The 57,671-nt window shown below is 70.5% G+C and carries 44 protein-coding genes and 1 tRNA gene (1 of these 45 only partly in view); 23 read left to right on the top strand and 22 right to left on the bottom strand.

Going from position 1 to position 57,671, the window contains the following annotated elements; translation table 11 throughout:
- Window positions 1–10: 10 nt before the first annotated feature.
- Window positions 11–628 carry a Uma2 family endonuclease gene (locus ACIRC0_RS31065; RefSeq protein WP_403622618.1) on the bottom strand — a complete coding sequence of 206 codons (618 nt, stop codon included), beginning with the start codon at window positions 626–628 and terminating at the stop codon, window positions 11–13.
- Between the two features lie 157 nt (window positions 629–785).
- Between ACIRC0_RS31065 and ACIRC0_RS31060 the strand changes: the two genes are divergently transcribed.
- From ACIRC0_RS31060 to ACIRC0_RS31045, 4 genes are all read left to right on the top strand, one after another.
- Window positions 786–2,591, top strand: a complete 1,806-nt coding sequence (locus ACIRC0_RS31060; RefSeq protein ID WP_403622615.1) for an ABC-F family ATP-binding cassette domain-containing protein — start codon at window positions 786–788, stop codon at window positions 2,589–2,591.
- A 223-nt stretch (window positions 2,592–2,814) separates the two neighbouring features.
- Window positions 2,815–4,695, top strand: coding sequence for a PQQ-binding-like beta-propeller repeat protein (locus tag ACIRC0_RS31055; RefSeq protein ID WP_403622612.1), 1,881 nt, complete (start codon window positions 2,815–2,817; stop codon window positions 4,693–4,695).
- Between the two features lie 61 nt (window positions 4,696–4,756).
- The gene (locus tag ACIRC0_RS31050) at window positions 4,757–6,586 is read left to right on the top strand and encodes a PQQ-binding-like beta-propeller repeat protein (RefSeq protein ID WP_403622609.1); all 1,830 of its coding nucleotides are present in this window, start codon (window positions 4,757–4,759) and stop codon (window positions 6,584–6,586) included.
- Between the two features lie 251 nt (window positions 6,587–6,837).
- A complete protein-coding gene (locus ACIRC0_RS31045) occupies window positions 6,838–7,521 on the top strand; it encodes a LuxR C-terminal-related transcriptional regulator (RefSeq protein WP_403622606.1) in 684 nt (227 codons plus the stop codon).
- A 180-nt stretch (window positions 7,522–7,701) separates the two neighbouring features.
- Here the strand turns inward: ACIRC0_RS31045 and ACIRC0_RS31040 are convergent, their stop codons facing one another.
- The gene (locus ACIRC0_RS31040) at window positions 7,702–8,010 is read right to left on the bottom strand and encodes a hypothetical protein (protein ID WP_403622603.1); all 309 of its coding nucleotides are present in this window, start codon (window positions 8,008–8,010) and stop codon (window positions 7,702–7,704) included.
- Window positions 8,011–8,030: 20 nt separating this feature from the next.
- Window positions 8,031–9,710, bottom strand: coding sequence for a sodium:solute symporter family protein (locus ACIRC0_RS31035; RefSeq protein ID WP_403622600.1), 1,680 nt, complete (start codon window positions 9,708–9,710; stop codon window positions 8,031–8,033).
- A gap of 177 nt (window positions 9,711–9,887) precedes the next feature.
- Here ACIRC0_RS31035 and galT point away from each other — a divergent pair, with 177 nt between their 5' ends.
- From galT to galK, 3 genes are read left to right on the top strand one after another with little or no spacing between them, the layout of a single operon-like run.
- Entirely contained in the window at window positions 9,888–10,949 is a 1,062-nt protein-coding gene (gene galT / locus ACIRC0_RS31030; protein ID WP_403622597.1) for a galactose-1-phosphate uridylyltransferase, read from the top strand.
- Window positions 10,946–11,914 (top strand): UDP-glucose 4-epimerase GalE, encoded by a 969-nt coding sequence (gene galE, locus ACIRC0_RS31025; protein ID WP_403622594.1) that lies wholly within the window; start codon window positions 10,946–10,948, stop codon window positions 11,912–11,914. Before galT ends, galE begins: the two co-directional genes overlap by 4 nt.
- On the top strand, window positions 11,915–13,057 hold the full coding sequence (gene galK, locus ACIRC0_RS31020; protein WP_403622592.1) for a galactokinase: 1,143 nt from the start codon (window positions 11,915–11,917) through the stop codon (window positions 13,055–13,057).
- Between the two features lie 569 nt (window positions 13,058–13,626).
- Here galK and ACIRC0_RS31015 read toward each other — a convergent pair.
- Window positions 13,627–14,082, bottom strand: a complete 456-nt coding sequence (locus ACIRC0_RS31015; protein WP_403623024.1) for a GNAT family N-acetyltransferase — start codon at window positions 14,080–14,082, stop codon at window positions 13,627–13,629.
- 250 nt (window positions 14,083–14,332) lie between these two features.
- Between ACIRC0_RS31015 and ACIRC0_RS31010 the strand changes: the two genes are divergently transcribed.
- Complete coding sequence (locus ACIRC0_RS31010) at window positions 14,333–15,100, top strand: LuxR C-terminal-related transcriptional regulator (RefSeq protein ID WP_403622589.1); 768 nt, start codon at window positions 14,333–14,335, stop codon at window positions 15,098–15,100.
- Here the strand turns inward: ACIRC0_RS31010 and tamR are convergent.
- A complete protein-coding gene (gene tamR / locus ACIRC0_RS31005; protein ID WP_103837595.1) occupies window positions 15,059–15,556 on the bottom strand; it encodes a MarR family transcriptional regulator TamR in 498 nt (165 codons plus the stop codon). The genes ACIRC0_RS31010 and tamR overlap by 42 nt on opposite strands.
- Before the next feature lie 230 nt (window positions 15,557–15,786).
- Here tamR and ACIRC0_RS31000 point away from each other — a divergent pair, with 230 nt between their 5' ends.
- The gene (locus ACIRC0_RS31000; protein WP_403622587.1) at window positions 15,787–16,593 is read left to right on the top strand and encodes a trans-aconitate 2-methyltransferase; all 807 of its coding nucleotides are present in this window, start codon (window positions 15,787–15,789) and stop codon (window positions 16,591–16,593) included.
- 3 nt (window positions 16,594–16,596) lie between these two features.
- Window positions 16,597–16,968: a glyoxalase gene (locus ACIRC0_RS30995; RefSeq protein ID WP_403622584.1), complete on the top strand. Its 372-nt coding sequence runs from the start codon at window positions 16,597–16,599 to the stop codon at window positions 16,966–16,968.
- Between the two features lie 38 nt (window positions 16,969–17,006).
- Here ACIRC0_RS30995 and ACIRC0_RS30990 read toward each other — a convergent pair whose 3' ends face one another.
- Both ACIRC0_RS30990 and ACIRC0_RS30985 read right to left on the bottom strand, forming a co-directional pair.
- Window positions 17,007–17,609, bottom strand: a complete 603-nt coding sequence (locus tag ACIRC0_RS30990; RefSeq protein WP_236041747.1) for a TetR/AcrR family transcriptional regulator — start codon at window positions 17,607–17,609, stop codon at window positions 17,007–17,009.
- Window positions 17,610–17,676: 67 nt separating this feature from the next.
- A complete protein-coding gene (locus ACIRC0_RS30985; protein WP_403622581.1) occupies window positions 17,677–18,687 on the bottom strand; it encodes an acyl-CoA desaturase in 1,011 nt (336 codons plus the stop codon).
- 308 nt (window positions 18,688–18,995) lie between these two features.
- On the opposite strand from ACIRC0_RS30985, the gene ppc reads away from it, so the two are divergent.
- Window positions 18,996–21,728, top strand: coding sequence for a phosphoenolpyruvate carboxylase (gene ppc, locus ACIRC0_RS30980; protein ID WP_403622578.1), 2,733 nt, complete (start codon window positions 18,996–18,998; stop codon window positions 21,726–21,728).
- Window positions 21,729–21,797: 69 nt separating this feature from the next.
- Here the strand turns inward: ppc and ACIRC0_RS30975 are convergent, their stop codons facing one another.
- The 8 genes from ACIRC0_RS30975 to ACIRC0_RS30940 all read right to left on the bottom strand — a co-directional run bounded on the left by ACIRC0_RS30975 (window position 21,798) and on the right by ACIRC0_RS30940 (window position 28,296).
- Window positions 21,798–22,499: an LPXTG cell wall anchor domain-containing protein gene (locus ACIRC0_RS30975; RefSeq protein WP_403622575.1), complete on the bottom strand. Its 702-nt coding sequence runs from the start codon at window positions 22,497–22,499 to the stop codon at window positions 21,798–21,800.
- A 135-nt stretch (window positions 22,500–22,634) separates the two neighbouring features.
- Window positions 22,635–23,138, bottom strand: coding sequence for a hypothetical protein (locus ACIRC0_RS30970; RefSeq protein WP_403622572.1), 504 nt, complete (start codon window positions 23,136–23,138; stop codon window positions 22,635–22,637).
- Window positions 23,139–23,180: 42 nt separating this feature from the next.
- Complete coding sequence (pth, locus tag ACIRC0_RS30965; protein WP_403622569.1) at window positions 23,181–23,783, bottom strand: aminoacyl-tRNA hydrolase; 603 nt, start codon at window positions 23,781–23,783, stop codon at window positions 23,181–23,183.
- Window positions 23,784–23,852: 69 nt separating this feature from the next.
- Entirely contained in the window at window positions 23,853–24,449 is a 597-nt protein-coding gene (locus ACIRC0_RS30960; RefSeq protein WP_403622566.1) for a 50S ribosomal protein L25/general stress protein Ctc, read from the bottom strand.
- A gap of 210 nt (window positions 24,450–24,659) precedes the next feature.
- The gene (locus ACIRC0_RS30955; RefSeq protein ID WP_403622563.1) at window positions 24,660–25,640 is read right to left on the bottom strand and encodes a ribose-phosphate diphosphokinase; all 981 of its coding nucleotides are present in this window, start codon (window positions 25,638–25,640) and stop codon (window positions 24,660–24,662) included.
- A 146-nt stretch (window positions 25,641–25,786) separates the two neighbouring features.
- A complete protein-coding gene (gene glmU, locus ACIRC0_RS30950; RefSeq protein WP_403622560.1) occupies window positions 25,787–27,232 on the bottom strand; it encodes a bifunctional UDP-N-acetylglucosamine diphosphorylase/glucosamine-1-phosphate N-acetyltransferase GlmU in 1,446 nt (481 codons plus the stop codon).
- Window positions 27,233–27,355: 123 nt separating this feature from the next.
- Window positions 27,356–27,426 (bottom strand) — tRNA-Gln (locus ACIRC0_RS30945).
- Window positions 27,427–27,432: 6 nt separating this feature from the next.
- Window positions 27,433–28,296, bottom strand: a complete 864-nt coding sequence (locus ACIRC0_RS30940; protein WP_403622557.1) for a helix-turn-helix domain-containing protein — start codon at window positions 28,294–28,296, stop codon at window positions 27,433–27,435.
- Between the two features lie 167 nt (window positions 28,297–28,463).
- On the opposite strand from ACIRC0_RS30940, the gene ACIRC0_RS30935 reads away from it, so the two are divergent.
- Window positions 28,464–29,783 (top strand): sensor histidine kinase, encoded by a 1,320-nt coding sequence (locus ACIRC0_RS30935; protein WP_403622554.1) that lies wholly within the window; start codon window positions 28,464–28,466, stop codon window positions 29,781–29,783.
- A 1-nt stretch (window position 29,784) separates the two neighbouring features.
- On the opposite strand, the gene ACIRC0_RS30930 is transcribed toward ACIRC0_RS30935, so the two are convergent.
- Window positions 29,785–30,276: an SUKH-3 domain-containing protein gene (locus ACIRC0_RS30930; RefSeq protein WP_403622551.1), complete on the bottom strand. Its 492-nt coding sequence runs from the start codon at window positions 30,274–30,276 to the stop codon at window positions 29,785–29,787.
- Window positions 30,277–30,344: 68 nt separating this feature from the next.
- Window positions 30,345–30,845 carry a YwqJ-related putative deaminase gene (locus ACIRC0_RS30925; RefSeq protein WP_403622548.1) on the bottom strand — a complete coding sequence of 167 codons (501 nt, stop codon included), beginning with the start codon at window positions 30,843–30,845 and terminating at the stop codon, window positions 30,345–30,347.
- 263 nt (window positions 30,846–31,108) lie between these two features.
- Here ACIRC0_RS30925 and ACIRC0_RS30920 point away from each other — a divergent pair, with 263 nt between their 5' ends.
- From ACIRC0_RS30920 to ACIRC0_RS30910, 3 genes are all read left to right on the top strand, one after another.
- Window positions 31,109–32,125, top strand: coding sequence for an SMI1/KNR4 family protein (locus ACIRC0_RS30920; protein WP_403622545.1), 1,017 nt, complete (start codon window positions 31,109–31,111; stop codon window positions 32,123–32,125).
- 9 nt (window positions 32,126–32,134) lie between these two features.
- Entirely contained in the window at window positions 32,135–34,867 is a 2,733-nt protein-coding gene (locus ACIRC0_RS30915) for an SUKH-4 family immunity protein (RefSeq protein ID WP_403622543.1), read from the top strand.
- 204 nt (window positions 34,868–35,071) lie between these two features.
- Complete coding sequence (locus tag ACIRC0_RS30910) at window positions 35,072–35,956, top strand: cellulose-binding protein (RefSeq protein WP_403622540.1); 885 nt, start codon at window positions 35,072–35,074, stop codon at window positions 35,954–35,956.
- Between the two features lie 57 nt (window positions 35,957–36,013).
- On the opposite strand, the gene ACIRC0_RS30905 is transcribed toward ACIRC0_RS30910, so the two are convergent.
- Together ACIRC0_RS30905 and ACIRC0_RS30900 are read right to left on the bottom strand one after the other, a co-directional pair.
- Window positions 36,014–37,651 carry a cation acetate symporter gene (locus ACIRC0_RS30905; protein WP_403622537.1) on the bottom strand — a complete coding sequence of 546 codons (1,638 nt, stop codon included), beginning with the start codon at window positions 37,649–37,651 and terminating at the stop codon, window positions 36,014–36,016.
- Window positions 37,648–38,109 (bottom strand): DUF485 domain-containing protein, encoded by a 462-nt coding sequence (locus ACIRC0_RS30900; RefSeq protein ID WP_403622534.1) that lies wholly within the window; start codon window positions 38,107–38,109, stop codon window positions 37,648–37,650. The genes ACIRC0_RS30905 and ACIRC0_RS30900 overlap by 4 nt, the downstream gene beginning before the upstream one ends.
- A 169-nt stretch (window positions 38,110–38,278) precedes the next feature.
- Here ACIRC0_RS30900 and ACIRC0_RS30895 point away from each other — a divergent pair, with 169 nt between their 5' ends.
- Window positions 38,279–38,578, top strand: coding sequence for a YciI family protein (locus ACIRC0_RS30895; protein WP_403623021.1), 300 nt, complete (start codon window positions 38,279–38,281; stop codon window positions 38,576–38,578).
- Window positions 38,579–38,790: 212 nt separating this feature from the next.
- Here ACIRC0_RS30895 and ACIRC0_RS30890 read toward each other — a convergent pair whose 3' ends face one another.
- The 3 genes from ACIRC0_RS30890 to ACIRC0_RS30880 all read right to left on the bottom strand — a co-directional run bounded on the left by ACIRC0_RS30890 (window position 38,791) and on the right by ACIRC0_RS30880 (window position 43,036).
- Window positions 38,791–40,761, bottom strand: coding sequence for a ricin-type beta-trefoil lectin domain protein (locus ACIRC0_RS30890; RefSeq protein ID WP_403622531.1), 1,971 nt, complete (start codon window positions 40,759–40,761; stop codon window positions 38,791–38,793).
- Between the two features lie 138 nt (window positions 40,762–40,899).
- Complete coding sequence (locus tag ACIRC0_RS30885) at window positions 40,900–41,478, bottom strand: GNAT family N-acetyltransferase (RefSeq protein WP_403622528.1); 579 nt, start codon at window positions 41,476–41,478, stop codon at window positions 40,900–40,902.
- A gap of 19 nt (window positions 41,479–41,497) precedes the next feature.
- Window positions 41,498–43,036, bottom strand: a complete 1,539-nt coding sequence (locus tag ACIRC0_RS30880; RefSeq protein ID WP_403623018.1) for an MFS transporter — start codon at window positions 43,034–43,036, stop codon at window positions 41,498–41,500.
- Window positions 43,037–43,497: 461 nt separating this feature from the next.
- Here ACIRC0_RS30880 and ACIRC0_RS30875 point away from each other — a divergent pair, with 461 nt between their 5' ends.
- The 7 genes from ACIRC0_RS30875 to ACIRC0_RS30845 form a co-directional block, all read left to right on the top strand.
- Window positions 43,498–44,286 (top strand): ABC transporter ATP-binding protein, encoded by a 789-nt coding sequence (locus tag ACIRC0_RS30875; RefSeq protein WP_388998102.1) that lies wholly within the window; start codon window positions 43,498–43,500, stop codon window positions 44,284–44,286.
- Entirely contained in the window at window positions 44,283–46,853 is a 2,571-nt protein-coding gene (locus tag ACIRC0_RS30870; protein WP_403622525.1) for an ABC transporter permease, read from the top strand. Before ACIRC0_RS30875 ends, ACIRC0_RS30870 begins: the two co-directional genes overlap by 4 nt.
- Window positions 46,854–47,513: 660 nt before the next feature.
- Window positions 47,514–51,065, top strand: coding sequence for a transcription-repair coupling factor (gene mfd / locus ACIRC0_RS30865; protein WP_403622522.1), 3,552 nt, complete (start codon window positions 47,514–47,516; stop codon window positions 51,063–51,065).
- Window positions 51,066–51,349: 284 nt separating this feature from the next.
- Window positions 51,350–52,150, top strand: a complete 801-nt coding sequence (locus tag ACIRC0_RS30860; protein WP_403622519.1) for an HNH endonuclease family protein — start codon at window positions 51,350–51,352, stop codon at window positions 52,148–52,150.
- A gap of 133 nt (window positions 52,151–52,283) precedes the next feature.
- Window positions 52,284–52,628 (top strand): hypothetical protein, encoded by a 345-nt coding sequence (locus ACIRC0_RS30855; protein ID WP_403622515.1) that lies wholly within the window; start codon window positions 52,284–52,286, stop codon window positions 52,626–52,628.
- Window positions 52,625–53,248: a BMP family ABC transporter substrate-binding protein gene (locus ACIRC0_RS30850; RefSeq protein WP_403622512.1), complete on the top strand. Its 624-nt coding sequence runs from the start codon at window positions 52,625–52,627 to the stop codon at window positions 53,246–53,248. Before ACIRC0_RS30855 ends, ACIRC0_RS30850 begins: the two co-directional genes overlap by 4 nt.
- Window positions 53,249–53,478: 230 nt before the next feature.
- Window positions 53,479–57,671 carry the 5' end (the start) of a LamG-like jellyroll fold domain-containing protein gene (locus ACIRC0_RS30845; protein ID WP_403622509.1) on the top strand. Its footprint extends 6,406 nt past the window's final position, so the window shows 4,193 of its 10,599 coding nt (coding positions 1–4,193); it begins with the start codon at window positions 53,479–53,481; the stop codon falls past the right edge of the window.

Here is a 57,671-nt window from a genome sequence, read left to right as displayed (position 1 = left end):
GGCGGACGCCTCAGAGGGAGTCGATCTCCGCCAGGTCGACGTCGATATCGAACGGGACGGAGACCTTCAGCCGGTCGTGGTGGATTCCGGTGACCGTGTAGCTCTTGGTCACCGGATCGCGCTCATATACGTAGACGACCGGCCGCTCCTCCTCTCCCACCATCTCCACCAGCCAGAAGTGGTCGATCCCCGCGGCGGCGTACTTGCGGGGTTTGGTGTCACGGTCGCGGGCCTCCGAATCCGGCGAAACCACCTCCACGGCGAGGACGACGTCGGCGGCCCGGAACGACGTCTGGCTGCGGCCGGTGACCGCCTCCGCACGGAGCACGGAGATGTCCGGCTCGGGCCCGTTCTTGCGGTCGATGACCACGGTCATCTCGCGGCGGACCTTGAACGTCGGAGGCACTGTACGGCGGAGGCCACTCACCAGCAGGTCGATGACAATGCTGTGGAAATCCCGCTGCGGACTCACGAAGACCAGGCTCCCGTCGATCAACTCGGTGTGCGGCGGGAGGTCGGGCAGGGTGAACAGGTCGTCCACGGTCCAGCCATCCGCCGGAGGCACCGGCCACCGCGAGGTCGGCTCGGCGTCGGACACGGCGGCCTCGGAGATCGGCTCGGCAGTCATGGTTCCTCCCATGGACGGGATCCTGCGGCCTGTCTTCCCACCGTAGCCGTCGATCATCGATCACGTCACCACAAAGAGTGACGATCACCACGCGCCCCGCTCCCTCCCCCGGAGGCCCTACGCTTGAAGGCTGATCGATCCCCGCGTCAGGAGTGAAATGGCCGTCAACCTGGTCAATGTCGAGAACGTCAGCAAGGTGTACGGCACCCGTGCCCTCCTCGACGGCGTCTCGCTCGGCGTGTCCGAAGGGGACCGGATCGGGGTCGTCGGGCGCAACGGCGACGGCAAGACCACCCTGATCCGGATGCTCGCCAAGCTGGAGGAGGCCGACACCGGGCGCGTCACCCACTCCGGCGGGCTGCGCCTGGGCGTGCTGACGCAGCACGACTCCCTCGACCCGGCCGCCACCGTCCGCCACGAGGTCATCCGGGACATGGCCGACCACGAGTGGGCGGGCAACGCCAAGATCCGCGACGTGCTCACCGGCCTGTTCGGCGGGCTCGACCTGCCCGGGTTCCCCCAGGGGCTCGACACCGTCATCGGCCCCCTCTCCGGCGGCGAGCGGCGCCGTATCGCGCTCGCCAAGCTGCTGATCGCCGAGCAGGACCTGATCGTCCTCGACGAGCCCACCAACCACCTCGACGTCGAGGGCATCGCCTGGCTCGCGGGGCACCTGCGCGAGCGCCGCTCCGCGCTGGTGTGCGTCACCCACGACCGCTGGTTCCTCGACCAGGTGTGCACCCGCATGTGGGACGTGCAGCGCGGCGAGGTCTTCGAGTACGAGGGCGGCTACACCGACTACGTCTTCGCCCGCGCCGAGCGCGAGCGCATCGCCGCCTCCGAGGAGACCAAGCGGCAGAACCTGGTCCGCAAGGAGCTGGCGTGGCTGCGGCGCGGCGCCCCCGCCCGCACCTCCAAGCCCCGCTTCCGCGTCGAGGCCGCCAACGAACTGATCAAGGACGTGCCGCCGCCCCGCGACAGCAGCGAGCTGATGAAGTTCGCCTCCTCACGGCTCGGCAAGACCGTCTTCGACCTGGAGGACGTCACCGTCCAGGCCGGCCCGAAGGTGCTGCTCAAGCACGTCACCTGGCAGCTCGGCCCCGGCGACCGCATCGGCCTCGTCGGGGTCAACGGCGCCGGCAAGACCTCCCTGCTGCGGGCCATGGCCGACGCCGCCCGCAGCGAGGGCGAGCAGCAGCCCGCGGGTGGCCGGATCGCCGTCGGCAGGACCGTCAAGCTCGCCTACCTCTCCCAGGAGGTCGCCGAACTCGACCCCACCTGGCGGGTCCTCGAGGCCGTGCAGCGGGTCCGCGAGCGCGTCGACCTCGGCAAGGGGCGCGAGATGACCGCCGGGCAGCTGTGCGAGACGTTCGGCTTCAACAAGGAGAAGCAGTGGACGCCGGTCGGCGACCTGTCCGGCGGTGAGCGGCGGCGGCTGCAGCTGCTGCGCCTCCTCATGGACGAGCCCAACGTCCTCTTCCTCGACGAGCCCACCAACGACCTCGACATCGAGACCCTCACCCAGCTCGAGGACGTCCTCGACGGCTGGCCGGGCTCGATGATCGTGATCTCGCACGACCGCTTCTTCGTCGAGCGCACCACCGACAAGGTCTACGCCCTCCTCGGCGACGCCACGCTGCGGATGCTGCCCCGTGGCATCGACGAGTACCTGGAGCGGCGCCACCGCATGGAGGAAGCGGCAGCGGCGGCCGCGGCACCGGCATCCGCCGTGGCCAAGCCCGCCGCCTCCGCGGCCGACGCCCGGGCCGCGAAGAAGGAACTCCAGCGGATCGAGCGGCAGTTGGACAAGATCTCCGAGCGGGAGTCCAAGCTCCACCAGCAAATCGCCGAGAACGCCACGGACTTCGAGAAGGTCGCAGGACTGGACGCGGAACTCCGGGAGTTGGCCGGTCAGCGCGAGGAGCTGGAGCTGCGCTGGCTGGAACTCGCCGAGGACGCCTAGGCGTTGGCTGGCGCGGAGCGCGTGCCGCGGACGGTGCGGGAAGGCGCGTAACGAGGGCATCACGGGCCGGTCCTCCCTTGGGAACAGGGGCAGGACCGGCCCCGTGTTCGAGGACGTCCCAGTGATAGAAAGGTCCGTCCGAGAAGAGCCTGAGGACCACCGGCGTGGCGGGAACGAGCACCACGGGCGTGGGGACACATCAGTTTTGAGGGGGAAAGCGCTGATGACTCAGCCGCCCGACCAGCCGCCCCGGGGCGGCAGTTCCGGGGCACCGCAGAATCCGCCGCCACAGGGTGGTTTCGGTGCCCCGCAGGACCCCCGGCAGGCGACCCCGCCGCCACCCGTCCAGCCCCCGGCGACCCCGCCGCAGCCGGGGTACGGCTATCCGCAGCCACAGCCACAGCCACAGCCACAGCCACAGCCACAGCCGCAGCCGCAGCCGCAGCCGCAGCCGCCTTCCGGCCCGTACCAGCAGCCGGGCGCCTATCCGCAGCCGGGCCCGTACGGCGGGCCGGGCCCCTACGCCCAGCCCGGTCCGTACGCTCAGCAGCCCGGTCAGCCCGGTCCGTACGCTCAGCAGCCCGGCCCCTACGCCGCTCCCCACCCCGGCTACGGCTACCCGCAGCAGCCACCCCAGTTCCCCGGCGCGCCCTTCCCGCCCCCCGGCGGCGGCCCCAGGAACCCCTTCAAGGGCAAGCCCGCGCTGGTCGTGGGCGCCGCCGTCGCCGCGCTGCTCCTCATAGGCGGCACCGTGTACGCGGTCAGCAGCGGCGGCGGGGACGACAAGCCCGCCGCCGGCAAGAACCAGAGCTCCGGACCGTCCTCCACCGCCTCCGCCCCGGCCGACGCGGGCGGTGGCGGCGGCGACGGCGGCGCGGATCCGGAAAACCTCAACCAGGGCCGCAAGTCGGGCGAGGACAGGGTCCTCTGGTATCAGCAGGCGCCCGACGCGCCCGGCCGCGGCGCCGACGCCCCCGGCATGTGGATCACCGGCAGGACAGCGGTGAAGGCCGCGTACAAGCAGGTCTTCGCCTACGACGTCGCAGGCGGCAGCCCCACCTGGAACCCGATCTCCTTCCCGCAGAAGATCTGCGCCGTCACTCCGCACAAGACGGCCGACGACAAGGTCGTGGTCGCCTACATGAGCGGCGTGAGCGACAGCGCCAAGTGCAACCACATCCAGGAGATCGACCTCGACACCGGCAAGAAGGGCTGGAGCGCGCAGATCGCCGACGGTGCCCTGTTCGACAGTGCGCTCGCCGTCGACCTGACCATCACGGGCAGGACCCTGCTGGTCGCCCGCGCGCAGTCCGGGCTGGCGTACGACGTGGCCACCGGCAAGAAGCTGTGGGAGAAGCAGCGGTACGGCGCGGCCTGCTTCCCGACCGCGTTCGCGGGCGGCGCCAAGCTCCTCTCGGTCGCCTCCTGTGGCGCCGGCGGCTCCGACGCGCACGACGAGGTGCAGGAGCTCGACCCCGCGACCGGCAGGGCCAAGTGGACCAAGAAGATCCCCAAGGGCTGGACGGTCGCCCGCGCCTACTCCGTCGACCCGGTCGTCCTCTACCTCACCAACGAGGACAAGACGCGGTGGAACGTCTCCACACTGAAGAGCGACGGCAGCCTGCGCTCCCAGCTCGACGTCAACGAGTCCTTCGCACCCCAGTGCGGCTGGGCCATCCTCAACCGTGACCTGCAGGGCTGCACGGGCGCCGTGGCCGACGCGAGCACCCTGTACCTGCCGACCGACGCGAAGAGCGGCCCGAACGAGATCGTCGCGATCAGCCTGGACACCGGCAAGGAGAAGTGGCGGGTGAAGTCCCCGGCGGACGAGTCGATGCTCCCGCTCAAGATGGACGGCACCCACCTGATCGCGTATGTCGAGCCGTCGTACGACACGGGCGGCCAGGTCGTCTCCATCGCGACGGCCGGCGCGCGCCACACCGCGGCGAAGCTGCTGCAGAACCCGGCGGGCGCCGCGCAGGTCGAGAGCGGCTTCTTCTCCAAAGCGATCGACTACGTGGACGGGCGCCTCTACCTCTCCACCACCCGGCTGACCGGCGGTACCCGGTCCAAGGAGAAGCTGATGCTGGCCTACGGCAAGTGAGCGGTCCGCCGACCCGCCCGTCCCCGCCCACTGTTCCTCTGTCCTTCGAGGTCCTCACGCCATGAGCCAGCCGCCGCCCCCTCCCCACCAGCCGCCTCCGCCGCCCCACCAGCCGCCGCCGGGCGGTGGTTTCGGCGCCCCGCAGAACCCTGCCCCGGCCGGTGGCTTCGGCGCCCCGCAGCCCCCGCCGCCGGGTGGCTTCGGCGCGCCCCAGCCGCCGCCCCAGGCGCCCCCGCCGCCCGCCCAGGGGCCGGGCTACGGCTACCCGCAGCCGCCGGCCCCGCCGCAACCGGGATACGGCTACCCGCAGCCGCCGGCCTCGCCGCAATCGGGATACGGGTATGTCCAGCAGCCCGGTCACGGCTACCCGAACCAGCAGTCCGGCTACGGCTATCAGCAGCCTCCGATGGTCCCCGTACCGCCGCACGGGACCCCGGGCGGCGGCCGCAAGGGGTCGAGCGCCACGGTGTGGATCGTCGTCGCGGCGGTCGCGGCCATCGCGCTGATCGTCGGCGTCGGGGCCTGGTACGCGAACAGCTCCTCCGGCAGCGACACGGGCGGAGGCTCCGCGTCCGGTGCCGACAGCGGCCAGGGCGGCCAGGGCGGCGGCCCCGGCGGCCCCGGCTCCGGTTCCGGCAAGGAGAAGGCGCCGGCTGATCCCAGCGCCAAGGTCCTCTTCCAGATCCCGGCGCCGCGGATCACGGACAGGCAGGAGATCGACAACGTCACGGGCTCCTGGCTCACCGACTCCGTCTACGCCAAGGCCGGCATCAACAAGATCGTGGGCTACGACCCGGACACCGGCGCGACCAAGTGGACGCTGCCGCTGAACGGCCAGACCTGCGCGGGCTCACCCGAGATCAGCTCCTCGGGGATCGCCGCGGTGGTCTCCGAGTCGGGCAGGCGGGCGGGCGTGCGGGACCGCAAGCCGTGCAGTGACGTCACCGCGTTCGAGGTCGCCACCGGGAAGAAGCTGTGGACGAAATCGGTCAGCACCGGTGGCGTCTCGGTCCCGTTCGGTGAGGTCTCGATCAGCGGCACCACGGTCGCCGCCGGCGCCGGCCTCTACGGCGGTGCCGCCTTCGACCTGGCCACCGGCAAGGTGCTGTGGCAGCACGAGAGGGGCTCCTGCACGGACGTCGGCTACGCGGGCGGCGATCAGCTCGTCGCGGTGCGCAAGTGCGGCCCCTTCGGCAAGGAGTTGTACGAGGTACAGCCGCTCGACCCGAGGACGGGTGGCGCCAGGTGGAGCTACAAGCTCCCCCAGGGCATCGACAACGCCAAGGTGATCTCCACCAAGCCGGTCGTGTTCGGTGTGGACTCGGGCGGCATCACCGCCTCCGGCGCCACGGACGTCTTCTCGCTGGACGACACCGGCAAGCTGCGGACGAAGATCACGCTGGAGGACGGGAAGTACGAGCACCACTGCGGGGTCGGCAAGGTGCACGACTGCCAGGCGATCACGGTGGGCAACGACAAGCTGTACGTGCCGACCAACGACCACGACGGCTCGGCCCAGGGCGCCCGGACCAACGAGATCATCGCGTTCTCGCTGGCCACCGGGAAGACCACCGGCGACCGGATCGACGCCGGCGACGGCTACGACATCTTCCCGATCCGCATGGACGGCGGGAACGTGCTGGCGTACAAGAGCGGCCCGTACAACAAGGGCGCCCAGGTGGTCTCGGTCGACGGCGGGTCCCTGAAGCAGACGCGACTGCTGGAGACTCCGGCCTCCCGGGAGGTGCTGGGCGCGATCATGAGCATGGTGCCGAAGACGTCCGAGCTGCTCTACACCGACGGCCGGCTCTTCCTCGGCAAGGACCTGGTCAGCAAGCCGTTCACGGCGGACCAGAAGTCGTACACCGCGCTCGGCTTCGGCGCGAAGTAGCGCGTACGCGGCGCACGGCGAAGGCCTCGCTCCTGTTCGGGTGCGGGGCCTTTCACGTACCCGTCATCAGGCGCCATTGGGCGGGATTTCGGTAATCCGGGGCACTTCTGGCCGGTAGGGGAAGCGCGATGTCGAACAAGCGTGTAGCTTCCGGGGGCATGAAGGACGGGGGGTGCGCCGGGGGGCTTCTGTCCATGCGGGCCAGTGGGCATCCATAGTGGGCATCCACGGGGGGGACTGGGGGGTTGCTCGTGGGAGTGCGGCTCATGGTGGTCGACGACCACCGATTGCTCGCCGAGGCGCTGGCCTCGGCTCTGAAGCTGAGGGGACACCGGGTGCTCGCCGCGGCGGCGCCCGCCGCGGGGGCGGCGGACCTGGTGATCAGCAGGGCGCCCGAGGTGTGCCTGCTGGGCACGGCGGCACCCGCGGAGCCGGGCGCCTTCGACCCGGTGGTGCGCATCAAGCGGGAGCGTCCGCAGGTGGCGGTGCTGGTGCTCGGCCCGGTGCCGAGCCCGCGCGGGATAGCGGCCGCGTTCGCCGCCGGCGCCTCGGGCTACGTACGCCACGACGAGCGCATCGAGGGCGTCGAGCGGGCCATCATGAAGGCGCGGGCGGGCGAGGCGGCCGTGGCGCCGCAGCTGTTGCAGGGCGCGTTCAACGAACTGCTCAACCCGGCGGCGCAGCCGGACGACGAGGGCCAGCGCCTGTTGCAGATGCTGACCCCGAGGGAGGTCGAGGTCCTGGTCCGGGTGGCCGACGGCGAGGACACCCGTCTGATCGCGGCGGGCATGGGCATCGCCCCGTCCACGGCCCGCACCCACGTCCAACGCGTCCTGATGAAACTGGGCGTGGGCTCCCGCCTGGAGGCTGCCGCCCTGGCAGCACGGACCGGTTTGCTGGACCGGGCGGGGCCCGTCCAGCCAGGGACGGAGTGAACGGGGGCGGGCGACCGCATGGGTGGCTGCGGGCAATCGTGGCTCCCCCACGAGCCTTGACGGCCTGGGGGACCTCCGGGGCGGCACGGGTGGGCGCCGGGGGTCCCCCCTGCTCGGAGAGCTTGGGGGCGGCACAGCGCGACCGCCGGGTCGCGCGGCCCACCCCCGCTCAGCCGCGCGCTACTCCGGCCTCTCCTCCGACCCCGCGTCGACGGACGGCGGAGCTATCGGCCTCAGCTTCAGCCAGAGCAGGAACAGCAGGCCCAGGATCAGCATCCCGAGGCCCGTCCACAGGTTGATGTTGACGCCCTCCGCCTTGCGGATCGCCGCGTCGGAGGCCGTGAAGCCCGCGATCATCACGATGACGCCGTAGAGGACGAACAGGCCGCCGATGATGCGACGGAGGTCGAAGATGCGTGCCGCGGTGGCGGACTTTCCTTCCAGCTCGGTGACTTGGCGCTGGACGTCGTGTTCGGAGTACTCGGACATGGTCGGTCAATCCTCCGCGGTCAGAGCGAGAACGGGATGTAGCAGGCGGCGGCGAGGACGACCGCGCCCCAGCCGAGCAGGGCGGGCCTGCGGTACCAGGCGTCGTCGCCCGCGGAGGGCGGCTCCGCCATGCCGGGCGAGCGGGTGCCGTAGACGAGGCCCTGGAGCTGGTCCTCCGGCTTGGGCTTGGTGAACAGCGAGACCGCGACCATCACGACCGCGCCGGCCACGAAACCGGCGATCGCGGAGACGAAGTTGGCGCCCTGGTCGGAGGGGATGCCGATGATGCCGTGCTTGTAGATGACGAAGTAGTTCACCATCGCGGTCACCGTGCCGGCGAGCAGGCCCCAGAAGCCGGACTTCCCGGACGCGCGCTTCCAGAACATGCCGACGATGAACACCACGAACATCGGCACGTTGAAGAAGGAGAACAGCGTCTGCAGGTAGCTCATGATGTTCGAGAACGACGACGCCAGGAACGCCGTGCCGATCGACGCCAGCACACCGATCGCCGTGATGAGGCGGCCGAAGCGGACGTAGTACGCGTCCTCGCGGTCCTTGACGATGTACCGCGCCCAGATGTCGTTGGTGAACACCGTGTTGAAGGACGACACGTTGGCCGCCATGCCCGCCATGAAGGCCGCCAGCAGACCGGTCACGGCGATGCCGAGGACACCGTTGGGCAGCAGTTCCTGCATCAGGTACGGGATCGCGTCGTTGTACTGCAGGGACGAGCCGGGCGTGCCGATCTTCGGGACCAGGACGGCGGCCACCAGGCCCGGGATCATCACCAGGAACACGATGAAGATCTTCGGGAACGCGGCGATCAGCGGGGTGCGCTGGGCCGCGGAGAGGTTCTTCGCGGACAGGGCGCGCTGGACCTCGGCGAAGTTGGTGGTCCAGTAGCCGAAGGACAGCACGAAGCCGAGGCCGAGGACGATCGTCAGCCAGTTGGCGCCCAGCGGGTTGGCGTGGCCGATCCCGGTGCCGCCCCAGGCGGTGACGAAGTCGTGGCCGTGGGACTGGGTGAGCTTGTCGGTCAGGCCGCCCCAGCCGCCGACCTTCTTCAGGCCGAGCACGGTGATCGGGATGAGGGCCGCGAGGATCACGAAGAACTGCAGCACCTCGTTGTAGATCGCCGACGACAGGCCGCCGAGGGTGATGTACGCGAGCACGAAGAAGCCGGCGACCACGATCGCCACCCACTGCGGCCAGCCCAGCAGCGCCTCCACGACGATCGCGAGGGCGTAGAGGTTGACGCCCGCGATGAGGATCGCGGCGAAGGCGAACAGGATCGAGCTGAGCAGGTGCGCCCCCTTGTCGAAGCGCAGCAGCAGGAACTCGGGCACCGAGCGGACCTTGGAGCCGTAGTAGAACGGCATCATCACCAGGCCCAGGAAGACCATGGCCGGGATGGCGCCGATCCAGTACCAGTGCACGGTGTAGGCGCCGTACTGGGCGCTGTTGGCGGCCATGCCGAGGATCTCGGTGGCGGCCAGGTTGGCGGAGATGAATGCGAGACCGGTGATCCAGGCGGGCAGGGAGCGCCCGGACAGGAAGAAGTCGAGGCTGGTCTTCACCGAGCGGCGGGCCGCGAAGCCGATGCCGAGGACGACCGCGAAGTAGATCCCGAGGATCGCGTAGTCGAGCCCGTTCGTGGGGAGTCGTAGCTCGGCTGCCAGATATGTGGGGGTTTCCATGAATGCTCACTTCGTTGCATGAACCAATCAGTGCGGAACCGTACGCCCCCGCGTTCGCTATTTGAACACTCTTGATGATGGTCTTTGTTGGATTGTGACGTTGACGCAGGTGGTGACTTGTGTTTTGGTGTGTTGGGTTATGTTTGAAGGGTGAGTGGCTCGAATGGAGAGTCGAACGTGAAGAAGACCTCGACCCGGCTGGCCGACGGTCGTGAGCTCATCTACTACGACCTGCGCGACGACGTCGTGCGGGACGCGGTCGACCGCCGGCCGCTCGAGCGGACCGTCACGACCTCCGAGATCCGCCAGGACGTGCTGCTCGGCGACTCGGTCGCCATCGCCTCGCACCGGCAGGGCCGCACCTACCACCCGCCCGCCGACGAGTGCCCGCTGTGCCCCTCCCGGGACGGCAGGCTGAGCGAGATCCCCGACTCGTCCTACGACGTCGTCGTCTTCGAGAACCGTTTCCCCTCGCTCGCCGGCGACTCCGGACGCTGCGAGGTCGTCTGCTTCACCTCCGACCACAACGCCTCCTTCGCCGACCTGACCGAGGAGCAGGCGGGCCTGGTCCTGGACGCCTGGACCGACCGCACCGCCGAACTGTCCCACCTGCCGGCCGTCGAGCAGGTCTTCTGCTTCGAGAACCGCGGCGCGGAGATCGGCGTGACCCTCGGCCACCCGCACGGGCAGATCTACGCGTACCCCTTCACCACCCCCCGCACCGCCCTGATGCTCCGTTCACTGGCCGCCCACAAGGAGGCGACCGGCGGGGAAAACCTGTTCGACGCCGTCCTGGAGCGCGAACTCGCCGACGAGCGGATCGTCCTGCAGAGCGAGCACTGGGTGGCCTTCGTGCCGTACTCCGCGCACTGGCCCTACGAGATCCACCTCTACCCCCGCCGCCGCGTCCCCGACCTGCTCGGGCTCGACGAGGCGGCTCGCACAGAGTTTCCCAAGGTCTACCTGGAACTCCTGAAGCGCTTCGACCGGATCTTCGGCGAGGGTGAGCCTCCGACGCCGTACATCGCCGCCTGGCACCAGGCGCCGTTCGGCACACTGGACGAGTTCGACGGCGTGACCAGGGACGACTTCGCGCTCCACCTCGAGCTTTTCACCATTCGCCGCACTTCCGGCAAGCTGAAGTTCCTCGCGGGTTCCGAGTCCGGCATGAACGTGTTCATCAACGACGTGCCGCCGGAGGCCGCGGCCCGGCGACTGCGAGAGGTAGCGAGTTCATGAGTGGGAAGTACCTGGTCACCGGTGGCGCCGGCTATGTGGGCAGCGTGGTCGCGCAGCACCTGCTGGAGGCCGGCCACGAGGTCGTCGTCCTCGACAACCTCTCCACCGGCTTCCGCGAGGGTGTGCCGGCCGGTGCTTCCTTCGTCGATGGAGACATCCGCGACGCCGCCAAGTGGCTGGACGCCTCCTTCGACGCGGTCCTGCACTTCGCCGCGTTCTCGCAGGTCGGCGAGTCGGTGGTGAAGCCGGAGAAGTACTGGGACAACAACGTCGGCGGCACCATGGCCCTGCTCGGCGCCATGCGCGAGGCGGGCGTGCGCAAGCTCGTCTTCTCCTCCACCGCCGCCACCTACGGCGAGCCGGTCAACACCCCCATCACCGAGACGGACCCGACCGCGCCGACCTCCCCCTACGGCGCCTCCAAGCTCGCCGTCGACCACATGATCACCGGTGAGGCGGCCGCGCACGGCCTGGGCGCCGTCTCCCTGCGCTACTTCAACGTCGCCGGCGCCTACGGCGCCTACGGCGAGCGCCACAACCCCGAGTCCCACCTCATCCCGCTCGTCCTCCAGGTCGCGCAGGGCAGGCGCGAGGCCATCTCGATCTTCGGCGACGACTACCCGACGCCGGACGGCACCTGCATCCGCGACTACATCCACGTCGCCGACCTCGCCGAGGCCCACCTGCTCGCCCTGGACGCCGCCACCCCCGGCGAACACCTGATCTGCAACCTCGGCAACGGCAACGGCTTCTCGGTGCGCGAGGTCATCGAAACGGTGCGCCAGGTCACCGGCCACCCGATCCCCGAGGTCGTGGCCCCCCGCCGGGGCGGCGACCCGGCGGTCCTGGTCGCCTCCGCGGCCACGGCCCGCGAGAAGCTCGGCTGGAACCCGTCCCGCGCGGACCTCGCGGGGATCGTCGCGGACGCGTGGCAGTTCGCACAGAACATCGCAAGGGAGCAGTAGGTGGGCGTACGCGAGGGCTTCGGGGAGATCTACGGGACGGCTCCCGAGGGCGTCTGGGCGGCACCGGGCCGGGTCAACCTGATCGGTGAGTACACGGACTTCAACGAGGGCTTCGTGATGCCGCTCGCGCTGCCGCACACGGCGGTCGCGGCGGTCTCGCGGCGCACCGACGGTGTGCTGCGGCTGCACTCGGCGGACATCGAGGGCCCGGTCGTCGAACTGCACGTCGACGAACTGCAGCCGCTGACCAACACCAGCTGGGCCGCCTACCCCGCGGGTGTGGTCTGGGTGCTCCGTGAAGCCGGCCACCCGATCACCGGCGCGGACGTCCACCTGTCCTCGACGGTGCCGACGGGCGCCGGACTGTCCTCCTCCGCGGCGCTGGAGGTGGTCGTCGCCCTCGCGCTCAACGACCTGTACGAGCTGGGCCTCACCGGCCCCGAGCTGGCCAGGATCGCCCAGCGCGCCGAGAACGACTTCGTGGGCGTGCCCTGCGGGATCATGGACCAGATGGCGTCGGCGTGCGCCACGGACGGCTACGCCCTGCACCTGGACTGCCGTGACCTGTCCATCCGGCAGATCCCCTTCGACCTGGCCTCCCAGGGCCTGACGCTGCTGGTCGTCGACAGCCGCGTGAAGCACGCGCTGGGCGACGGGGCGTACGCCGAGCGGCGCGAGGGCTGCGAGGAGGGCGCACGGCAGCTGGGTGTCTCACATCTGCGGGACGTGGCGTACGAGGAGCTCGAGGCCGCGCTCGCGCGCCTGTCGGACGAGCGGGTGCGCCGCTATGTGCGCCATGTCGTCTCGGACGACCACCGGGTCGACCAGGTGGTCCGACTGCTGGACGCGGGTGAGGTCCGGGCGATCGGCCCCGTGCTGACCGAGGGTCATGTCTCCCTCCGCGACGACCTGCGGATCTCCTGCCCGGAGCTGGACCTGGTGGTGGACACGGCGAACGCCGCGGGCGCGCTGGGGGCACGGATGACGGGCGGCGGCTTCGGCGGCTCGGCGATCGTCCTGGTGGAGGCGTCGGACACGGACACGATCACCAAGGCGATCGAGGAGGCTTTCGCCGCCGCCGGTTACACGGCACCTCGGGTGTTCCCGGCGGTACCGTCGGCCGGGGCGCGCCGCCTGAGCTGATCACGCCCCCGCCGCCCCTACCCTTCCCGTCCCTGGGGGCTGCGCCCCCAGACCCCCGCTGTCGGCCTTGCGGCCTCGTCCTCAAGCGCCGGACGGGCTGAATGATGCCGACCGGGGGAAAATCAGCCCCTGCGGCGTTTGAGGAGCGGGGGTCCGGGGGCTGGCCCCCGAACGGGGTCCGGGGCGGAGCCCCGCGAGGGGTGCAGGGGACGTAGTCCCCGCCAGGGTTAGGGGTAGAGCCCCCAGCGGGGTCCTCGGGCCGGAACCCCGGGTGGGGTCCGAGGGGCGGAGCCCCCGGCGGGGTGGAAAAGGCGGAGCCCCGCGTGGGGTGCAGGGGACGTAGCCCCCGCCAGGGTTGGGGGCGGAGCCCCAGCGGGGTCCAGGGGGCCGAGCCCCAGTGGGGTCCAGGGGGCGGAGCCCCAGCGGGGTCCAGGGGGCGGAGCCCCAGTGGGGTCCAGGGGGCGGAGCCCCAGCGGGGTCCAGGGGGCGGAGCCCCCGGTGGGGTCGAAGGGGCGGAGCCCCTGGAGGATGGGACGGGCAGGGGCGGCGGGGGCGACATCCGTCCCGGCTCAACCCAGCCGTTTCGTCAACGTGTACTCCGTGATCCCCGGCGGATAGTCGGGGATCACGCACACCACCTCGTAGCCCTGCTTCCGGTAGAACTCCGGCGCCTGGAAGTCCCACGTCTCCAGGCGGCACGCCGTGCAGCCGCGGTCCTCGTGGGCCGTCCGCTCCGCCTGCGCCAGCAGCCGCGTGCCGAGGCCCGCGCCGCGGTGCCGGTCGTCCACCCACAGGTACGCGACGTGCAGCCACGTCGTCCAGGTGTGCCCGACCAGCCCGCCCGCCAGTCCCCCCGCCGCGTCCAACGCCCACACATGGAGCGGAACATCGCGCTCCGCCGGTGTTCCGCGCAGCGCGCGCAGCACCGGGGACGCCGCCGTGTTCGTCTCGCGCAGCCGAGCCCGGAGCAGATCCCGCCGCTCCTTGTCGACTTCTGTCTCGATACGAAACATGCGGCTCACCATAAACGTGTCGGCCGACCAGTTCTGCAAATCTCCTTCCGCTCCAGGCCGGCGGCCCTACCCTGTGAACAGCACCGGTGGGGGCCGGTGCTGATCAGGGGGCGAGACAGTCGGGTACGGCGCCCGGGGCGGGGGTAGCAGTTCCGGCACGGCGGCGGCCGTGCCGCTGCGTTACCCGTCCCAGGTGAAAATCCGGGGAGCGCTCCGGGCGCCGTATCCGCGCCGGGCCGTCCCCCGAACAGTGGGGGTATCAGTGGTTCGCATCCGAGTTCTGGTCGTCGACGATCACCGCATCTTCGCCGAGTCCCTCGCCGCCGCCCTGGCGGCCGAACCGGACGTCGACGTGTCCGCGGCCGGCAGCGGTCCGGCCGCACTGCGCTGCCTGGAGCGGGCGGCCGCGGAGGGCCGCAGATTCGACGTGATGCTCGTCGACGCGGACCTCGGGGGCAACGCCCTGGGCTCACGCCCGGCGGTCCCCGTCCAGGACGGCGACGAGGACGGCCTCGTCGACGGCATCTCCCTCGTCTCCGGCGTCCGCTCCGGCCAGCCGAACGTGCGGACCGTCGTCCTCGCCGAGAAGGACGACCCGCGCCGCGCCGCCCTGGCCCTGCAGGCCGGCGCCTCCGGCTGGGTCGCCAAGGACTGCTCGCTGCAGCGGCTGCTCACGGTCATCCGGGGCGTCCTGCGGGACGAGACGCACCTGCCGCCCGCCCTGCTCACCGGGGTGCTGCGCGAACTGACCGCGGCCCGCAAGCACCGCACGGAGAGCGAGCGTCTGGTGGAGTCCCTCACGCCCCGGGAGCGGGAGGTGTTGCGGTGCATGGTCGCCGGACTGGGCCGCAAGGCCGTCGCCGAGCGGCTGTTCCTGTCCCCGCACACCGTCCGCACGCATATGCAGAACGTGCTGGGGAAGCTGGGCGTCCACTCCACCCTCGCCGCCGTCGCCCTCGCCCGGCGCGCCGGCGTCGGGCCGGTCGACCTAGCCGGGGATGTTGTCGAACGGGGCGGTCAGCTGGCGTAGCAGCGCGGCCAGCTCACCGCGCTGGGCCGAGCTCAGCTCGGAGAGGATCGCGCGCTCCTGGTCGAGGAGTCCGGCGAGAGCCTGGTCGGCCCGGTCCCGGCCCTCGTCCGTGAGCCGCACCAGCACACCCCGGCGGTCGCTCGGGTCCGGGAGCCGCTCGACCAGGCCCTTCTTCGCCAGGCGGTCGATGCGGTTGGTCATCGTGCCGGAGGTGACCAGCGTCTGGGTGAGCAACTGGCCGGGGGAGAGCTGATAGGGGCTGCCGGCTCGGCGGAGCGCGGTGAGGACGTCGAACTCCCAGGGCTCCAGGCCGTGCTCCGAGAACGCCAGCCGACGTGCGCGGTCCAGATGCCGGGCCAGTCTGCTGACCCGGCTGAGCACCTCGAGCGGTTCCACGTCGAGGTCCGGGCGTTCCCTGCGCCACGCCGCGACCAGCCGATCGACCTCGTCCTCCATGCGATCAGTGTAGTGGTTGTGTCGATGTGAAGTCTCTTGATGTAAGACATCTCGATGTTGAGTCTCTTGACGTCGAGAGAGTTGCGGTACGAGGATGGCGAGCCGTACGGAGGCGGCGTCACACGGGGGCGACGCCTCCGTACGACGGCGGGCGCCTCCGTACGACGGTGCCGTCCGCGCCGCGCCGTGGCGCCCGCTCGTCCGTCCGTCCGCCCCGAGGAGGCCCCGCCATGCCCACCACCGGCCCCACCTGGGACCCCGCCCAGTACCTCCGCCACGCGGACCACCGCGCCCGTCCCTTCACCGACCTGCTCTCCCGCGTGCCCGACCTTCCCGGCGACCCGCCCCGCATCGCCGACCTGGGCTGCGGACCGGGCAACGTCACCGTCACGCTCGCCGAGCGCTGGCCCACCGCGCACATCACCGGCTACGACAACTCCCCGGAGATGCTCGCGAAGACCGACGCCTACGCGGGCGCCACGGCCGGCGGCGGCCGCCTGGACTTCGCGCACGCCGACGCCCGCACCTGGGCGCCGAAGGAGCCGTACGACCTGATCATCAGCAACGCCACCCTCCAGTGGGTACCCGGACACGCCGGGCGTTTCGCCGAGTGGGTGACAGCACTCGAGCCGGGCGGCACCTTCGCCTTCCAGGTCCCCGGCAACTTCGGCTCCCCCAGCCACCGGCTGATGCGCGAACTCGCCCACTCCGCCCGCTGGAGGGACCGCCTCGCCGGAACCCTGCGCCACGACGACGCGGTCCTCACCCCGGAGGCGTATCTGCACCACCTCACCGCGCTCGGCTGCGCGGCGGACGTCTGGGAGACGACGTATCTGCATCTGCTGCAGGGCGAGGACCCGGTCCTCGACTGGGTCAAGGGCACCGGACTGCGGCCGATCCTCACCGAGCTGGGGGAGGAGGCGGAGGAGTTCGTCACCGACTACCGTGCGGCGCTGCGCGAGGCGTACCCGGCGACCGAGCACGGCACGGTGTTCCCGTTCCGCCGCATCTTCGCCGTCGCGACGAAAAGGGCCTGACCGATGCTGACCGCCGTCGACCACGTCCAGCTCGCCGCCCCGCCCGGCTCCGAGGACCTGCTGCGCGCGTACTACGTCGACGTCCTCGGCATGAAGGAGATCCCCAAGCCGCCGGTGCTCGCGGCGCGCGGGGGCTGCTGGTTCCAGGCGGGGACCGTGCAGCTCCACCTGGGTGTCGAGGAGGACTTCAGGCCCGCGAGGAAGGCCCACCCCGGGCTGCGGGTCACGGGGATCGAGGCGTACGCGGCGCGGCTCGCCGAACGCGGGGCGCCGGTCACCTGGGACGACAACCTGCCCGGGCACCGGCGTTTCTACTCGGAGGATCCGGTGGGGAACCGGCTGGAGTTCCTCGAGCCGGTGGCCACAGCGCCCTGAGCACGCGGCACGTGGCACGGGGGTCGCGCGGGCGCGCCTCAGCTCTTCCGGTGACCTATGAGCCGCGGCTTCGGCTCCAGCCCGTCCAGGCCGTGCCACGCCAGGTTCACCAGATGCGCCGCCACCTCCGCCTTCTTCGGGCGGCGCACGTCCAGCCACCACTGGCCCGTCAGCGCGACCATCCCGACCAGCGCCTGCGCGTACAGCGGGGCCAGCTTCGGGTCGAAGCCGCGGCTCTTGAACTCACGGCCCAGAATGTCCTCCACCTGCGTCGCGATGTCCGAGATCAGCGACGCGAAGGAGCCCGTCGACTGCGGGATGGGGGAGTCCCGGACCAGGATCCGGAAACCGTCCGTGTACTCCTCGATGTAGTCCAGCAGCGCGAACGCGGCCTGCTCGCACAGCTCACGCGGGTGCCCGGCCGTCAGGGAGCTTGTCACCATGTCCAGCAGGCGCCGCATCTCGCGGTCCACCACCACCGCGTACAGCCCCTCCTTGCCGCCGAAGTGCTCGTACACCACCGGCTTGGACACCCCGGCCTTGGCCGCGATCTCCTCCACCGACGTGCCCTCGAAGCCCTTCGCGGCGAACAGCGTGCGACCGATCTCCAGCAGCTGCTGGCGGCGCTCGGCACCGGTCATCCGAGTACGGCGCGGGCGCCGCGGCTTGTCGCTGCTGGGGGTGCTGGAGTCGGTCGCCACACCGCCATCATGCCGTGTCGGCGGTCACCTTCCCGCGTCGGGAGCCACTCCCGTCACCGTTGCGACGCGAATCGATACGCGAGCGTGACGGCCAGCGCACGTCGTACGCCCACCCCAGCTGCTCGAACCAGCGGATGATCCGCGCCGAGGAGTCCAGCTGGCCCCGCTCCACACCGTGCCGTGCCGACGTCGGGTCCGCGTGGTGCAGGTTGTGCCACGACTCGCCGCACGACAGGATCGCCAGCCACCACACGTTGCCCGAACGGTCGCGCGACTTGAACGGCCGCTTGCCCACCGCGTGGCAGATCGAGTTGATCGACCACGTCACGTGGTGCAGCAGAGCCACCCGGACGAGCGACCCCCAGAAGAACGCGGTGAACGCTCCCCACCAGGACATCGTGGCCAGCCCGCCGATCAGTGCGGGCAGCACCAGCGACACGGTCGTCCACAGCGCGAACTGGCGCGAGATCGCCCGCATCGCCGGGTCCTTGATCAGGTCCGGGGCGTACTTGTCCTGGGGTGTCTGCTCCTCGTCGAACATCCAGCCGACGTGGGCCCACCACAGGCCCTTCATCAGCGCGGGGACCGTCTCCCCGTAGCGCCACGGGGAGTGCGGGTCGCCCTCCGCGTCGGAGAACTTGTGGTGCTTGCGGTGGTCGGCCACCCAGCGCACCAGCGGCCCCTCCACGGCCATCGACCCCGCGATCGCCAACGCGATCTTCAGGGGCCGCTTCGCCTTGAACGAGCCGTGCGTGAAGTGACGGTGGAAACCGATCGTGATGCCGTGGCAGCCCAGGTAGTAGAAGAAGACCAGCAGGCCCATATCGAGCCAGCTCACGCCCCATCCCCACGCCAGCGGCACGGCTGCGACAAGCGCGAGGAACGGGACGGTGATGAACAGCAGCAGCGTGATCTGCTCGATCGAGCGCTTCTGCTCGCCACCCAGCGTCGCGGAGGGCAGCGGAGAGTTGTCGTTCGCCTTCGGGGCGTCTTCGATCACATCGGAGCTCGTGGTCATGGGGCGTCCCCTGTGGGGTCGAGGGTCAAAACAAATGCCCGGATACGGCACCCGGCGGACTCCCGCCACCTGACGGGAGACCTACGGTTCCGTAACCTACGGCGTCGTAAGTATGGCAGTGCGTCGCTCGGCGGCAAGAGCCCGAAAGCCTGCGCGTCCGCATCGCCACCTATCCTTGGAGTCGGTCGGACAGCGCGGTCCGCTCTGATTTCTTCCCGGATGCCCGGACCGTATGCGGCAGCCGCCGCGCACGGCACCCATCCGGGTCCCCCTTCGGATGAGCTTCAACACTGCAAGGAGCCGCACCTGTGAGCAGTGCCGACGACCAGACGACGACGACCAGCAGTGAACTGCGCGCCGACATCCGCCGACTGGGCGACCTGCTCGGCGAGACCCTCGTCCGCCAGGAAGGCCCCGAGCTCCTGGAACTGGTCGAGAGGGTCCGCCGGCTGACCCGCGAGGACGGCGAAGCCGCCGCGGAACTGCTGCGCGGAACCGAACTGGAGACCGCCGCCAAGCTGGTGCGCGCCTTCTCCACCTACTTCCACCTGGCGAACGTCACCGAGCAGGTGCACCGCGGCCGCGAACTGCGCGCCAAGCGCGCCGCCGAGGGCGGCCTGCTCTCCCGCACCGCCGACCGCCTCAAGGACGCCGACCCCGACCACCTGCGCGACACCGTCCGCAACCTCAACGTGCGCCCCGTCTTCACTGCGCACCCCACCGAGGCCGCGCGCCGGTCCGTCCTCAACAAGCTCCGGCGCATCGCAGCACTCCTGGAAACCCCCGTCATCGAGTCCGACCGGCGCCGCCACGACACCCGGCTCGCCGAGAACATCGACCTCATCTGGCAGACCGACGAGCTCCGCGTCGTCCGCCCCGAACCCGCCGACGAGGCCCGCAACGCCATTTACTACCTCGACGAACTCCACGCCGGCGCCGTCGGCGACGTCCTCGAGGACCTCACCGCGGAACTCGAACGCGTCGGCGTCAAGCTCCCCGACGAGACCCGCCCCGTCACCTTCGGCACCTGGATCGGCGGCGACCGCGACGGCAACCCGAACGTCACCCCCGACGTCACCTGGGATGTCCTCATCCTCCAGCACGAGCACGGCATCAACGACGCCCTGGAGACGATCGACGAGCTGCGCGGCTTCCTGTCCAACTCCATCCGCTACACCGGCGCCACCGAGGAACTCCTGGATTCCCTCAAGACCGACCTGGACCTCCTGCCCGAGATCAGCCCCCGCTACAAGCGCCTCAACGCCGAGGAGCCCTACCGGCTCAAGGCCACCTGCATCCGCCAGAAGCTCGTCAACACCAAGCAGCGCCTCGCCAAGGGCACCCAGCACGAGCCCGGCCGCGACTACCTCGGCACCAGCGAACTCCTGCACGACCTCAGAGTCATCCAGACCTCCCTGCGCGCCCACCGCGGCGGCCTCTTCGCCGACGGCCGCCTCGCCCGAACCATCCGCACCCTGGCCGCCTTCGGCCTCCAGCTCGCCACCATGGACGTCCGCGAACACGCCGACGCCCACCACCACGCCCTCGGTCAGCTCTTCGACCGGCTCGGCGAGGAATCCTGGCGCTACGACGACATGCCCCGCGAGTACCGCCTCAAGCTGCTCGCCAAGGAGCTCCGCTCCCGCCGCCCCCTCGCCCCCACCCCGGCACCGCTCGACGCGGCCGGCGCCAAGACCCTCGGCACCTTCGAGACCATCAAGCGTGCCCTGAAGGTCTTCGGCCCCGAAGTCATCGAGTCCTACATCATCTCCATGTGCCAGGGCGCCGACGACGTCTTCGCCGCCGCCGTCCTCGCCCGCGAAGCCGGCCTCCTCGACCTCCACGCCGGCTGGGCCAAGATCGGCATCGTCCCCCTCCTGGAGACCACCGACGAGCTCAAGGCCGCCGACACCATCCTCGAGGACATGCTCTCCGACCCCTCCTACCGGCGCCTGGTCGCGCTGCGCGGAGACGTCCAGGAGGTCATGCTCGGCTACAGCGACTCCTCCAAGTTCGGCGGCATCACCACCTCCCAGTGGGAGATCCACCGCGCCCAGCGCCGCCTGCGCGACGTAGCCCACCGCTACGGCGTGCGCCTGCGCCTCTTCCACGGCCGCGGCGGCACCGTCGGCCGCGGCGGCGGCCCCACCCACGACGCCATCCTCGCCCAGCCCTGGGGCACCCTCGAAGGCGAGATCAAGGTCACCGAACAGGGCGAGGTCATCTCCGACAAGTACCTCATCCCCTCCCTCGCCCGCGAGAACCTCGAACTGACGGTCGCGGCCACCCTGCAGGCCTCCGCCCTGCACACCGCCCCCCGCCAGTCCGGCGAGGCCCTCGCCCGCTGGGACGCCGCCATGGACGTCGTCTCCGACGCCGCCCACGCCGCCTACCGCAAGCTCGTCGAGGACCCCGACCTGCCGACGTACTTCCTCGCGTCGACGCCGGTGGACCAGCTCGCCGACTTGCACCTGGGCTCCCGGCCCTCCCGCCGCCCCGGCTCCGGCGTCTCGCTCGACGGCCTGCGCGCCATCCCCTGGGTGTTCGGCTGGACCCAGTCCCGGCAGATCGTCCCCGGCTGGTACGGCGTCGGCTCCGGCCTCAAGGCCCTGCGCGAAGCCGGCCTCGACACCGTGCTCAACGAGATGCACGAACAGTGGCACTTCTTCCGCAACTTCATCTCCAACGTCGAGATGACCCTCGCCAAGACCGACCTGCGGATCGCCCAGCACTACGTCGACACACTCGTCCCCGACAACCTCAAGCACATCTTCGACACCATCCGGGCCGAACACGAACTCACCGTCCGCGAGGTACTCCGCGTCACCGGCGAACAGGAACTGCTCGACGCCCAGCCGGTGCTCAAGCAGACCTTCGCCATCCGCGACGCCTACCTCGACCCCATCTCCTACCTCCAGGTCGCCCTCCTCAAGCGCCAGCGCGACGCGGTCGCCGCAGGCGAGGAACCCGACCCGCTGCTCTCCCGCGCCCTGCTCCTCACCGTCAACGGCGTCGCGGCCGGCCTGCGCAACACCGGCTGACACCGCCCCGGACACCACAGTGCCCCCGAGCCGCAAAAGGCTCGGGGGCACCGTCACATCCCGCGGACGTCAGCCCCGGGCGGCCCTGCGGCGCCACAGCACCAGACCACCACCGGCGGCCACCAGCGCCGCCGCCACACCGGACAACAGCCCCACCGGAGCACCACTGCCCGTCTCCGCCAGGTCACCGCCGCCACCCTGCGCCGAAGGCGACGCGGACGCGGAAGCCGACACCGACGCGCCCGCACCCGACGACGAACTCGGCGAGGCGCTCGCACCGACCGTGCCCGACGGGGAGGCCGACGCGGAGGCCGACACGGACGCCGAGGGGGAGCCCGACGGCGCGGTACCGCCCCCGCCGGAAGCCTCGCACTCCGTCCAGAACACCTTGTGCTTGGCCGCACCCTTCTCGCCGTCGAAGTTCCAGAACAGCTTGTAGTGCCCGTCGGGCAGCGTCATGTCGGCCGTACGGCCATGGCCGTCGGCGTCCAAGGTGATCGCACCGCTCTTCACGGTCTCACCCTTGGTGGCGGCGGTCGGGGCCCACGCCTCGATGTGCCAGTCCACCTGCTGCCGGCCATCGAAGTTGAAGGCGTCGAGGTAGAACGAGCACACGTGCGGCTCGTTGCGCTGGTCGAACTCGTCCGTGGCGGACTTGTGGATCTTCACGTCGCCGTTGTCGCCCCGAGCCGAGGCATGGGCGGACGGAGCGGTCAGCAACGCTGCTGAGGCGACGGCGACGAAAGCACCGGCGCGCATGAGGGTACGCATGGGCAAGTCCATCTTCGAGGAACGGAAGGAAAGACGTGGAGGGGGCGGCTCAGCATCCGGCCCACGAACACCACACGTCAATCACGAAGAGGCAACAGACTCTTCATTCACAAGCGCAGGACAAGCCGTCGGAAGTCACAGCGCCACAAATGCAGCCGTCAACAGCGCCACCCCCGACGCCGCCAGCACCCACCCCGTCCGCTTCAGCCGCAGCCCGCCCGCCACCACCACCGACGCCATCAACAACGCCCCGGCCAGCGGAAGCCACGCATACAGAACCCCCGCCGGACCCGAACGGACCACCTCGTCCGTGCCCGGCTTCACCACCACCGCGTACGTCCGCCCCCGCCGCACCGCCACCGTCTGCTCGATCGTCACACGGTCACGCGCCGTCGCCCCCGCCGACACCGGCCTGAACGGACCACTGCACGCATCCGCCCCACACCGCGTCACCTCGACCGTGCCGCGCTCACGACCCTTGGTCAGCATCACGAGCTGCGCCGTACTCCACGACCCCCACACCCCACCGACCACGATCAGCGCGGCGACCGCCCCCATCACCACCACCCGCACCGACAGGAGCGCGGCGGACGAGGCCCGGCGAGAACGGGCGGCGGTGGCAGGCATGGCGGGGATCATGGGACATCCCCGCACACCCGGTCAACCCCGCAGGGCGACACATCACGAGTTGTACGTACTCTGCGCCCGCTCCAGCCCGTCGATCACCAGACACTCCACCGCATCCGCCGCCCGGTCCACGAAGTAGTCCAGCTCCTTGCGCTCCGCCGAGGAGAAATCCTTCAACACGAAGTCCGCCACCTGCATACGCCCCGGCGGACGCCCGATGCCGAACCGCGCCCGGTGATACTCCGACCCCAACGCCTTCGTGATCGACTTCAACCCGTTGTGACCGTTGTCGCCACCACCGAGCTTCAACCGCAGCGTCCCGTAATCGATGTCCAGCTCGTCATGGACCGCGACGACATTCCCCACCGGCACCTTGTAGAACTCCCGCAGAGCGTTCACCGGGCCACCCGACAGGTTCATGTACGACATCGGCTTCACCAGGACCACCCGACGGCTCCCCGGACCCGGCGGCCCGATCCGCCCCTCCACGACCTGCGCCTGCGCCTTCCCCGCCCGCTTGAACTTCCCCCCGACCCGCCCCGCCAGCAGATCCACCACCATGAACCCCACGTTGTGCCGGTTCATGGCGTACTCGGGCCCGGGATTACCGAGCCCCACGATGAGCCAGGGCGCGCCTGGATCGGTCGTCACGTCCACGTCTCCTCTATACGCGCCAGCCGCCACTCCAGAAGGAGCAGCGGCTGACGAAACGGTGTCGGTGAGGGATCAGGCCTCGGCAGCGGCCTCTTCGCCCTCGGCCTCGCCCTCAGCGGCCTCCTCGGCCTGCGCGGCCAGCACCTGCAGGACCACCGCGTCCTCGTCCACGGCCAGCGTGGTGCCGGACGGGAGCGGGATGTCCTTGGCGAGGATGGAGGCGCCGGCCGCCAGACCCTCGATCGAGACGGTCAGCGCCTCGGGGATGTGCGTGGCCTCCGCCTCGACCGGCAGCGCGTTCAGCACGTGCTCCAGCAGGTTGCCACCCGGAGCCAGCTCACCCTCGGCGTGCACCGGGATCTCGACCGTGACCTTCTCGCCGCGCTTGACCAGCTGCAGGTCGACGTGCTCCAGGAAGCCCTTGATCGGGTCACGCTGCACGGACTTCGGGATCGCCAGCTCAGTGCCCTTGCCGTCGATGTCCAAAGAGATCAGGACGTTCGGCGTACGCAGCGCCAGCAGCAGGTCGTGACCCGGGAACGTCAGGTGCAGCGGGTCCGAACCGTGCCCGTACAGCACGCCCGGAACCTTGCTGTCACGGCGGATACGACGCGCGGCACCCTTGCCGAACTCGGTGCGCGTCTCGGCGGAGATCTTCACCTCGGACATCTCTCACTCCTCGTAGTAGTACGTAGAACAAACGGTCGGGGTCACCCGGCCACGAACGGCCTGCTACGAAGAGCGCGTCGATAACGGACCGCCGCATTCGAGAAACGAGTGCGGCCTCCCTCGCCGAGCAACTGCAGCAGTTTACTCGGAAAGGGAGGCCGCACCCAAAACGATCTCCGCCGACCCCAGGGCCGGTAGGTACTACTGGTACTACTGCTCGTCGAACAGGCTCGTCACCGAACCGTCCTCGAACACCTCACGCACCGCACTCGCGATCGTCGGAGCGATCGACAAAACCGTGATCTTGTCCAGGTCCCGGCCCAGCTCACCCGGCGTCGGCAGCGTGTCCGTGAAGATGAACTCACTCACCCGCGAGTTCTTCAGACGATCCGCCGCGGGACCCGACAGCACACCATGCGTCGCCGCCACGATGACATCCTCCGCACCGTGCGCGAACAACGCGTCCGCCGCCGCACAGATCGTGCCACCCGTGTCGATCATGTCATCGACCAGGACACACACCCGGCCCTCGACCTCACCCACGACCTCGTGCACCGTCACCTGGTTCGCGACGTCCTTGTCCCGCCGCTTGTGCACGATCGCGAGAGGCGCGCCCAGCCGGTCGCACCAGCGGTCCGCGACCCGCACCCGGCCGGCGTCCGGCGACACCACCGTCAGCTTGTCCCGGTCCGCCTTCCCGCCCACGTAGTCCGCCAGCAGCGGCAACGCGAACAGGTGATCCACCGGACCGTCGAAGAAACCCTGGATCTGATCCGTGTGCAGGTCCACCGTCAGAATCCGGTCCGCACCCGCCGTCTTCATCAGATCAGCGATCAGACGCGCCGAAATCGGTTCACGTCCCCGGTGCTTCTTGTCCTGCCGCGCGTAACCGTAGAACGGCACAATCACGGTGATGGAACGCGCCGACGCACGCTTCAGCGCGTCGATCATGATCAACTGCTCCATGATCCACTTGTTGATCGGAGCCGTATGGCTCTGGATCAGGAAGCAGTCGGCACCCCGCGCCGACTCCTGATAACGCACATAGATCTCACCGTTCGCGAAGTCGAAGGCCTTCGTCGGGACGACCCCGACACCCAGCTGCTGGGCGACCTCCTCGGCAAGCTCGGGGTGGGCGCGGCCGGAGAAGAACATCAACTTCTTCAGGCCGGTCGTCTTGATCCCGGTCACGACACTGTCTCCTCAGAGGTCATAACTCAGCTGGGCATCCAGAGGCCGCCACAGCCACAACGGCTGGAAACGGACGACCGTCTCAGCTGGTGGGGTGCGGGTGTGCACTTATCACGGTACGCCGTCACAGACGCGCCTGATTCCGGTCAGCCCTCGCCATCCGACTCCCGGGAAGCCGCCTCAGCCGCCTTCGCAGCCGCACTCCCCGGACGCTTGCGAGCCACCCAACCCTCGATATTCCGCTGCTGACCACGGGCCACAGCCAGCGAACCGGGCGGCACATCCTTCGTGATCACAGAACCCGCCGCCGTGTACGCGCCGTCCCCGATCGTGACAGGAGCCACAAACATGTTGTCCGAACCGGTACGGCAATGGGACCCCACCGTGGTGTGGTGTTTGTCCTGTCCGTCATAGTTCACGAAGACACTCGCGGCACCGATGTTCGTGTACTCACCGATCGTCGCATCACCGACATAGGACAGGTGAGGGATCTTCGTCCCCTCACCGATCGAGGCGTTCTTCGTCTCGACGTACGTACCGACCTTCGACTTCAGGCCCAGACGCGTACCCGGGCGAAGATAGGCGTACGGACCCACGGAAGCCTGCGGCCCGACCACCGCACCGTCGGACACAGTGTTGCTGACCCGCGCCCCGGCACCGACCTCGGTGTCCTTCAGCCGCGCATTCGGACCGACCTCGGCACCCTCACCGACGTACGTCGCACCCAGAAGCTGCGTACCCGGGTGGACGATGGCGTCCTGCCCGAACGCCACGGTGACATCGACCCAGGTGGTCGCCGGGTCGACCACGGTCACACCCGACAACATGGCGTCCGTCAGCAGCCGGTCGTTCAGGATGCGACGCGCCTCCGCGAGCTGCACCCGGTTGTTGATGCCGGCGATCTCGCGATGATCGACCGCGACGCACGCCCCCACCCGGTGCCCGGCCTCCCGCAGAATCCCCAGCACATCCGTCAGGTACTCCTCACCCTGACTGTTGTCCGTCCGGACCTGCTTCAGCGCCTCCGCCAGCAACCGGCCGTCGAAAGCGAAGACACCCGAGTTGATCTCACGAATCGCCCGCTGCGCGTCGTCGGCGTCCTTGTGCTCGACGATCGCGGTGACGGCACCCGTGCCGTCCCGCACGATCCGGCCGTAGCCCGTGGCGTCCGGCACCTCGGCCGTCAGCACCGTGACGGCGTTGCCGTCCTCACCATGGGTCGCGGCGAGCCGCCGCAGCGTCTCACCGGTCAGCAGCGGAGTGTCACCACACACGACCACCACGGTCCCCTCGACGGACCCACCCAGCTCCTCCAGAGCCATCCGCACGGCGTGCCCCGTGCCGTTCTGCTCGGCCTGCACGGCCGTACGGACATCCGGATCGATCTCGGAGAGGTGCGCCGTGACCTGCTCCCGGGCATGGCCCACGACGACGACGAGATTCTCGGGCTTCAACTCGCGCGCGGAGGCGAGCACATGCCCGACGAGGGAACGACCGCAGATCTCGTGCAGAACCTTGGGTGTGGCCGACTTCATACGGGTGCCCTCACCCGCTGCAAGAACAACGACGGCGGCCGGGCGGTTGGCGCTCACGGGGATGCCCTTCGGCTTCTGGGGGTGGGGTGGACACCCGCAGGATACCGGGGCGTTTCTCTGGGGACATGCGAGCGGGCCCTGACGGGGATGTCACCGGTCAGGACCCGAACCGAGCATTTGCTCCCGGGAGAGGATTCGAACCCCTATAAGTGGCACCAAAAACCACCGTCTTGCCCTTAGACGACCCGGGATTGCCGCTATGTCCGATTTGCTAGATCGGCTGCGGAACCAGCACCTACTATGCCGTACCACCAGCCCTCAATGCGACGGTGTAGGTCGGCGCTTCGTAGAACGGCGACCCTCAGGCAGCCGAAGTAACCCTCACCGGTGTTGGTGCGGTTGGTTCGGGGGTTGTGCCTCTTGAGGCTGGTTTTCAGCAGGTCGTGGACCTCGATGCCGACTAGGCCGGCCCAGTAGGCCTCCGCCTTTGCGATATCGGCCGACTCGTGGATATTGACCGAGAACCGTCGGCGCTCCTTCGCTACGCCGAGCAGGTCGAGCCATGCGAGGAACAGCTTGATCATGTTCGGGTCGCTGTTCACGAAGATCACGCGCCGGTGCGTGCCAGGTTTGGCCTTTGCGCCTTCGGACCAGTAGAGCCCGACGCCGATCAAGAACAGCTCCCGGGCGGTGAGCGGGCCAATCTCGTTAGAGGCGGTGTCCGTCAGTTCCGCCCGTGCGGCGGCGCGGTCCTCGGCAGCGCGCCGCGCTCCACGCCGAGCGGGTGTCATGTCGGTTCGGCGCTCGCGCTCCGGTGCGGGCAGATCCCGAACCCAAAGCGACACCGAACTCTTGGAGCAGCCCAGCTCGGCCTGGATCTGGTTGTACGTCCAGCCTTGCTTGCGTAGCTCCCGCGCCCGTTCGCGGGGGTCGTCCTTCGCCTGGGGGCGCTTCGTCCATTCCGGTGGTGGCTCTCCCTTCACCAGCTGGTTGAGGATGTCGTTGTTGAAGATCTTCAGCTCGTCGCGGATCTGCCGGAGGCTGTGGCCGCCGCGTCGCAGCGCCACCGCCCGCTCCCGGAGTCCCTCGAAGTCCGCGTACTTGCCCTGTGCGTGTGCCATGGGCATAACCTCTGGGCGGAATTCGTCCTTCCGCGGTCGAACGGTGTGCGATTCAGCAGTTCGAGGGATTCCGGGGCGTTTCGCTTCTGTTCGGTTACGGAGTGTGGTGTGGCGCAGTCGTGGAAACTCGCCGGAAAAGCCGTGCGGGGCGCCCGTAGGCTGGAGCCATGACCACGTCGGGGGAAGTGCACACCGCGGCCGGGGGGCCGTGGTGGTGGGTGCGGTGGCGTAGTGCCGTGCTCGATATCGGGCTCGCGGCGGTGTCCGCCGTGGAGTGTGCGGTGGAGGGGCTTCAGTTCTCGCGGGATGCCGGGTTGCCGGCTCCGGTGGGGATGGTGTTCGGGCTGTTCGCGGGGCTGACGCTGTTGTTGCGGCGGCGGTGGCCCGTTGCTGTCGTGCTGGTGAGTATCGCCGTCACGCCGGCGCAGATGGGGTTCCTGATGGGGCTCGTCGGGTTGTACACCCTTGCGGCTTCGGAGTTGCCTCGGCGGATCATCGGTGCGCTGGCGGGGATGTCGTTCGTGGGGATGTTCGTCGTCACGTATGTGCGGGCGCATCAGGGGATGGTTCGGGGGGATCTGTCCATCGCTGGTGGGTTCATTCCGTTTCTGTCTGTCACCACCGCCCTTGGTATGACCGCTCCTCCTGTGCTTCTCGGTCTGTACGTCGGTGCCCGGCGGCGGCTGATGGAGAGCTTGCGGGAGCGGGCGGATTCGCTGGAGCGGGAGCTGATGCTGCTCGCGGAGCGGGCGGAGGAGCGTGCGGAGTGGGCGCGGAACGAGGAGCGGACGCGGATCGCGCGGGAGATGCATGACGTCGTCGCGCATCGGGTGAGTCTGATGGTGGTGCATGCGGCGGCGCTTCAGGCTGTCGCGCGGAAGGATCCCGAGAAGGCGGTGAAGAACGCCGCTCTGGTCGGGGACATGGGGCGGCAGGCGCTGACCGAGTTGCGGCAGATGCTGGGTGTGCTGCGCAGCGGGGACGGGGCTGTGTCGCGGCCGGCTCGGTCTGCTGTGTCTCTTGCCGCTGTGGGGGTGGCTGCGGCCGCTGCGGCGTCCCGGGTCGCTGAGCCGGAGTCCTCCGAGGGTCCTTGCCTCGCGGAGTTGGAGGAGTTGATCGGGCAGTCCGCTGCGGCCGGCATGGTGGTGGATCTGTCGGTGGAGGGGGAGGTGCGGTCGTATGCGCCGGAGGTGGAGCAGACGGCGTACCGGGTGGTGCAGGAGGCGTTGACGAACGTCCACAAGCATGCGGCGGGGGCGAAGACGCATGTGCGGTTGGCGCATCGCAGTGCGGAGATCGCGATGCAGGTGGAGAACGAGCCGCCGCCGGAGCCTGGTGCGGTGGAGGCGGCGCGGTTGCCGAGTGGGGGCAATGGTCTGCTGGGGATGAAGGAGCGGGTCGGGGCGCTGGGTGGGGTGTTCGTGTCGGGGCCGACGGATGCGGGTGGGTTCCGGGTGTCGGCGGTGATTCCGGCGGAGGTGGCCTGAGTCACCCTGCGGTGAGTCGTACGGGGGCGATTCCGGTGAGGAGGGTGGTGAGGCCGTGGTCGAGGTCGGGGCCGAGGTACCAGTCGCCGGTGTGGTCGAGGGCGTAGACGCGGCCTTCGGCGTCGATGGCGATGAGGGTGTGGCTGTCGGTTTCCTCGCCGAGGGGGCTGACTTCGGTGTCGAGGGCGCGGCCGAGGTCGCCGAGGGTGCGGGCCATGTGGAGGCCGTGCAGGGGGTCGAGGTGGAGGGTGGCGGGGGCGAGTTGGCGGCCGGGGCCTTGGGCGGTGATGTGGAGGCCGCCGAATTCGGCCCAGGCTTCGACGGCGGCGGGGAAGACGGCGTGCCGGTGGCCTGCGGGTGAGGTGTGGCTGCGGAGGGTGTCGGCCCAGATTTCCGCTTGCTTTATGTCCCAGCGGCCTGGTTGCCAGCCTGCGGTGCGCAGTGCGGCGTCGACGGGGACGGAGAAGCGGGTGGTGGAGCGGTCGGCGTGCATCTGCTCTTCGTTCGTCGGGTTCCTGGTCCGGCGTGGGGGGTGCCGTTGTGCGTGTGGGTTGTGCGGTGTCAGTCCTGCGGTGTGGGGTCGATGATGCGGACGCCGAAGTGGGCGCTGAGTGCGGTGCAGGCGCGGCAGGGTGGGGCGAAGCTGCCGTGGAGGGGGTCGCCGTCCTCGCGGATGCGGCGGGCGGTGAGTTTGGCGTGTTTGAGGGCTTTGCGGGCTTCGCCGTTGGTCATGGGTTTGCGGGCGGCGCGTTTGCTGCGGGCGGCGTCGGCGGCGGCGATGTGGCGGGAGATGAGGATGGTTTCGGCGCAGCGTCCGGTGTAGCGGTCGCGTTGGCTGCTGGTGAGGGTGTCGAGGAAGTCCTGGACGAGGGGGTGCAGGGCGGGAGGTTGGTCGCCGCGGGCGGCGGTGCCGGTGAGGGTGGCGCCGCGGACGGAGAGGGCGGCGGCGACGGTGGGGAGGATGCCGTCGCGGCGGTGGCGGAGGGTGGGGGCGGGGGGCGCGTCGGTGGTGCTCCAGCCGATGCGCGGGTCGCCGGACGTGTCTGTCGGTGCCGTGTTCATGATCGTCTTTCCCCTCCCGTGCATCCCCCCGGTGGGGACACAGACTGCCAAATGCCGTGGCGGGTGCGGAAGCTGGGGCGCTGTGACACGCCCGGGTCGGGTCGTTCGGTCACGGTGGGGTGACGGCTGGTCACGTGGGGGTGGTGGGGCCGGGGGTGGGGGGAGCGGTGGGCCGGTGACCGGTGTCGTCGTACCGCATAGGCTGTCGGGGTCCGCGATCCGTATCGCCGTACAGGCCAGACAGAAAGCCGCAGGGGGCAACCGTGACGACAGGTCGGCTCGGGCAGCAGGCCGCGCCGCCGAACGCGGCATACGCCGGGCAGGTCGTGCACTTTCCGGACCCGGTGAGGGCGGCCCGGCATCCGAGGGGGGTGCGGGTCGACGAGTACGGGTTTCCGGATTTCTCGCCGTATGCCCGTGCGGCCGCTGAGATCGCGGATCCGCCGGAGGGTTTCGGTGTGGATGAGCTGCGGCTGACGGACTACGTGTCGGCGAACGCGGCGCTGGCGGCGTCGGGGCACGAGTTGTGGGACACGGTCGCGTCGGTGGCGACGCCGCATGGTTGGACGTGGCATCACGTGCGGGGTTCGCGGCGGCTGGAGTTGGTGCCGGTCGAGGTGAAGGCGCTGCTGCGGCATCACGGGGGGATCGCGACGGCGAAGGTGGATCAGAGCAAGCGGGGGACGCGGCCGTTGCAGGAGACGCGGCCGGCGCATTTCGGGTTGCCGAAGTCGTCGGTGGCGGTGACGGAGTCGCAGGTGCAGGGGGTCGAGGAGGACCTGGGGTATCGGCTGCCGGGTGCGTATCGGTCGTTTCTGAAGGCGGCGGGTGGTTGTGCGCCGGTGGGTGCGGCGCTGGACGCGGAGTTGGGTCTGCTGGTGGACCAGCCGTTCTTCACGGTGCGGGACGAGGCGGCGGTCAATGACCTGGTGTATGTGAACAAGTGTCTGCGTGACCATCTGACGAAGGACTATCTGGGCGTCGGTTTTGTGCAGGGCGGGTTGCTGGCCGTGAAGGTGAAGGGTGACCGGATCGGTTCGGTGTGGTTCTGCGCGTATGACGACGTGCGGGATGTGGACGCGTCGTGGACGCCTGCGGAGCGGGTGGAGCGGTTGTTGCTGCCGTGCGGGGACGACTTCGACCAGTTCCTGGGGCGGCTCGCGGGTAATCCGCCGGAGTTGGAGACCGTGGCGAATCTGATGGTGGACGGTGGGTTCGCGCGTGCGGTGCCGGTGTCGTCGGAGCCGTCGGCGTCTTCGGCGTCTTCGGTGGGGGAGTGAGTTCGGGCGATGGTGACGTTCGCGCAGGCGCAGGAGCGCGCGGAAGAGTGGATCAACGGGGATGTTCCGGCGTATCTGCATCGTGAGGTGCGGGTGCGGGAGTTCGAGCTCGGGTTCGTGGTGTGGGCGGAGGACCGGGACGGGGGGCCGCGTTCGGACGGGGGCGCTCAGCGGCTGGTGATCGCCCGGGACAGTGGTGAGGCGACGCTGTGGCCGGGGCTGCCGGTGGGTGAGGTGATCCGCCGGTACGAGGAGGAGTACGGGGCGCGGGACGCGGGGGCACCCGCGGTTCCGGCGCCTGCGGCACGGGTGGATCTGAACCAGACCTCGTTCCTGCTGACGCCGCCGGAGTGGCTCCAGGAGGCGGCGGACAGGAGGGGGGTTCCGGAGCGCCGGACGTCCGGTGACGGTGCGTCGGACGGGGCGGGTTCGCGTCCGGCCGCGGCGGCTTCCCCGGGTGCGTCGGGTACGGCGTGGCCTGCGGCCGGTGGTGGCGAGGAGGCGCCGGGTGCGTCCGCGGGGGATACGCCGTGGGCGGGGACCGACACCAACGCGGAGGCGGGCGAGGACCGTTCGGTGCCGCTGCCGGAGACGGTGTTCGCGCCGCCGTTGAGCGACGCGGACGAGGGCGCCGCACCGCCGGACGCGAAGGCGGCAGGGATGTCGGGCGGTACGCCGCAGGGTGCTCCGCAGGTTCCGGGTGCGCCCGGTGCGCCGGCTGCTCCTGGGGGGCCGGCGTACGGCTACCCGCAGCCTCCCGGTGGTGTGCCGGGTGCTCCGCAGGCGCCGGGCGCTCCGTCGTACGGCTACCCGCAGGCTCCGGGCACGCCTGCGCCCGGAACGCAGCAGGCTCCCGCGCCGAACGCCGCGGACATCGCGGACGCCGCGACCAGCAAGGCGGCGCCTCCGCGGGCTGCGCGCGCCGGTGGTCCGCCGCATCCGCCGGGCGCGCCCGGGGTTCCGGGTGCGCGGCCGGGCGCCATGCCTCCGCCGCCTCCCCCGCCGCCGCCCGCACCGGGCGCTTCGGCGGGCGGGTATGTGCCGACCCAGCTCGTCTCGCAGCTCGGCTCGGACGGGCCCGAGGGCGCGGCGGGTCCCGGCACGCCGCCGCCTCCGCCTGGAACACCGCTGCCGGGCGGCCCCCAGCCGCCTGGTGTGCCCAACCCTCCGGGGGTACCGCACGCTCCAGGGGCGCCGAGTGCTCCCGGAGCGCCGACCCCTCCGGGCCCGCCCCCGGGCGGTGTGCACCACGCGGCCACCATGCTCGCGGACCCGAACCGGCCCGGCCCCGGCGCTCCGGACGCCCCCAACCCCCCGGGCCCGCCGAGCCCTTCGGCCCTGCCCGCGGCTCCGGGACAGCCCGGTGCTCCGGGACAGCCCGGTGCTCCGGGACAACCCGCGGGTCCCGGACAGCCCGGTGCTCCCGGTGCGCCGAACCCGTCGGGTGCTTCGCGGCCGCCGGGCGCCCCCGGTGCCGTACATTACGCCGAGACCATGCTGGCCGGGCCGCCGGCCCGAGGCCCCGGTGCGGCCCCGCCACCGCCTCCGGGTGCCCCCGGCATGCCTCCGGGCGCCCCGCAGGCGCCGGGACGGCCGGTGCCCGGACAGCCCATGGGCGGACCTGTGCCTGGACAGCCGGTGCCGGGACAGCCGGTGCCCGGACAGCCCATGGGCGGACCGGTGCCCGGACAGCCGATGCCGGGGCAGCAGCCGCCCGGGCAGCCCATGCCCGGTGCGCAGCCGTCGTACGGCTATCCGCCGCAGGGCCCGCCGACCGTCGGCCCCGGCTACCAGGCCGTGCTGCGCTACCGCGCGCAGGACGGTTCCGAGCAGCAGCTGATCCGGCGTTCGGCGCCGGGCATGCCGCACCCGGAGTGGCAGATCTTCCATGAGCTGCGTGCCATGAACGTGCCGCCGGACCAGGTGCTGGAGCTGCACACGGAGCTGGAGTCGTGCGAGCTGCCGGGCGCGTACTGTGCGCGGATGATCCGGGAGAACTGGCCGCAGGCGCGGATCACCAGCATCGCCCCGTACGGCACCGACCACGCCTCCCGCCAGCAGGGCATGCGGCAACTACTGGCACACCAGGGCGAGTTGCACCAGGTGGCGGACGGTCCGGCGCGTCCGGGGCCGGTGCGTGCGCCGTTGCCCGCGGTGCAGCCCGCGCCGCCGGTCCCGCCGGAGGGCATCGCGCAGGAGCTGGCGGGTTCCTTCGGTCCGGGGATCTTCCGGTTCGAGCAGGCCGCGGTGTCCCGGCAGGGTGTGCCGCCGATCGTGGCGCACACCCTGGTGGTGGCGGGACTGCCGTTCGACATGGGCCCGTTCTTCTGGGCGCAGGCCCAGCCGGGCCGTCCGGTGCCGACGCTGGCGGAGCTGGCGCAGGAGCGCGGGGTGCAGCCGGCCCCTGACGCGGGCTCGTACCTGGTCATGGGGAGCGACTTCGGCAAGGCGATCTGTGTGCAGTACGGGACGGCGAACATCGTCGCGGTGCCCGTGGAGGCGGGGCCGGGCGGTGCTTCCGTGCCGCCGCAGTTCGTGAACACGGGCCTGCCCGAGTTCGTGCGCGCTCTGGCCCTGCTCGGCCGGATGTGGCGGCTGCGCTACGGCCTCAACCAGGAGCAGGCGGGCCGTTGGACGGTCGACTTCCAGGCACAGCTCGCCTCCCTGGACCCGGCGGCGCTGAGTTCGCCGGAGAGCTGGTGGTCGGTGCTGCTGGAGCAGATGTGGGACGGGTTGCTGTGAGCTCTTCCCCAAGCCCCCTTACCTGACGCATCGTCAGTTCCGGGCCCGGTCGTACGGACGACCGGGCCCGGCCGCTTTTTCGGGTGATCTTCGGGGCGATCCGTTGCTTGTGCGTGGAGTGTCGCGTTATGAACAGTTCTGACTGATCCATCAAGATGTGCGCAAAATCATCGATTCGTGGGTCAGCTGGAGAGGGGTTCCACGATGAGCAGCGCATCGAGGTCGCCGTACGGCTTCGTGTCCGTGCGGCGCGGCTACCGTCCCGACCAGGTCGACGCCTACACCTCGGCCCTCTCACGGGAGCGCGACGCCGCCTGGGAGCGGGCCGCCCGGCTGACGGTGCTGGCCAAGGAGATGGAGGCCGGCCTGCTGCGGCTGCGGGAGAGGGTGGCGCAGCTTCCCGCGCAGACGTACGACGGCCTGGGCGATCGGGCCGGCCGGCTGTTCGACATGGCGCGGGAGGAGGCCGAGGCCCTGCGCGAGGAGGCGCGGCAGGAGGCCGGGCGTGTGCTCGCGGAGGCGGAGCAGGAGGCGCGGCGGGTGCGGGACGAGGCGCAGGCGTACGCCGACGAGGTGCGCGGTGAGGCCGAGGAGCGGGTCCGCACCCGGCTGCTGGCGGCGAGGGCCGAGGCCGACGACGTACGCATCACGGCGCGACGTGAGGTGAAGGAGGGGCGTGGGGAGGCGCTGGCCGCGCTGCGTGAGGTGCGGCAGCGCACGGCGGCGCTGCTCGCCGAGCAGGAGCGGGAGCACGCCGAGCGCTGGGCGGACGAGGAGCGGGTGGTGGCCGAACGGGTCGCGGAGGCCGAGGCGTGGGAGGCGGAGCGGGTGGCGCGCGCGGAGGCCGCGCTGTCGGATGCGCAGCGGGCGCTCGCGGAGGCCGAGGAGTCGGCCCGGCAGGTGCAGCGGGACGCCCAGGCGCGCGCCGCCGAGCTGGTCGCGGAGGCGCGGCTGCGGGAGGACCGTATCGCCCGGGAGACGGAGCGGGTGCTGCGGGAGCACGGTGAGGTCTGGGACTGTGTGCAGGCCCAGATGGACCATGTGCGCAACAGCCTGGCCATGCTGACGGGCCGGGCTCCCGCGGAGTAGACGGCCCTTGCGGCCTCCGCGCGCGCCCGGCCGTTCGTCAGCCGTTCCTGAGGGTCGTCAGCCGCTCCTGCGGGTCGCCCCCGCCAGGATCCAGCCTTCGACCGCCTCGTACTCCCGGCGTTGTTCGGCGGCCTGGCCGCGGCCGGAGGCGAGCGTGCCCAGCCAGCCGTAGGCGAAGCCGAGCGGGATGGAGACGAGGCCGGTGGTGGTGAACGGGAACCAGTTGAAGTCGGCGTCGGGGAAGGCCGCGGCGGGGGAGCCGGAGACCAGGTTGGTGCCGGTCATGAGCACGAGGGTGGTCACGGTGCCGCCGATCAGCGTGCACAGCAGGCCGGTTCGGGTGTAGCGGCGCCAGAACAGGCTGTAGACCAGGGCGGGTGCGATCGCGGAGGCCCCGATGCAGAAGGAGAGGGTCACCAGCGGTTGCAGGCTGTGGTGCTGGACGAGGGTGGCGAGCAGGATCGCCGGTATGCCCACCGCCAGCGCCGACAGCCGGGCCAGGGCCATCTCGCGGCGCGGCGGCATCTCCTGCACGCGGGCGGCGAACACGTCGTGGGCGAGGGAGTTGGCGCAGGCGAGGATCATTCCGGCGACGGAGGCGAGGAGCGTCAGGAAGATCGCCGTGGTCACCGTCGTGAACAGCAGTGTCCCGGCGTTCGACACATCTCGTCCGAACGCCGCCCGGGAGCCCAGCAGGTAGGCGGTGTTGCCCTGCGGGTCGGCCGCGGCGATGGTGGCGCGCCCGATCAGGGCGGTGGCGCCGAAGCCGACCACCGTGATGACCGGCACGAACAGCGCGACCGCCGGCACGGCCCAGGACAGCGAGCGGCGGACCTGGCGGGCGCTGTTCGCGGTGTACATCCGCATGGTGACGTGCGGCAGGCAGGCGCCGCCGAGCACCACGGTCAGCTCGGCGCTGATCATGTCGAGGCGGGGGGAGGAGCCGCCCGCGAACTCCAGGCCCGAGTGCAGGAACGCGGGGCCGGCTCCGCTGTTCTTGGCGGCGGCCGTGAACAGGGCGCCCGGGTCCCAGTCGAAGCGGTGCAGGATGAGCCCGGCGACGACCAGTCCGGAGCCGAGCAGCATCACGATCTTCAGGATCTGGATGAGGGCGGTGCCCTTCATGCCGCCGATCGCCGCGTAGGAGATCATCAGGAGGCCGAGGCCGATGACGCAGCCGGTCTTCAGGGAGTCGCCCGAGAAGCCGACGAGGAAGGCCAGCAGGTCGCCGGTGCCGGCGAGTTGGACCAGCATCAGCGGCAGCAGCGCGGCGATGGTCACGGCGCACGCGGCCATGCGCACCGCGCGCCCGGGCATGCGCCGGGCCAGCGCGTCGCCCATGGTGAACCGGCCCGCGTTGCGCAGGGGTTCGGCCAGCAGGAACATCAGCAGCATCAGCGACAGGGCCGTGCTCAGCGCGAGGACGACACCGTCGTAGCCGGCGAGCGCGATGACCCCGCCGGTGCCGAGCACGGTCGCGGCGGAGATGTAGTCCCCGGCGATGGCGAGGCCGTTGCGCATCGGGGACAGGGAGCCGTAGCCGGTGTAGAACTCGTCGAGGTCGTCGCGGTCGGGCCCGGTCATCACGCACAGCAGCAGCGTGATCGTGGCGACGGTGGTGAACGCCACGAGTGACATGGCCTGTGCGGAGCTGCTGAACCCGGTGATGCCTCCCGGTGTGTTCGCCGCGATCATCGCGCCGCCCCCCGTCCGGTGTCCAGTGCGGCCTGTCTGCGGATGCGGTCGGCGATCGGGTCGACGCCGCGGCGTGCCGTGTACTCGTACACGCCGATCGCGAGGCAGGTGACGGGGAGTTGGAGCAGGCCGAGCAGCAGGCCCATGGTGAGACCGCCGGAGACGGTGGCCGTCATGAACGAGGGCGCGAACGCGGACAGGGCGAGGAACAGCGCGAAGTAGCCGAGCGCGGTGAGGGTGGCCACGCGCCGCTGCCAGCGGTAGGCGGTGCGCAGCATCCGCAGGTCGCTGTGGTGTCCGAGCGGCGGATGCTGCGGCAGCGGCCGGCGGACCGGCTCCGCGGGCGGCGGCTGCCATGGGTACGTCGGATAGGTCGGGTGCGTCGGGTACGACGGTGGCGAGTGGTGCGGTGCTGAGTACTCGGGGGACGAGTGCCGCGGTATGAACGCGTCGGACATCCCGGTTCTCCTTGCGTGGCTCGGGTCCGGGGCGGACCGCAGGGAGCGGGGGGCGGCGACGCACGCTACTCGGGCGGATCGGGGCTGCGTGAGGTTTTCGGCAAACTGGCCGGTCGGTATGCGCTTACTACACCAACTTGAGATGAAGGGGATGGATAGGCTGGTGGGCGTGTTCGTACTGGAGCTGACCTACACCGCCCCGCTCGAAGCCGTCGACGCCGCCCTGCCGGCGCATGTGGCCTGGCTGGAGGAGCAGTACGCCTCCGGTGTCTTCCTCGCCTCCGGCCGCAAGGTCCCGCGCGACGGCGGGATCATCCTCGCCGCAGGCGAGGACCGCGAGGCGATCGAGCGGCTCACGGCGACCGACCCGTTCGTGGCGGCGGGCGTGTGCGCGTACCGGATCACCGAGTTCCTGGCGACGAAGACGGCGCCCGCGCTGGCCGCGTACCGGCAGCAGCCGCCGTCCTGAGGCGCGAGGCGCGGCGCCTGACGAGAGTGCGCTACACTTGATCATGTGCTGGTCGCCGGAACACCCGGTGTCCGGTGGTGCGTTGGTGGTCCAAGGAAAGACGCCCCGCTTCCTGCGGGGAGATGCAGGTGCAAGGCCTGCCCGGCGCTCTGATGCGAACCCCCACTCCGCGGTCGCGGGGTGGGGGTTCGTCTTTCCTGTGCGTGTGCCCGTTACGTCAGGGTCCACTTCTGGTTGTCGCCGCCGTTGCACGACCACAGGACGAGGTTCGTGCCGTTGGACGTGGCAGCGCCCGAGGCGTCCAGGCACAGGTCCGCGTTGACGTTGGTGATCGTGCCGTCGGAGTTGACGTTCCACTTCTGGTTGGCCTGGCCGTTGCAGTCCCAGATGACGACCTTGGTGCCGTTGGTGGTGCCGCGGTTGTAGGCGTCCAGGCACTTGTTGCCGTACACCACCAGTTCCTTGCGCAAGGTGTAGGTCCAGGACTGGTTCTGGCCGCCGTTGCAGTCCCAGAGCTCCGCCTGGGTGCCGTTGGTGATCGTGTTGTTGTAGATGTCGGCGCAGCGGCCGGACTGCTTGCCGGTGATCAGGGAGCCGTTGGTGCCGGGTATGGGGTGGACGGTGATGGCGCCCAGGCTCGGCAGCGAGGTTCCGGTCAGGGTGAGCGAGTTGGCGGATCCCTTGGAGAGGCCGGCCTCGACGGAGACGGTGCCCTGGGTGGAGCCGGTCGGCGGGAACGAGACGGTCGTCGGCGTCTGCCCGTTGACCTGCAGGGTCGCCGTGCGCGCGGTGGACGAGGTGTTGGTGTAGGCGATGTCGACGACGTTGACACCGGTGCTCGCCGCGCTCACGCCGGTGTAGCGCCCGGTGGAGGCGGCGCCGTACGTGCTGCTCGCCGCCTCGGTGCCGCCGCTGACCTTCAGCATCACCGTGCCGCCCGCCGGGACGTTCGCGGTGTAGCTCGTGCCGTACGTGCCCAGGTCCTTGTGGGCCCACAGGTCCCGGACGCTGGCCGATGCGTTCGTCAGGCCCAGGTCGGACCAGCGGACGGTGATGTTCTGCGCGGAGGAGGTGCGGTTGAGCAGCACGACCGCGCGGTTGCCGGTGCCGGACAGCACCTTGCCGTACACCTGGAGACCGGTGGTGTCCTCGGCGACCTTGACGCCCTGGAGGCCGCGCGGGTCCTGGTCGACCGCGACGACCTCGGGGTCGGTGAGGATGGAGGCGGTCTCCGACGTCATCGTCGTCAGGTCGTTGCCGGCGAGCAGCGGGGCTCCGGAGATCGCCCACAGGGCCATGTGGGTGCGGTTCTGGGCGGCGGTGAAGCCGTCCATGCCGACCATCAGCATGTCCGGGTCGTTGTAGGCGCCGGTGTGCTGGGCCGAGGGGTGCAGGGTCTGGTCGAAGTTGGACAGCAGGTTCGTCATCGACGGCTTGTCGCCGTAGTAGATGATGTCGGTGCTGGTCCGCCACATCGGGGCCAGGCCCGGCGCCCAGTTCCACGGGTTCTGCTTGCCCCAGTTGCAGACGGAGAGGGTGAGGGGGCGCCCGGTGGCCGCGGACGCCTTGGCGACGGCGTCACTGATCGCCTTGTACGTGGTGGCGGCGTCCAGCCCTTCCGCGTCTCCGCCGCACCAGTCGACCTTCACGAAGTCGAAGCCCCACTTGGAGAACTGCAGCATGTCCTGGTCGTAGTGGCCCTCGCTGCCGGAGCCGGGCGCGGCGGGGCGGCCGGTCGGGTAGTAGTAGCCGCAGCCGTCCTTGCCGGCGTCGGTGTAGATGCCGGCCTTCAGCCCCTTGCTGTGGATGTAGTCGGCGATGGCGCTCATGCCGCCAGGCCACTCGCTGGTGTCCACGGTGATGTGGCCGGCGCTGTCGCGGGTGCCCTGCCACCAGCCCTCGTCGATGTTGATGTACCTGTACCCGGCCGCGGGCAGGCCCGCCGCGACGAACGCGTCGACCTGCTTCTTGATCACGCTGTAGTCGATCTTCGCGGCGAAGCTGTTCCAGGAGGCCCAGCCCATGGGGGCGGTGGGCACGGGGATCTGAGTGGTTGTGGTGGCCGCCGTGGCGGGCGGGGGCTGGACGAACAGGAGGGCGGCCGTCGCGGTCAGGGCGAGCGCGAGGAGGCGTACGGCGAGGGTTCTGGAGCGGTGGAGGAGGTGCCGTGGTGGGGGAAACATGCGGCTCCCAGCGTGATCGAGACGTCGAAATACCGAACGAGGGTCGGCGAACCGAACGTGATGGCGCGCCGAACGTAGAGCCGGGGGAGGGGTAAGTCAACGGGTGTGACAGGAGCGGGAATTGTCGGAGCGCGCGGTTTACTCCGTGCGGATGCGGTCGGTGCTGTGGGTGCTGTCGATGCCGCCGGTGCGGTCGGTGCCGTCGGTGCGCTCGGTGCCGCCGGTGCCGTCAGGAGCAGTGAGCGGGCGCCGGTAGCGGATGCCGGGGCGGCCGACGAGCGTGATGTCCCCGACAGGGGTGAATCCGTTGCGTTCGAGGACGGTTCGGGACGCCGTGTTGTCGTAGGTGGTGACCGCCGTGAGGGCGGTGAGTCCGTACGCCGCGGCGGCCAGTCGGCACACTTCCGCGACCGCGGCCGTGGCCACACCCCGGCCGGCGGCGCGTTCGCCGATGCGGTAGCCGAGTTCGGCGCATCCGTCCTCGACGTCGACGAGGTTGACCCGGCCGATCAGGGACCCCTGCTCGTCCGTCACGACATGGAAGTGGCACACACCGGCGTCCTGCTCGGCGAGGCGCGCCCGGTGGCGGGCGGCGAACTCGGCGAAGTACGCGTCCCCGCGGTCCGACACCGTGCGCGCGAAGTACGCGCGGTTCTCCCGCTCGAAGGCCAGCAGGGCGTCGGCATGGTCGGCGCGCAGCCGCTCCAGCTTCACCATGGTCAAAGGGTAGGGCCGCTCAGTCCTTGAGCACGGGGAATTTCCGCGGGGCCACGAACAGCAGCACCAGGAACGCCAACGCGGCCGCGCACGACGCGCCCAGATACACGGAGTGCACCGCGTCCGCGATCGCCCGGCGGGTCGCCTCCGGCGTGGTGCCCGCGTTCAGTCCGCGCGTCACCGCGTCCAGGTCGCCCGACCCGCCCAGCCGGGACGCCAGGACCCCGTTGGCGACCGCGCCGAACACCGACGCCCCGATCGTCTGGCCGGTCTGACGGCAGAACAGGACGGATGCCGTCGTCGTGCCGCGCTCCGCCCAGCCGACCGTCGACTGCACACCCACGATCAGCGGCAGCTGGAACAGGCCCAGCGCGCCGCCCAGCAGGAGCATCACGAGGGCCGGCTGCCAGGGCGAGCCGGGGTACGGCAGGAACGGGAACGCCAGCAGGAGCAGCGCGGCCAGGCCGATGCCCAGGATCGCCGTGTCGCGGAAGCCGATGCGCCGGTACACGTGCTGGCTGAGCGCCGCCGACACCGGCCAGCTGAGCGTCCACACCGAGAGGACGAACCCGGCCGCCACCGGGCCGAGACCGAGCACGGCCTGGGCGTACGTCGGCAGGAAGACCGTCGGGGCCACCATCAGCAGCCCCAGCGCGCCGAGCGCCAGATTGACCGCGGCGATGGTACGGCGCCGCCACACCCACCCCGGGATGATCGGCTCAGCCGCCCGGCGCTCCACCGCCACCACCACCGCGACCAGCGCGAGCCCCGTCGCGAACAGCGCCAGGGACGGCGCCGACAGCCACGGCCAGGCCACCCCGCCCTGCACGAGCGCCGTCAGCAGCACGCCCCCGCACGCGAACACCGCGAGGGCGCCCGCCCAGTCGACGCGGGGGCGCGGGCCCGACTCGCGGTTCGGCTCGTGCAGATGGCGGACGATCAGCCACAGCGCGACCACCCCGATCGGCAGGTTGACCAGGAAGATCCACCGCCAGTCCGCGTACGCGGCGAGCACCCCGCCGAGCCCCGGGCCCGCCACCGCGGACACCGCCCAGACCGTGGACAGCTTCGCCTGGATCTTCGGACGCTCCTTCAGCGGGTACAGGTCGGCTGCGAGCGTCTGCACCGTGCCCTGCAGCGCGCCCCCGCCCAGGCCCTGCACGATGCGGAACGCGATCAGCGCGCCCATGTTCCAGGCCATCGCGCACAACAGCGAGCCCAGCAGGAAGACGGACGCGCCCGCGATCAGCACCGGCCTGCGGCCGAAGGTGTCGGACAGCTTGCCGTAGACGGGGAGCGTCACCGTCACGGCCAGCAGATAGCCCGAGAACAGCCACGAGAAGACGGAGAATCCGCCGAGGTCGCCGACGATCTGCGGTACGGCCGTCGAGACGATCGTCGAGTCCAGCGCGGCCAGCGCCATCGCCAGCATCAGCGCGGCGACGACGGCCCCGCGGCGCCGTGTCGCGTCCTGGGTGCGGCCGGCCGCAGCGGTCCGTATCTCCGTGTCCCCCTGGTCCACAGGAATCCTCTCCCGGTCGTTTCCCTGTGCACGTATCTGCCGTGCGACACCCTCTCACTCTCGGCCCCTGCTGGGGAGAGTTGACCCTCACGCGACGTCAGGGTGGAGAGTGGGTGGGCCGACGGGTGGAGGCGGGCCCCGAGAGTGGTCCACCTCCAGGTGGAGGACCCCTAGGGGTTCCTCCGTATCAGGGCTCGGGGAGGGCTCGTCCCACCGGAGGACGAGAGGGACCGGTCCCGTTCCTTAGCCTGGCTTTACGCCGCTGGGGAGCGGTCGGGGCGCACGGGGGTCGCGCCGGCCGCACCGGAGGGGGTGGGGTTTTCCCCAGCGGAGGACGGGGCCGGGCACCAGCGCGCCGGACGGTGCGCCCGCACCAGACTGAGCGGCGTACTCATCACACCGATCGACCACCGATCGACCACCGATTGGCGGCGGTCGGTCACCGATCAGCGCACTCACGCGCATGTCATTCATTGATGGACAAAAGGGGATTCACCATGACATCGGCCGTGACCATTCCCAGGCACGGGGGCACTGGAGGGCGTACGGCCGTTGCCGCGCGGGCTCGGCAGGTCGTGAAGGCGTACGGGGCGGGGGAGACCCGCGTCGTCGCACTCGACCACGTCGACGTGGACATCGCCCGCGGCCAGTTCACCGCCATCATGGGCCCCTCGGGGTCCGGCAAGTCCACGCTGATGCACTGCCTCGCCGGGCTCGACACCGTGACCAGCGGTCAGATCTACCTCGACGAGACCGAGATCACCGGCCTGAAGGACAAGAAGCTCACCCAGCTGCGCCGGGACCGCATCGGGTTCATCTTCCAGGCGTTCAACCTGCTGCCCACGCTGAACGCGATCGAGAACATCACGCTGCCCATGGACATCGCCGGCCGTAAGCCGGACAAGGCGTGGCTGGACCGGGTCGTGGAGACCGTCGGGCTCGCCGGGCGCCTCAAGCACCGGCCCAGCCAGCTCTCCGGCGGACAGCAGCAGCGCGTGGCCGTGGCCCGCGCCCTGGCCGCCCGCCCCGAGATCATCTTCGGTGACGAGCCGACCGGAAACCTCGACTCCCGCGCGGGCGCGGAGGTGCTGGGCTTCCTGCGCCGGTCCGTGGACGAGCTCGGCCAGACCATCGTCATGGTCACGCACGACCCGGTCGCCGCCTCCTACGCCGACCGCGTGCTGTACCTGGCCGACGGCCGGATCGTCGACGAGATGCTCAAGCCGACCGCGGACACCGTCCTGGACCGCATGAAGGACTTCGACGCCCGGGGGCGCACGTCATGACCGTCCTGAAGACCTCGCTGCGCAACTTCTTCGCGCACAAGGGGCGCATGGCGCTGTCGGCCGTCGCGGTCCTGCTGTCGGTGGCGTTCGTGTGCGGCACGCTCGTGTTCACGGACACGATGAACACGACGTTCGACAAGCTGTTCGCGGTGACGGCGTCCGACGTGACCGTCTCGCCGAAGGCCGCCAAGAGCGACGAGGCCCCGCAGAACGGCGTGCCCGAGTCGCTGCCGGCCTCCGTGCTGGACGAGGCCCGGCACGCCGAGGGCGTCAAGTCGGTGGAGGGCGGCGTCAGTTCGATGAACGTGACCGTCGTCGACAGCGACAACGAGAACATGGGCTCCTCCACCGGCGCCCCGACGATCGCCGGCAACTGGACGAGCAACGACCTGCGGTCGATGGAGATCACGTCCGGTCACGCCCCGCGCGGGCCGACCGAGATGATGGTGGACGCCGACACCGCCGACAAGCACCACCTCGAACTGGGCGACGAGCTGCGCACCATCGCGCAGACCGGTGACTTCCGGGCGCGGATCGTCGGCATCGCCACCTTCAAGGTGACCAACCCCGGTGCCGCCGTCGTCTATTTCGACACCGCCACCGCGCAGCGCGAACTGCTCGGGGCCACCGGCCGGTTCACGAACATCAACGTCACCGCGGCGTCCGGTGTTTCGGACGAGCAGCTGAAGCAGAACGTCACACGGACACTCGCCGGGGCCGGGTCCTTCAAGGTCCAGACCGCCAAGGAGAACGCCGACGAGAACCGCAAGGACGTCGGTCAGTTCATGAACGTCATCAAGTACGCCATGCTCGGCTTCGCCGGGATCGCGTTCCTGGTCGGCATCTTCCTGATCATCAACACCTTCTCGATGCTGGTCGCCCAGCGGACGCGTGAGATCGGCCTGATGCGGGCGATCGGCTCCTCCCGCCGACAGGTCAACCGGTCCGTGCTGGTCGAGGCCCTGCTGCTGGGTGTCCTGGGGTCGGTCCTCGGTGTGGGCGCGGGGGTCGGTATCGCGATCGGCCTGATGAAGGTCATGGGTTCGATGGGCATGGACCTCTCGACGCGGGACCTGACGATCAAGGCGACCACACCGGTGGCCGGCCTGGTCCTGGGCGTCGTCGTCACCGTCCTGGCCGCCTACCTGCCGGCCCGCCGCGCCGGCAAGGTCTCCCCGATGGCCGCCCTGCGGGACGCCGGCACGCCGGCCGACGGCAAGGCGGGCCGGGTGCGCGCACTGATCGGCCTCGTCCTCACCGGCGCCGGTGCCGCCGCCCTGTACGCCGCGGCGAGTGCCAAGAAGGCGAGCGACGGCTCGCTGGTCCTGGGCGTCGGCGTGGTCCTGACCCTGATCGGCTTCGTGGTCATCGGCCCGCTGCTGGCGGGCGGGGTGGTCCGGGTGATCAGCGCGGTGCTGCTGCGGGCCTTCGGCCCGGTGGGCCGCATGGCCGAGCGCAACGCCCTGCGCAACCCGCGCCGCACCGGCGCCACCGGCGCGGCCCTGATGATCGGCCTCGCACTGGTCGCCTGCCTCTCGGTGGTCGGCTCCTCGATGGTGGCCTCGGCCACCAGCGAGCTGGACAAGTCGGTCGGCGCGGACTTCATCGTCCAGGGCAACCAGCGGATCGTGCCGCAGGCCGAGAAGGCGATGCAGCAGAGCCCGCACCTGGCGCACGTCACCCGCTACAAGATGCTCGACGCCACCCTCACCCCGCCGGACGGCAAGGCCGACGACACCGGGATCACGGCCGCGGACCCCTCGTACGCCGAGGACCTGCGCCGTACGACCACGCAGGGCACCCTGTCCGCCGCCTACGGCGACGACGCCATGTCGGTCGGCTCCGACTACGCCAAGAAGCACGGCGTGCACGTCGGCGACACCATCACCGTCGCCTTCAAGGGCGGCCGGACGGCGAAGCTCAAGGTCGCGGCGATCACCAGCGACGACACCGCCCTCGACCAGGGCGCGCGCTACATGAGCATCGCGACCATGGAGAAGTACGTCCCGAAGGACAGGATCCCGCCGAACCAGATCATGTTCGCCAAGGCGAAGGACGGCCAGGAGAAGCAGGCGTACGCGGCGCTCAAGCAGTCGATGAAGCCGTACCCGCAGTACCAGGTGCGTGACCAGACCGACTACAAGAAGGAGCTGAAGGACCAGGTCGGCCAGTTGCTCAACATGGTCTACGGCCTGCTCGCCCTCGCGATCATCGTCGCGGTCCTGGGTGTGGTGAACACGCTGGCCCTGTCGGTGGTGGAGCGGACGAGGGAGATCGGCCTGCTGAGGGCGATCGGCCTCTCCCGCCGCCAGCTGCGCCGCATGATCCGCCTGGAGTCGGTGGTGATCGCCCTCTTCGGCGCCCTGCTGGGACTCGGCCTGGGCATGGGCTGGGGCGCCACGGCCCAGAAGCTCCTCGCCCTGGAGGGCCTGAACGTCCTGCAGATCCCGTGGGGCACGATCACGAGCGTGTTCGTCGCCTCGGCCTTCGTGGGGCTGTTCGCGGCCCTGATCCCGGCGTTCCGGGCGGGCCGGATGAACGTACTGAACGCGATCGCGACGGAGTAGCCCCCGAGGCGGGGAGCACGGGGTAGTCGGGTGGAGCCCGGCGCCGGGGAGCACAGGCTCTTCGACGCCGGGCTTCCCTGCGCCGTCTGGCCTGGCCTGAGTCTTTTTCGCCCCCGCCGCCCCTACCCTTCCCGTCCCTGGGGGCTGCCGCCCCCAGACCCTCGCTTCGGCCTGAACGGCCTCGTCCTCAAGCTCCCCCCAAGCTCTTCGAGCAGGGGCCCCAGATGGGCTGAATGAGCCGGCCGGGGGAAAATCAGCCTCTCCGGCGTTTGAGGAGCGGGGGTCCGGGGGCTGGCCCCCGAACGGGGTCTGGGGCGGAGCCCCAGCGGGGTGCAGGGGGCGGAGCCCCGCGAGGGGTGCAGGGGACGCAGTCCCCGCCGGGCTCCGGGGGGAGCCCCGCGAGGGGTGCAGGGGACGCAGTCCCCGCCGGGGCGCAGGGGGCGGAGCCCCCGGCGGGGTCGAAGGGGCGGAGCCCCTGGGGACGGGTCGGGTAAGGGCGGCGGGGGCGGGCACCATCCGGCGCCCTCACCCCGTAGCCGGCGGGACGTTGTCCACAGCCCCGACGGTCACGCGCCCGGCGTCGTACGCTGGACAACCCCGGCCCCAGAAAATCTCGCGGCCGGGTGTTCGTGTTGCCCACTCCGGGACGGATGCCCCTCCATGAGCCTGCACGGTCTGCTCGACGCCGTAGTCAAGGACGCCGCACTCGCGGAAGCGGTCAAGGCCGCGACCGACGGCAACCGTATGCACGTCGACCTCGTCGGCCCCCCGGCGGCACGCCCCTTCACCGTGGCCGCACTCGCCCGGGACGCGGGCAGGCCCGTGCTCGCCGTGACCGCGACCGGCCGCGAGGCCGAGGACCTCGCCGCCGCGCTGCGCTCCCTGCTGCCGCCCGACGGCGTCGTGGAGTACCCCTCCTGGGAGACCCTCCCGCACGAGCGCCTCAGCCCCCGCAGCGACACCGTCGGCCGCCGCCTCGCCGTCCTGAGACGGCTCGCCCACCCGAGCTCCGACGACCCCGAGACCGGCCCGGTCTCCGTCGTCGTCGCCGCCGTGCGTTCCGTGCTCCAGCCCCAGGTCAAGGGCCTCGGCGACCTGGAACCGGTGTCCCTGAGAACCGGCCAGAGCGCCGACCTGAACGACGTCGTGGACGCCCTCGCCGCCGCCGCGTACTCCCGCGTGGAGCTGGTGGAGAAGCGCGGCGAGTTCGCCGTGCGCGGCGGCATCCTGGACGTCTTCCCGCCCACCGAGGAACACCCCCTGCGCATCGAGTTCTGGGGCGACGAGGTCGAGGAGATCCGCTACTTCAAGGTCGCCGACCAGCGCTCCCTGGAGGTCGCCGAGCACGGCCTGTGGGCACCGCCCTGCCGCGAGCTGCTGCTCACCGACGACGTGCGGCAGCGCGCCGCCGCCCTCGCCGAGGACCACCCGGAGCTGGGCGAACTGCTCGGCAAGATCGCCGAGGGGATCGCCGTGGAGGGCATGGAGTCCCTCGCGCCCGTCCTCGTCGACGACATGGAGCTGCTGCTCGACGTCCTGCCCGCGGGCGCCATGGCCGTCGTGTGCGACCCGGAGCGGGTGCGCACGCGCGCCGCGGACCTGGTGGCCACGTCGCAGGAGTTCCTGCAGGCGTCCTGGGCGGCCACCGCCGGCGGCGGAGAGGCCCCCATCGACGTCGGCGCCGCCTCCCTGTGGTCCCTCGCGGACGTCCGGGACCGGGCCGGCGAGCTGGGCATGATGTGGTGGTCGGTGTCCCCGTTCGCCGCGGACGCCGACCTGACGGGGACATATGCCGCGGCGGGGGACACGCTCACGCTGGGCATGCACGCCCCGGACACCTACCGCGGCGACACCGCCAAGGCGCTCGCCGACACCAAGGGCTGGCTCGCCGACGGCTGGCGCACCGTGTTCGTCACCGAGGCCCACGGCCCGGCGTCCCGCACGGTCGAGGTGCTGGGCAACGAGGGCATCGCGGCCCGCCTCGACGCCGACCTCGGGGCGCTGTCCCCGTCGGTCGTGCACGTGGCGTGCGGCTCGATCGAGTACGGCTTCGTCGACCCGGCCCTCAAGCTGGCCGTGCTCACGGAGACCGACCTGTCCGGCCAGCGGGCGGCCGGCCGCGACGGCGCCCGGATGCCGGCCCGCCGCCGCAAGACGATCGACCCGCTGACCCTGGAGTCCGGCGACTACATCGTCCACGAGCAGCACGGCGTGGGCCGCTACATCGAGATGGTGCAGCGCACGGTCCAGGGCGCCACCCGCGAGTACCTGGTGGTGGAGTACGCCCCGGCCAAGCGCGGCCAGCCCGGCGACCGCCTCTACATCCCGACCGACCAGCTGGAGCAGATCACCAAGTACGTCGGCGGCGAGGCCCCCACCCTGCACCGCCTCGGCGGCGCCGACTGGACGAAGACGAAGGCGCGCGCGAAGAAGGCCGTCAAGGAGATCGCCGCCGATCTCATCAAGCTGTACTCCGCGCGCATGGCGGCCCCCGGCCACGCCTTCGGCGCGGACACCCCCTGGCAGCGGGAGCTGGAGGACGCGTTCGCGTACGCGGAGACCCCGGACCAGTTGACCACGATCGCCGAGGTCAAGGAGGACATGGAGAAGTCGGTCCCGATGGACCGCCTGATCTGCGGCGACGTCGGCTACGGCAAGACGGAGATCGCGGTGCGGGCCGCCTTCAAGGCGGTCCAGGACGGCAAGCAGGTCGCCGTCCTCGTCCCGACGACGCTGCTGGTGCAGCAGCACTTCGGCACGTTCTCCGACCGCTACTCCCAGTTCCCGGTGAACGTGAGGGCGCTGTCCCGTTTCCAGACGGACACGGAGGCCAAGGCGGTGCTGGAGGGGCTGCGCGAGGGCTCGGTGGACGTCGTCATCGGCACGCACCGCCTGTTCTCGTCGGAGACCAAGTTCAAGGACCTCGGTCTGGTCATCGTCGACGAGGAGCAGCGCTTCGGCGTCGAGCACAAGGAGCAGCTGAAGAAGTTGCGCGCGAACGTCGACGTGCTGACGATGTCCGCGACCCCGATCCCCAGGACCCTCGAGATGGCGGTGACGGGCATCCGCGAGATGTCCACGATCACCACCCCGCCGGAGGAGCGGCACCCGGTGCTGACCTTCGTCGGGCCGTACGAGGAGAAGCAGATCGGCGCCGCGATCCGCCGTGAGCTGCTGCGCGAGGGCCAGGTCTTCTACATCCACAACCGGGTGGAGTCGATCGACCGGGCGGCGGCGCGGTTGCGTGAGATCGTCCCCGAGGCGCGGATCGCCACGGCCCACGGCCAGATGTCGGAGCAGGCGCTGGAGCAGGTCGTCGTCGACTTCTGGGAGAAGAAGTTCGACGTGCTGGTCTCCACGACGATCGTCGAGTCGGGCATCGACATCTCCAACGCCAACACGCTGATCGTGGAGCGCGGCGACACCTTCGGCCTGTCCCAGCTGCACCAGTTGCGCGGCCGCGTCGGCCGTGGCCGGGAGCGCGGCTACGCGTACTTCCTCTACCCGCCGGAGAAGCCGCTGACGGAGACCGCCCACGAGCGGCTGGCGACCATCGCCCAGCACACGGAGATGGGCGCGGGCATGTACGTGGCGATGAAGGACCTGGAGATCCGCGGCGCGGGCAACCTGCTCGGCGGCGAGCAGTCCGGCCACATCGCGGGCGTCGGCTTCGACCTGTACGTGCGGATGGTCGGCGAGGCGGTCGCGGACTACCGGCGCCAGCTGGAGACCGGCGAGATCGAAGAAGAGGCGCCGCTCGAGGTCAAGATCGAGCTGCCCGTCGACGCCCATGTCCCGCACGACTACGCGCCCGGCGAGCGGCTGCGCCTGCAGGCCTACCGCGCGATCGCCTCCGTGAACTCGGAGGAGGACATCAAGGCCGTCCGCGAGGAACTCGTCGACCGCTACGGCAAGCTGCCCGAGCCGGTCGAGAACCTCCTTCTGGTGGCGGGCCTGCGCATGCTCGCCCGCGCCTGCGGTGTCGGCGAGATCGTCCTGCAGGGCACCAACATCCGCTTCGCGCCGGTGGAGCTGAGGGAGTCCCAGGAACTGCGGCTCAAGCGCCTGTACCCCGGCACCATCGTCAAGCCGGCCGTCCACCAGGTCCTGGTGCCCCGCCCCAAGACGGCGAAGGTGGGCGGAAAGCCGCTGGTCGGCCGGGAGTTGCTGGGCTGGGTCGGGGAGTTCCTGACATCGATCCTGGGGTCGTAGCGGGTCTAGCGAGCCCTAGCCGGCCCTAGCTAGCTCTAACCGGTCCTAACCGGTCCTAACCGGTCCTAGCGGTCCTTGCGTTCCCTAACGGACTCTATCGGACAGATATGGCCTGAGCGGGTCCTAGTGGGTCGGAGCGGTCGTATCGGGTCGCGGCGCGTGAGCGGGGCGGTTCTCGTACGCATGACGAAGGCGATGCGAGGGACATAACCCCTTGACGGTTACCGTGAGACCGGGAGAACGGCCCGGCGCGGGCGGTACAGGCAAGGGGAGGGCGTCGCGCAATGCGTACTGAGCGGCACGTCGGGCACTGTGGCGGAAGGCGGCGCGCCCTGCTGGCATCCGCCGTTCTGCTGGCCACCGGATTGACGGTGACCGGGTGCAAGGACCTGGCCCCGCCCGCGGACGGCGGACCCTCCGGTTCCGCCGTCCCCACGGCCGCCGACGGCCGGGCTGTGAACCCGCTGGACAACCCCGACGGGACGAAGCCGGGCCTGGCAGCCATCACTTCGAGCGCGGACAAGGCGAAGGCCCGGTCGCTGATCGAGAAAGTGGCGACGAAGGGCCGCGGACCCAAGACGGGGTACGAGCGGGACAAGTTCGGCTACGCCTGGACCGACTCGGCCCCGGGCGGAATCCCCTTTTCCCACAACGGGTGTGACTCGCGCAACGATCTCCTGAAGCGCGATGGCGAGAAGGTCCGCTTCCGGGCGGGCTCGGACTGCGTCGTCACCTCCATGACGCTGCACGACCCGTACACCGGGAAGACGATCGGGTGGACCAAGTCCCATGCGGCGACAGTGCAGATAGACCACGTCATGCCGCTGTCGTACGACTGGCAGATGGGTGCCTCGCGCTGGTCGAAGGACAAGCGGGAGGACATCGCCAACGACCCGCTGAACCTGATCCCGGTGGACGGACCGACCAATGGCGCGAAGGGCGACTCCGGGCCGGCGACCTGGCTGCCCCCGAACACACAGATCCGCTGCGCCTACTCGGTCCGCTTCGCCCAGGTGTCGCTCAAGTACGACCTCCCCGTGACGACGGCCGACAAGCAGATGATGCTGCGTCAGTGCGGCGGCTGAGGCGGCGGCCTCGCGGAGAACTTCCCCTGTCGGCGTCGTCCGGCCGGGGAGGTACCCTACGGCGTCCCGTCCATATTCGTGTATATGTACGGACCTCTACGTAGGCGCTCCTGAGAGGCGAAGGTGAACGGCCGTGAAGCACGACGTGGTCGCCGCGCGCGCGACTGAAGCGGTGACAGGCACCGTTCCCGGGCTGCTGCCCCGGGCGGCACTGGCGGCCGTACCCCTGTTGAGTCTGGGAATGCTGGGTGCCGTGCCCTCGCTTGTGCTGGCCTTCCGGCGGGGCACGCGCGCGGACTGGCTGGCGGCGGTGATCTTCAGTGCGGTGAACGTGGCATGGCTGTTCGAGGCCATGCTCACACCGGTGGACACCCACGGCCTGCAGTACGCCGCCGACGTCCTGTTGCTGTTCGCCTCCACGCTCGGAGCGGCGCTGCACTGCCTGTTCGTCAGGGCCTCGGGGGGAGACGCCCGATGAAGACCCGGCGTGGCTGGCGTGCCGGCAACAAGAAGACCCGATCCACGCGCGGGGCACCGGTGGTCCGCGCGTTGGCGGCGGTGGCCGGCGCGTTGCGGGGCCGTGGGGCCTGGGTGGCCGGCGGCGGTGCGGCCGTCGTCGTGCTCGGGCTGGTGGGCGCCTGGCTGTTCGCCGGGGAGGAGCGGGCCGCGCCCCCTGATCCTCGGGCGCGCCAGTACCAGGACTTCGACGCGTGCATGTTGACGGGGGACAAGGGCATCACGCGGGGAACGCTCGCCGCTTCGGCGTGGGAGGGCATGCAGCAGGCATCCCGGGACACGCTGGCCAGGGTCACCTATGTGCCGGTCACGGGGCCGCAGTCGGCGGGCAACGTCCAGCCGTTCCTCAACAGCCTGATCCAGCGTCAGTGCGATGTCGTGGTGGCGGTCGGCACGCCGCAGGTTCAGGTCACGCGTGCCGCCGCCGGGAAGAACACGGCGGTGCGTTTCGTCCTGGTCGACGACGCGTCGGCGGTGAAGGCGGAGACGGCCGGGAACGTGACCGTCGCGAAGCCGGACGAAAGTCTCAAGGAGACGGTGGCGCAAGCGATCAGACAGGCCGTGAGGGCATCTAACGCGTGAACTGCCCCCAGGGTTCCGGGTCGTTGGTAAAGATCAGCTAACGTTGCCCGTCTCGTGTGGAGCCTTTGCACGTTCTTGGGGCAAACTTGCGAAGCTTTTGTCGGCTCGTAAGTAGAGGCTTGCCCATGCGTGTTCGCTGGGTGCGTAGCCCTCGCTTGTACCCTCCGGGTGGTTCCGGACGGCGCAGAGCGAGGGCTACCGCTCTTTCTGTCCTTGTGTCCCTGTCGTTCATGCTCACCACAGAGACGGCAGAGGCCACCGGTGCCACCCTTTCGGCACCGAAAATGCCGGAGTTGTCCCTCTCGGGTCTCTGGAAGTGGGTGAGCGAGCCGGGCGATCCGGACACCCCGGACCAGGAGGGCGGCACCGCCCGCGGCAAGAGCCACCACGCCTCCGCCGACGCCACCGACGCCGACCGCGGCGTCGGCCGCGCGCCCGGCAAGGGCAAGGGCGAGCTCGACGCCTACCAGCGCCCCGTGGACAAGCCGGAGCAGGCCACGACCGGCCCCGCCCGGGGCACCGGCAAGAGCTTCGACCCGGCCACCAGCAAGCGCGACGCGAAGAAGTCGACGGAGACCTCGGACTACTACGTCAACGAGGACGGCTCGACGACGATCCGCCACTACAGCGGCCGCACCAACTTCAGGGCACCCGACGGCACCTGGCAGCCGATCGACACCCGCCTCGTCAAGGACGAGGAGGGCCGCTTCGAGCAGAAGGCCAACTCCCTCGACGTCGACTTCGCCCCGAACGCGGCCGACGACGAGCTGGCCTCCGTCGGCCTCGGCTCCGGCCGTGCCCTCGCCTACGAGCTGAACGGCGCGGCCAAGGTGGCCGCGACCAAGGGCACCGACGGCACGGTCGTCTACAACGGCGTGCTGCCCGACACGGACGTCCAGCTCGTCCCGATCGCCGACGGCTTCAAGGAGAACGTCGTCCTGCGCTCGCCGGACGCCGCCAACTCCTGGGTCTTCAAGCTGGACGCCCAGGGTCTGACCCCGCGCCTGGCCGACAACGGCGACGTGGAGTTCGTCGGCGCCGACGGCAAGGTCGCCGCCACCGCCCCGCACGCCTACATGGAGGACGCCAACATAGACCGGCGCTCCGGTGAGGGCGCGCGCTCCGGAGCGGTCTCCTACGAGCTGACCACCGTCGACGGCGAGCCGGCGCTGCGGATGACCGCCGACCGGGCCTGGCTGGACGACCCCAAGCGGGTCTACCCGGTCACCGTCGACCCGACCACGGTCCTCGCGAGCGAGGCGACGTACGTCCAGACCGACTACGCCTCCAACCGCTCCGCCGAGACGCAGATCAAGGTCGGTTCGTACGACAGCGGCACCACCAAGGCCAACTCCTTCCTGCAGTTCTCCAACCTGGGGACGACGCTGGCCGGCCAGAAGGTGTCCGCCGCCCAGCTGAACCTCTGGGCGCTGTGGTCCTCGACCTGCACGCCGGAGGCCTTCTCGGTCTACCCGGTGACCCAGTCGTGGTCGCCGTCGACGACCACCACCTACCCCGGCCCGTCGTACGGCTCCGCCATCGGCACCACCACCCCCGACCCGGGTGCCTCCTGCACCAACAGCAGCGGCAGCGCGAGCGTCGGCGTGAAGATGCCGGTGACGCTGTCGACCTCGTGGTTCACCCAGGTCGCCACCGGCGGGGCCAACTACGGCCTGGCCATGGCCGCGCCGACCAGCGACGGCCTGCACTGGAAGAAGTTCCACTCCGACGACTCGGCCACCGCCGCCTGGCGGCCCTCGCTGGACCTGACCTACGCGCCGAACACCGCGCCGCAGGTCAACGCCCAGTACCCGCCGGAGAACTTCCAGGCCAACACCCTCCAGCCGGAGCTGCTGGTCTACGCGAGCGACGCCGACAAGTGGCCGAACGCGAGCCTGACCTACAGCTACGAGGTGTACGACGCCGACTCCGGCAGCACCACCCCGGTGGTCACCTCCGGCAACCTCACCAAGAGCAGCTGGAAGATCCCCGCGGGCAAGCTGACCTGGTCGAAGAACTACGTCTGGTACGTGGGCGTGACCGACGGCTACGAGGAGGTCACCTACTCCAGCCGCTTCACCACCGCGGTGCCGCAGCCGCCGGTGACCTCGGGCCTGGCCCAGAACACCGACGGCCACGAGTTCGACCCGTCGGAGGCGAACTACACCACCGACGACAGCGACGCGGACGTCGAGGTGGTCGGCCCGTCGCTGGAGATCGAGCGGTCGTACAACAGCATCGACCCGCGCATCGACAGCGCCTTCGGCGCCGGCTGGTCGACGGTCGTCGACATGAAGGCCGCCGAGGTCAAGGACCCGTCCGGGGCGGTCACCAGCGTGATCGTCACCTACCCGGGCGGTGAGCAGGTCGCCTTCGGCCGCAACAGCGACGGCACGTTCCAGCCCCCGATGGGCCGCTACGCGCGTCTGCAGTCGGTGACCGGCGGCTACACGCTGACGGACAAGGACTTCACGGAGTACGCCTTCAAGCAGGCGACCGCGAAGGCCGGCACCTACGCCATCTCCAGCATCAAGGACTACGCGGGCCGCACCGAGACGTTCACGTACAACACGTCCAAGCAGCTCACGAAGATCACCAACGACACGTCGAAGCGCTCCCTGACGCTGGCGTGGCAGACCCCGACCGGTGCCACCACCGCGCACGTCGCGACCGTGGCCACCGACCCGTCCACCGCGGGCGACTCCAGCACCGCGCAGACGTGGCAGTACAGCTACACCGGCGACCAGCTGACCAAGGTCTGCCCGCCGGCCGACTGGACGCACTGCACGTCGTACACGTACGTCACCGGCAACCACTACCGCACCACGGTGCTGGACGCCGACCCGTACGCGTACTGGCGGCTCGGCGAGGCGGCCGGGGCGACCGTCGCCAAGGACACCGTCGACCTGAACCAGGGCCGCTACAACGGCCTGTACCACAACGTGACCCTGGGCAGCTCGTCGGTCCTCGCGGGCTCGACGCAGACCACGGCCACGTTCAACGGCACCACCTCCTACGTGGAGATGCCCTCCGCGCCGGGTGCGACGCCGTCGTACACGTCGGTCTCGCTGTGGTTCAAGACGACCACGGCCGGCGGAGTGCTCTTCTACTACGGCGACAAGCCGCTGAGCGACGCCGACCCGGTGAACAACACGACGAAGAACACCCCCGCGGTGTACGTCGGCACCGACGGCAAGCTGCGCGGCTGCCTGGCCATGTCGCCCAGTTGCAGCCCCAACATCGTGTCCACCGCGACCGTCACCGACGGCCAGTGGCACAACGCGGTCCTCACCGGTCAGGCCACCAGCCAGACGCTCTACCTGGACGGTGTCGCGCAGGGCTCCCTGTCCGGCACGATCAACGACTGGAACCAGCCGTACATCTCGCTCGGCGCGGGTGTGAACACCCAGGGCTGGCCGGCGATGAACCCGAACGACCAGCTCGGGCACTACACCGGTCAGATGGCCGAGGTCGCCATCTACTCCGAGCCGCTCGACCCGTCGGTGATCACCGCGCAGTACCAGGCCGCCAAGCGGTCCGCCGGTCTGCTCAGCAAGATCACCACGCCGGGCGGCAAGACGCAGGCGGCCATCACCTACGGCCCCACCGACGACCTGGTCACGCAGGCCACGGACGGCGACGGCGGCACCTGGAAGCTGAACCCGCCGACCGTCACCGGTTCCTCGCAGGTCTACCGCTCCGCCGTGATGGGCTCCGCCCCCTCCGGCTACTGGAGGCTGTCCGACACGGGCGGCGCCGCGCAGGCGGCCAACGAGATCCACACCGGATTCGGCACGTACAACACCGTCACGCAGGGTGTGGCGGGCCCGTTCGGCACGGGTGACGTGACGGCGGTGTCCTTCAACGGCACCTCCTCCTACGCGGAGATCCCGTTCACCCCGTGGCACTCCTCCGCCAACCGCGCGGTGGAGCTGTGGTTCAAGACGGCGAAGCCCGGCGTGATCCTCTCGGACCAGTCGACGGCCCCGACCGGCACCACGCCGAGCGGCACCTGGAACCCGCTGCTGTACGTGGGCGCCGACAACAAGCTGCACGGCCACTGGTGGACCACCGCCGGCACCGCCGGCACGGCCTTCGGCACCACCGGCACGGTCACCGACAGCCAGTGGCACCACGCGGTCCTGTCGTCCTCGGGCACGACCCAGACGATGTACCTCGACGGCGCCAAGGTGGCCGACTTCACCGGCGCACCGGCCGACCAGTCGAACACCCGCACCTTCATCGGCGCGGGCTACGGCAAGAACTGGTACCAGTCGCCCGGTGACGTCAGCTACTTCACCGGTTCCGTCGCCGAGGTCGCGGCCTATGACCACGCGCTCGGCGAGGACGAGGTCGACCGGCACTGGTCGGCGTACAAGGCGTCCTCCGGCATCGCGCCGGTCAAGACGGTCAAGCTGACCGA

It is taken from the genome of Streptomyces sp. NPDC093984 (assembly GCF_044764595.1).
Taxonomy (GTDB): domain Bacteria; phylum Actinomycetota; class Actinomycetes; order Streptomycetales; family Streptomycetaceae; genus Streptomyces; species Streptomyces cynarae.
This window is presented reverse-complemented; position numbering and strand designations above follow the sequence as displayed.

What these genes read in the sequence shown, in the direction of transcription:
- ACIRC0_RS30930 (WP_403622551.1), bottom strand. Translation starts at nt 30,276, where the DNA reads ATGCACGCCGACCGCTCCACCACCCGCTTCTCCGTCCCCGTCGACGCC.
- tamR (WP_103837595.1), bottom strand. Translation starts at nt 15,556, where the DNA reads ATGGAGGACGAGGTCGATCGGCTGGTCGCGGCGTGGCGCAGGGAACGC.
- ACIRC0_RS30885 (WP_403622528.1), bottom strand. Translation starts at nt 41,478, where the DNA reads ATGGTGAAGCTGGAGCGGCTGCGCGCCGACCATGCCGACGCCCTGCTG.
- ACIRC0_RS31035 (WP_403622600.1), bottom strand. Translation starts at nt 9,710, where the DNA reads ATGGAAACCCCCACATATCTGGCAGCCGAGCTACGACTCCCCACGAAC.
- ACIRC0_RS30860 (WP_403622519.1), top strand. Translation starts at nt 51,350, where the DNA reads ATGCGTACTGAGCGGCACGTCGGGCACTGTGGCGGAAGGCGGCGCGCC.
- ACIRC0_RS30985 (WP_403622581.1), bottom strand. Translation starts at nt 18,687, where the DNA reads ATGACCACGAGCTCCGATGTGATCGAAGACGCCCCGAAGGCGAACGAC.
- ACIRC0_RS30935 (WP_403622554.1), top strand. Translation starts at nt 28,464, where the DNA reads ATGACCACGTCGGGGGAAGTGCACACCGCGGCCGGGGGGCCGTGGTGG.
- ACIRC0_RS30970 (WP_403622572.1), bottom strand. Translation starts at nt 23,138, where the DNA reads ATGATCCCCGCCATGCCTGCCACCGCCGCCCGTTCTCGCCGGGCCTCG.
- ACIRC0_RS31050 (WP_403622609.1), top strand. Translation starts at nt 4,757, where the DNA reads ATGAGCCAGCCGCCGCCCCCTCCCCACCAGCCGCCTCCGCCGCCCCAC.
- ACIRC0_RS30975 (WP_403622575.1), bottom strand. Translation starts at nt 22,499, where the DNA reads ATGCGTACCCTCATGCGCGCCGGTGCTTTCGTCGCCGTCGCCTCAGCA.
- ACIRC0_RS31015 (WP_403623024.1), bottom strand. Translation starts at nt 14,082, where the DNA reads ATGGTGAGCCGCATGTTTCGTATCGAGACAGAAGTCGACAAGGAGCGG.
- ACIRC0_RS30990 (WP_236041747.1), bottom strand. Translation starts at nt 17,609, where the DNA reads ATGACCGGTGCCGAGCGCCGCCAGCAGCTGCTGGAGATCGGTCGCACG.
- ACIRC0_RS31000 (WP_403622587.1), top strand. Translation starts at nt 15,787, where the DNA reads ATGCCCACCACCGGCCCCACCTGGGACCCCGCCCAGTACCTCCGCCAC.
- ACIRC0_RS31055 (WP_403622612.1), top strand. Translation starts at nt 2,815, where the DNA reads ATGACTCAGCCGCCCGACCAGCCGCCCCGGGGCGGCAGTTCCGGGGCA.
- ACIRC0_RS30995 (WP_403622584.1), top strand. Translation starts at nt 16,597, where the DNA reads ATGCTGACCGCCGTCGACCACGTCCAGCTCGCCGCCCCGCCCGGCTCC.
- ACIRC0_RS30960 (WP_403622566.1), bottom strand. Translation starts at nt 24,449, where the DNA reads ATGTCCGAGGTGAAGATCTCCGCCGAGACGCGCACCGAGTTCGGCAAG.
- ACIRC0_RS30915 (WP_403622543.1), top strand. Translation starts at nt 32,135, where the DNA reads ATGGTGACGTTCGCGCAGGCGCAGGAGCGCGCGGAAGAGTGGATCAAC.
- ACIRC0_RS30870 (WP_403622525.1), top strand. Translation starts at nt 44,283, where the DNA reads ATGACCGTCCTGAAGACCTCGCTGCGCAACTTCTTCGCGCACAAGGGG.
- ACIRC0_RS30940 (WP_403622557.1), bottom strand. Translation starts at nt 28,296, where the DNA reads ATGGCACACGCACAGGGCAAGTACGCGGACTTCGAGGGACTCCGGGAG.
- galE (WP_403622594.1), top strand. Translation starts at nt 10,946, where the DNA reads ATGAGTGGGAAGTACCTGGTCACCGGTGGCGCCGGCTATGTGGGCAGC.
- ACIRC0_RS30900 (WP_403622534.1), bottom strand. Translation starts at nt 38,109, where the DNA reads ATGTCCGACGCGTTCATACCGCGGCACTCGTCCCCCGAGTACTCAGCA.
- ACIRC0_RS30910 (WP_403622540.1), top strand. Translation starts at nt 35,072, where the DNA reads ATGAGCAGCGCATCGAGGTCGCCGTACGGCTTCGTGTCCGTGCGGCGC.
- mfd (WP_403622522.1), top strand. Translation starts at nt 47,514, where the DNA reads ATGAGCCTGCACGGTCTGCTCGACGCCGTAGTCAAGGACGCCGCACTC.
- ACIRC0_RS30850 (WP_403622512.1), top strand. Translation starts at nt 52,625, where the DNA reads ATGAAGACCCGGCGTGGCTGGCGTGCCGGCAACAAGAAGACCCGATCC.
- ACIRC0_RS31065 (WP_403622618.1), bottom strand. Translation starts at nt 628, where the DNA reads ATGACTGCCGAGCCGATCTCCGAGGCCGCCGTGTCCGACGCCGAGCCG.
- ACIRC0_RS31040 (WP_403622603.1), bottom strand. Translation starts at nt 8,010, where the DNA reads ATGTCCGAGTACTCCGAACACGACGTCCAGCGCCAAGTCACCGAGCTG.
- ACIRC0_RS30890 (WP_403622531.1), bottom strand. Translation starts at nt 40,761, where the DNA reads ATGTTTCCCCCACCACGGCACCTCCTCCACCGCTCCAGAACCCTCGCC.
- ACIRC0_RS31060 (WP_403622615.1), top strand. Translation starts at nt 786, where the DNA reads ATGGCCGTCAACCTGGTCAATGTCGAGAACGTCAGCAAGGTGTACGGC.
- ACIRC0_RS30905 (WP_403622537.1), bottom strand. Translation starts at nt 37,651, where the DNA reads ATGATCGCGGCGAACACACCGGGAGGCATCACCGGGTTCAGCAGCTCC.
- ACIRC0_RS30925 (WP_403622548.1), bottom strand. Translation starts at nt 30,845, where the DNA reads ATGAACACGGCACCGACAGACACGTCCGGCGACCCGCGCATCGGCTGG.
- ACIRC0_RS30875 (WP_388998102.1), top strand. Translation starts at nt 43,498, where the DNA reads ATGACATCGGCCGTGACCATTCCCAGGCACGGGGGCACTGGAGGGCGT.